Consider the following 57,087-nt stretch of genomic DNA (forward strand, 5'->3'; position numbering starts at 1 on the left):
ATGCACCCCGATGCCGTGCTTCACCAGCCGCTGCAACGTCCGGCCGAAGCCCTTGCTGAACCGGAAGTGGCCGATCAGCTCGTTGATCTTCTCCTTCTCCTCCTTCGAGGAGACGTTGATGCTCATCAGCGCCTGCGCGCGTTCCAGCGCGGCCGCCTGGGTGAAGTGGACGACGTACACCGGGGCCTGATGAGTGGTGAGCAGCTCTTCGAGCGTCTCGTGCAGAGCAGTGGTGACGTACTTGTAGATCAGCGGGACCGGGCGTTCGCCGGACGCGACGATCGCAGTCGGGCGGCCGGTCCGTCGCGACAGGTCGATCTTGAACCGATCGACGTCGCCGAGGGTCGCGGACATCAGCACGAACTGCGCCTTCGGCAGCTCGAGCAGCGGGACCTGCCACGCCCAGCCGCGATCCGGCTCGGAGTAGAAGTGGAACTCGTCCATCACCACCTGGCCGACGTCCGCGTCCTCCCCTTCCCGCAGGGCGATGTTGGCGAGGACCTCCGCCGTACAGCAGATGATCGGCGCGCCGGCGTTCACGGATGCGTCGCCGGTCAGCATGCCGACCTTGTCCGCGCCGAAGACATCACAGAGCGCGAAGAACTTCTCCGACACCAGGGCCTTGATCGGCGCCGTGTAGAACGTCCGCTGGCCGTGCGCGAGCGCCGCGAAGTGCGCACCGGTCGCCACCAGGCTCTTCCCGGAGCCGGTCGGCGTGGACAGGATCACGTTCGACCCCGTCATCACCTCGATCAACGCTTCTTCCTGAGCCGGGTACAACGAGATGCCCTGCTCCCCCACCCAACGCGCGAACACGTCGTACAGGTCGTCAGGCTCGGTCGTCCCCGGCAGTTGCTCAGTCAGCGTCATCGTCACCCATTGTCCCCGAACGGCCAATCGGCGGGCTGCGCCGGGTGCCGCGTGCGCCCCCGGGACAGGCGGCGCACGCGGCCGGGTTACTTGTCGCCCTTGATGGCCAGGGCTTGTTCCAGTTCGTCGCGGATGGCGTCGGCGCCGGCTTTCCGGTAGTCGGCGACCGCGTCGTCCCAGGCGTCCAGGTCGGCCCGGCCCAGCTGGATGTCCTTGGTGAGCGAATCCATCCGGGTGTCGAGGATCTTGCCCTTGGTCGACTGGGTGGGTGAGTACAGCCCGTACGTCGGCGGCATGATCGCCGTCGGCAGGATCGCCTTGAAGTGGTTGTACGCCGTGTCGACCGCCTCGGGATGGCCGGGGAAGTACGCCGGGTACGGCCCGTCGGCGAGGTACTGGATCGGGAACTCGCCGAGGCACACCTCACTGCCGCCGTCCTTGGTCAGCACCGGGTCGGTGCCGTTCAGCGTGTAGTGCCGACCAGGTAGACCGAACTTCCGGAACAGGTACTCCTCGGTCCCGAACGGCGCCGCGAACCAGTTCAGGATCCGCAGCAGCGTCTTCGTCCGCTCGGGCGAACTCGGCCGGATCGCCGCGATCGAGTTGTTCGGCGCTCCGAGCAGTACCCGCCCGACCTTGCCGTCCGCGGCCCGCGGCACCGGGATCGAGATACTGAAGTCGTCGTTCGTGGCCCGTCGGTAGAAGCTCTGGATCGACGAGTAGGTGTCCTGCGTCATCACCGCCGACCCCTGGGTGAACCAGACCTTCTGGTTGTTCTTCGCCACCCCGTCCGGATGGATCACGCCGTCCTTCACCATCTGCCGGGTGATCGCCAGCATCTCCTTGTGCTCCGGCAGTTCCCGGCTCTGCACCAGTTTGCCGTCGCGTACCTCCCAACCGTTGGGCAGACCAAGCATCGCGCTGACCGCCGCGGTCGGCGGCACCGCGAAGGCCCACCGGTTCTTCTTCCCGTCGGTGACCGCCTTCGCCGCCTTCTGCAGGTCGTCGACGGTCGCCGACCCGAGGTCGACGCCGAACTTGTCCATCAGGTCCTGGCGGACCAGCAAGGTGTTCGACGACATGATCCCGCGCTGGATCGGTACGGCGCGGATGCCGCCGGAGAACACGCAGCCCCGCCAGGACGCCTGCGGCGCGTTCGCCAGGAACGGGTACTCGAGGATCGCGTCGCCGGACAGGTACTCGGTCAGGTCCTGCGCCCGCGCCTCAAGGAACTGCGGGAGGTACGCGAACCCGCTGTCCACGTTGAACAGGTCGCCCAACGTGTCGCCCGCGACTGAGGTGGCGAACTTGTTCGGGTAGTCGGTGGCCGCCGTGATGTTGAGCTCGAGCGGCGCTCCGAGTCGCTTGTTCAGCTCCTGCCAGTACGGATTGCGGTCGGCCGTCGGCGGGATCGGGTTCGACGTCAGCGTCGTACCCGTGACCGTCTGACCGTTGCCCGGCGCTCCGTTCGTCACCTTCGTCGGATGCTGCGGGAACCGGTAGAAGCAGTCCGGCATCAACGGATGGCTCCGCGGCAGGTCCGGCTTCGGCCCGTCGAACCGCTTGTACGTCGGCAACGCGACCGGCTTGTTCAACGCGGCGATATCCGTCGACCGGGTGACGGTCGAGCAACCGCTCAACCCGCCTGCCGTCGCGACCGCGGCCAGCGATCCGCCCAGGAATCTCCTGCGGTTGATCGTCATCCCTTCACCGCCCCGGTCAGCATGCCCTTGGCGAAGTGCCGTTGCAGGAACGGATAGACGATCAGGATCGGGACGAGCGATACCACCAGGATCGCCATCTGGATCGATTCCTGCGGCGGTAGCTGATCGGCCGCCGCGCCACCGAGATCACCGCTGCTGAGCTCGGTGTTGTTGATGACGTACGTCCGCAGTACCAGCTGCAGCGGCCATTTCGCGGTGTCGCTGATGTAGAGCATCGCGTTGAAGAACGCGTTCCAGTACCCGACCGCATAGAACAGCCCGACGACCGCGAGCACCGCCCGGGACAGCGGCAGCACGATCGACCAGAAGATCCGGAAGTCGCCGGCGCCGTCGATCCGGGCCGAGTCCAGCACCGAGTCGGGGATGCCCATGAAGAACGAGCGCAACACGATCACGTTGAACCCGCTGATCGCCGTCGGCAGGATCAGCGCGAACAGCGAGTCGAGCAGCCCGAACTGCTTCACCACCAGGTAGTTCGGGATCAGGCCCGGGCTGAACAGGATGCTGAACAGCACGATCATCAGGATCGGCCGCTGCCCGAACGACCCCGGCCGGCTCAACGAGTACGCCAGCATCGTCGACCCGGCCAGACTGATCAGCGTGCCGCCGCCGGCGACCACGATGCTGACCAGCAGCGCCCGCTGTACGACGCCGCCGTTGAAGATCGACTTGTACGCATCGAGGTTGAACGCGTCCGGCCAGAGCACGAAGCCGCCGGAGTTCGTGACGTGCTCCTGGCTGGCGATGCTGGTCGAGATCACGCCGAGGAACGGGACGATGACGACCGCGCAGCAGACGACGAGTACGACGGTCTTGAGCACCCGCGACGACATCGCCGGTCCGTCGTCGATACCGTTCTGGAATTTCTGAACCGTGCTCATTTCTGGTACACCCCCGCCTCGCCGAAGATGTGCGCGATCTTGTTGGCGCCGAGCACCAGGACGACGGCAACAAGTCCCTTCACCAATCCGACCGCGGCCGAGACACCCCATTGACCCGCCAGCACGCCGTTGTTGTAGACGTACGTATCGAGTACTTCGGAAGCCGGTCTGCCGACCAGGTTCTGCTGCAGGATGATCTGCTCGAAGCCGACGGTCAGCGAGTCGCCGAGCCGCAGGATCAGCAGCAGGATGATCAACCCGCGGATGCCGGGCACCGTGACATGCCACAGTTGCCGCCATCGCGACGCTCCGTCGACGCGGGCGGCCTCGTACAGCCCGGGATCGATCTGGGTGAGCGCGGCCAGGAACAGGATCGTTCCCCAGCCGGTGTCCTTCCAGATCACCTGGCTGGTCAGCAGCGCGATGAAGCCGTCCGGGTTGCCGAGGAAGTCGATCGTGCCCATCCCGTGCGAACGCAGGAAGTTGTTGATCAGGCCGCTGCCGCCGAGGAGTTGCTGGAAGATCGCGATCACGATCACCCAGGACAGGAAGTGCGGCAGGTACAGCACCGACTGCACGACCCGCTTGATCCGCTCCGAGAGCAGGCTGTTCAGCAGCAGCGCCAGCGCGATCGGCGCCGGGAACACGAAGATGACCTGCACCAGGGTGATCAGCAGAGTGTTCTTGAGGGCGTTGAGGAACTCCGGGTCGCCGTTGAAGATCACGGCGAAGTTGTCCAGGCCGACCCATGCGCTGCGTCCGAACGGGACGAACGGCAGGTACTCCTGGAACGCGATCAGGTTCCCGAGCAGCGGCAGGTAGTGGAACACCAGCAGCAGGACCAGCCCGGGAAGGGCCATCAGCAACAAAACCTTGTCCCGGCGGGCACGACCCCACCAGGACAGCGGTTTACTGGCCGAGCGCAGCCCCGCGCCACTCTCAGCGGCTGCGCCCGGTGGTCCGGAACCGGTCGCCCCGGCGCTATCGCTCGGGGTGGTCCGGTCGGTCTGGAGGCTGTTGATTGCATCAGTTCGAGCCACGCGAGACTCCCTGGGTGGTTGTCGTCGCTCCCGCAACGGAGAGCGTTTTCCGTTCCCCTTTGTTCGATGCTGTCGTGTCTTGGGGAATCGCGCAGCTCCGTTCGGAGCGTCACCCGGGGATTACTGCCCGGTGACCACCGGACGTGATCAACCTCAACAGACGGTTACTGCCAGGTTCCGGCCGGTGGTTGCTGGCCGATACCTGGCTTCGACCAGTCGCAGACGCCGCCGGGAAAGATCGTCCGCAGCCGGGTCCACTGGGCGTCGGTGAAGCCCGGGTAGTCCGACCGGACCGGGGCGCGCAGCGCGCACTTGATGATGTCGGCGGCGACCCCGGCGCCGGCGACCTCGCGGGGGAACGACGCCGACGGGAAGAGCTGCTCGCAGCGTGACGCGGGGTCGCGGTTCAGCGGCTGGGCGATGAAGCCCGACGGCCCGCGGCAGCCCTCGCGCAGGCTGTCCGGCTTCGCGGAAACGATCTTGGCGATGCGCGGCCGGGAGGTGGCGTCGGCGTCCAGGACGGTCAGCCAGCGGTCCATCTCGTCGACGGCGTGCTGCAGCAACGGACTGCCGGTGCTGAACAGTCCGTAGCCCGCGTCCTCGAGCAGACTCACCTGGTTCGCCGACGTACCGTTCGCCTTCTCGAGCCGGGCTCGCATCGAGAACGTGTGGTACCGGACGTGGATGTCGCCGTACGACTGGGTGTCGAAGTAGGCGCGGTAGTCGATGATCGGGACGTCCTTCAGCCCTCCCCCGCCGTTGGTCAGCCGCCCGGTGCGGTACGCCGTACGCACGGCCTGCGGGTCTGCGACGGTGCGCGCCGGCACGAGGTTCGCGTCCGCGTCGAAGCCGCCGACGTGCTCGTTGAGGTCGAGGAACTGCGACGGCGTGATCACGCCGGACTTCAGTACGCCGAGCCCGTACTGCACGCCGACGTTGTCCAGGGGCCGCCGTACGAATCCGGTCGCCGGATCCACGCCGTACGTGTTGATCGCATGGTCGAACACGTCGCACCGGACGCCGCGCGGGTTCGACGCCGGGTCGTAGCGCTGCGCGGCCGGGACGATGTCGCAGTTGCGCCGCGGGTCGATCCGGTTCGCGCTGGCGGCCATGCTCGGCAGGGTCGCGTACGTCGCGAACCCGGCCACCTTGCGTTTCTGTTCCTGGGTCCAGGCGAGGCTCGACTTGTTGAAGTACGAGTCGAGCAGCCACGAGTCGCTGATGAACGAGATCGTGCCGAACCCGACCTCCGGGAACGAACAGCCGACGATGATCCCGTCGAAGATGCCCGGGTAGTTGTCGGTGATCTGATGCGCCTGGTATGAGCCACCGGAGCATCCGAAACCGACCGTGAACGACGGGTTCCCGTAGTGCTCGACGAAGAACTCCTTCGTCATCATCGCCGACTCGGCCGCGGTCAGGTCGTTGCAGTTCTGCCCGAAGACGTTCAGCGACGACGACATCAGCGCATACCCACGACCGAGCAGGAAGGCGTCGGTCACACCACCGGTCGTGGACCCCGACCGGTGCCACCCGCCGGCGCAGCCGCCGCCGAGCGTGAAGATCGCCCGCCCGTTCCAGCTCGACGACCGCCGGGTCGGCGTCGGCGTTGCCTCACGCAACGGATCGTGCAACATCGTCGTCTGGACGACGGCCCGGTTCGCGCTGCCCGTCTCCATCCGCACGATGAACGGATCACCCGCATCCGTCTTCGCGAGATCGGCCGGGTACGACGTCGTACCGGCCGGCCACTTCACGAAGGCGCCCGCGGTCGTCCGGTAGAAGTAGTCGATCCGCGGCTTGACCGTGCAGTCGGCGTCGAGCGGCGCACCGAGTGTCCCGCCGATCACCGGGATCGTGAACTGCTCGGTCTCACAGACGAACGGCTGCTCGTGCGGCCCGGAGAACACCGGCCCCTGACGCGGATAGTTGCGCACGTCAAGCGTCGTACGACGTCCGTCGGCCTCGGCGCGGAGGACGTTCGATCCCAGGCGCAGGCCCCCGACCAATCCGGTCACACCGTGCTCGTCCTCGGTGAACACCGACGACACGTCCTTGCCGTTGAGCGTCACGCGGACTTGAGCGTCCGGTGCGTCGACATGGACGAGCGCGTCACCGCCGGTGATCTTGTCCGGGCGGCTGGACAGGATCTCCAGCTTCACCTCCCGCGACGCCACGGCCGGAACCGCGGGAAGGACAAGCGCGCTGGCGAGCAGGACGACGGCCAGCCGAACTGGTCGGGAACCGGTCACGAGTCCTCCTAGTGGGCGGCCACCTCGTAGACGCGGGCGATATCAGGAGTCGTGCTGGACGGGTCGGTGATCGTCAGCCGGATCTGGTCGATCGCCGCCGACGTCACCGGGGTCGAGACCAGCGCGCGGGTGTTCGCGGTATAGCTCCCGAGCTGGACCCAGCCCGCGGACGTATGCCCCTCGACCTTGAAGGCGGTCAGGACGGTGCCGGTGGCAACATTCGGGTAGCCGTACCCGCTGTAGACGTCCACCTGACTCACATCCTTGTAGGTCCCCAGATCCACTGTGAGCACCGGCGCGGTGTCACCCTCCGCCGACATCCAGCGTCCGCTGTCCAGACAGGAGCCGTCAACCGCTTTCGGCGCGCCCGAGTTCGCGTCGTACGTCGACGACGTGGTCACGGTCGCCCCGCGCGCGAGGTGATCGGAGCACGGCGACTCCGCCGGCGCACCGGCCAGCCAGTCGCGGATGAACGCACCCTCGTACTCGCCCGACAGCAGGTTCCAGTTCTTGTCGAACATCACCGGAGCCCAGAAGTTGTCGAACACCCAGCCGAGCCACCCGATCTGCGGACGCGCGTCCAGGTACTGCCGCAGCGGCAGTCCCCAGCCGGACGTCGTACCGGCCGTGACCTGGTTCGCCGACGGCGACGGATCCCAGCCGAACTCAGTCAACACAACCGGCAGCGTCGCCGAGGCGTTGCCGAACTTCGGATCGAGGCTGGCCGCGGTGGCCGGCCCTTGGTTCGGATAGAGGTGGTAGACGTACGCGATGTTGCCACCAGTGATCGGGTCCGTGAGCGCGCCGTTGAGTCGGGTGCTCCAGGACGGGCTGCCCCTCAGGATCACGTTCGACGCGACCGACCGGATCGAGTCCACGACCGGCTGGATGTACGACTTCCAGGTGGCCCAGTTGTCCGGCGCGATCGGCTCGTTGAACACCTCGAACAGCACGTTCGGGTTGTTCGCGTACCGCGGCGCGATGAAGTCCCAGAAGCCCTTCACGTCGGACTGCGGTACGGCGCCGGCCGCGTCACCGTAGTTGCGGACCAGATGCAGGTCGATGATCACGTAGAGGCCCTTGGCAACGGCATGGTCGACGTACGGCTTGATGTACGTCGCGTCGTAGGCGTTCAGGTCCTTGCCGATGGCCTCGGTGACGAGCAGGTGGAGGACCTTCGAGTTCCAGCCGTTCGAGACCGTCATGTCGATCAGGTCGTTGATCGGCTTGGAGTTGCAGTCGGTGCAGACGTCGTTCTGTTCGGGAGCGATGACGGACAGACCTTTGAGGGTCACGGCGGTCCCGGCGCTGTTCTTGATGCGATTGCCTTCGGTGTGCAGGGCGGGGAGGGCGGTGGTGCTCGCCGTGGCATTCACCAGGGAGGCAGCGGAGAACACCAATGCGGTACACAGGGCGGCCAAAGACTTTCGGAGCGCATGATGGGGCACAGCATCATCCTTTTCAGTCGCGATGGGTGCGGATCTCCTCCGGCCAGGCGATCCGGGTGCCGAGGCCGTCGGTGAGGAGGCGTTGGTAGTCGGCCAGGTGGGTGGGATCGTTGCGGACCTTGCGTGGTGACAGGCCTTCGGTCAGGCAGAAGCTGACCAGTGCGCCAACCGCCTCGCCGATGCTCCACTCGACCGGGTGCAGGCGGTAGCAACCATTGGTGATGTGCGTCGTGCCGATGTTCTTGTTCGCCGGCAGCAGGTTGTCGACACGGACCGGGATCAGCGCGCCGAGCGGGATCTGGAACGGGTAGGCCTCGATGTCGACGTACGTCCGGCCCGCCGTACTCGGGTGCAGATCGATCCGGTACCGGCCGAGCCCGACAGCATCCGCGAACACCTCGCTGCCCGCACCGTACGGCCGGGCTTCCACGCCGACGTGCTGCTCGAGCACGGTGAACTCGGCCTGGATCCGGCGCGACTCGCGGATGTACGGCGTCTTGGCCAGGCCGTCCGCAGTACCGGTGATGTCCGGGCGCAACCGCAGGCCGGGATAGCCACCCTCGGTCTGCATCCAGTAGAGGAAGGACAACGACAGGTCCCGGCTCGCAGCCAACGCCTTCGCGGGGTCAGGCCTGCCGAGCAGCGGCTGCTCCCAGTAGTCGAGCTGCGGCCAGTTCACCACCGTGACATCCGGGATCACCTTGTCGACAAAGTTGCTGCTGGCAAGGATTTGTCGATAACGCCAGAGCGAGAACGGCGCTCGCTGATCCGGATTCGCCTCGAGCAGCTTCCACTCACGCTGTTCCAGCGTCACCGGTACGACGTCCGTCCAGGACAACTGCGGCCCCGGCCAGAACGGCGCGACCGTGTCCCGCCAGTGCTCGTAGCCGGCCGGGCGGTCGATCGTGTGGTCCTCCCCCGGCCGGTGCTCGAGCGCGAAGCACCACGAGAACGCCTGCTGATCAAGGGGATTCGCGACCTCTGGTGCATGCAGCTCGCCGGTCTGATCGCGTCCTTCCGCGCCGATGACGTGCTCGACGTCCGCCAGCTCCAGCAGGTCGCCGAGCTCGGTCGCGTCGACGACGTACGTCGCGGCCACCGTCACCTCGTCACCGCTGCGCAGGTCCTTGAACGTCACCGCCTCGACCTCGTCACCGTTGGCCTCGGCAACGATCGCGTCGTGCTCGAGCAACAGGCGGAGCCGGCCGGACGCGCGCCAAGGAGCGAGCATCTCTTCCAGGACCGCGGCAGCAACGCGCGGCTCGTGGCAGAACCGGCTGACGACACCGAGACCCGGGTCGAGCAACGGGTTCGCTGCGGCCTCGGGTGTCAGCGGGTAGTTGCGGCGGTAGTAGTCGCGGATCCGGCGGCGGAGTTCGGCGTACCCGCTGGCGGCGTACTCCTCGATCCACGGGTGCTCGTCGGGTGGCACCAGTTGGCTGGTCAGCTGCCCGCCCAGCCAGTCCGTCGGCTCGGTCAGTACGACGCGGTGACCCAGCCGTACTGCGGTCAACGCGGCCGCGACCCCTCCGAGTCCACCGCCGACGACCAGGACATCCGTCTCGAGTTCCACCCGTTCACTCCTCTACTCGGGGCGCGGCGACGGTTTCGCCGGCCACCAGATCACAGGCCACCAGTTGGCTGACCGGTTCCGCGTCCGGGTTCTCGACCCGCGCCACCAGGGCGTCGATCGCGATCCGGCCGATCTCCTTGCGCGGGATGACCAAGCAGTCCCAGCGGTGACCGGGCTCGTCTCCGGATCCCTCCAGGACCGCGACGGACACGTCCGCCGGGATGCTCAACCCGCGCGCTGCCAGGCCGGTCCGCAACTGCTCGGCGAGCCCGATGTTCTCGGCGACCACGGCCGTCTCCGGTCCGGCAGCCAGTTCGTCCAGCCACTCCTCGGTCAGCTCCGGCTCGCCGCGATACCCGGGCGAGCGGTCGTTCAGCCCGAGCCGCTCGATCGCGTTGCGGTAGCCGGCCCGGCGATCGGCGTACGCCTCCTGCTCGATCCCGGAGCGCAGGTACGCGAAGTGCCGGTGACCGCGCTCGGCCAGCGACGCGACGAGACTGTCGGCGGCCGAGACGTAGTCCGGGATGATGCACGGGATCTCCGCGCCGGCGACCTCGCGGCGGCCGATGTGGACGAACAGGTACCCGTCGTGCCACAGCCGGGCCAGCTCCTCGCGATCGGTCGCGGCACCGAGCAGCACGGTGCCGTCGGCGAGATTGAGCCGGTTCGTGCCGTCGCGGTAGATGCGGCGGCGGCCGTCGCTCGTCCCGGTCGAGGTGAACAGGACCAGGTCGTACCCGATCTCCTCGGCGCGCTCCTCGATCCCGAGCAGGAACTCGAAGTAGAAGTCCTCACGCGCATGCGGGAACACCGACTCGAAGGTATGGACGCCGAGCAGCCGGTTGCGCTTGTTGCGGAGGTTGCGGGCGGCTGCGTTCGGGACGTATCCGAGCTCCTTGACCGCGGCCCGGATCCGCTCCTGGGTCTCCTCCGGGATCCGGTCGATGTCCCCGCTGACGACGCGGGACACGGCGGACTGGGAGACACCCGCGAGACGGGCGACATCGGCTTGTCGTGGCGCTTTCATGCGTTCTCCTGCAACCAGCAGTGGGTCCAGCGGCCGTCCGGCAGTTCGGTCCGGGGCGGCGTTTCGGTCCGGCACACGTCCATCGCGAACGGGCACCGCGGGTGGAACCGGCACCCCGTCGGCGGGTCGATCAGGCTCGGCGGCTCGCCGAGATCCTCCGCAGCGAAGAGGTCCGGTCGGTCCCTGCGCTCGGGATCGGGTGACGAGTCGATCAGCAGCTGCGTGTACGGGTGCAGCGGGTTCGCGATCACGTCCTCTTTCGGACCGCCTTCGACCATGCGTCCGGCGTACATCACGACGATGTCGTCGCACAGGTAGCGCGCGCTGGCGATGTCGTGGGTGATGTACAGCAGGGCCAGGCCGTCCTCGGTACGGAGCCGGTCGAGCAGGTTGAGCATCTCCAGCCGGATCGATACGTCCAGCATCGAGATCGGCTCGTCGCCGAGCAGGACCTTCGGCTCGACCGCCAGCGCCCGCGCGATCACCACCCGCTGCCGCTGCCCGCCGGACAACTCGTGCGGGAACTTGTCGAGGTACTGCTCGGTCGGCGTCAGACTGACCCGTTCCAGCAGCTCGGTGATCTTCTGGTCCAGCTCAGCGCGAGAACGTACGGCGTGATGCAGCTTCACCGCTCGCTCCAGGTTGTACCGGACGCGATGCAGCAGGTTCAGCGAGCCGAACGGGTCCTGGAAGATCAGCTGTACGTCGCTGTAGTACGACCGCGCCCTGCCCTTCACGGTCTCGCCGTGCAGCCGGATCTCGCCCGACGTCGGCGGATAGAACCGCGCCAGCAACCGCGCGAGCGTCGTCTTCCCGCTACCGCTCTCACCGACCAGCGCGACGATCCGGCCAGGCTGCAACGCGAGCGTCGCGTCCTCCACCGCCCGGACCGTCGACCGGCCCGCCGGGAAATGCTTCGAGACCGCCCGGGCCTCGAGAACAGGTTGGCTCATAGCTGATCATCTCCCGACGGGTAGAGCCGGCAGGCGACGGCGTGGTCCTCGATCGTCAGTAGTTCGGGTCGTTGCTCGTCGCAACCGTCGAACCGGTCCGCACAGCGCGGGTGGAACGGGCAGCCGGGCGGTGGATTGCGCAGGTCCGGCGGGCTGCCGGGGATGCCGGTCAGCTTGCGGAGCGGCGAGCGGAGTGGTGGGAACGAGTCGCGCAGACCGCGGGTGTACGGGTGCCGGGGCTTGGTGTAGAGCGATTCGGCCGTGCCGATCTCGACGATGCGGCCGCCGTACATGATCGCGATGCGGTCGGCGAGCTCCAGGAGGAGCGAGAGGTCGTGCGTGACGAAGACGACCGCGAAGCCGAGCTCGCGGCGCAGTCGCAGTACCTGGGCGAGGATCTGGCGTTGCATCACCACGTCGACGGCTGTCGTCGGCTCGTCCATGACCACGAGCTCGGGACCGCAGGCGAGGGCGAGGGCGATGCTGGCTCGTTGACGCATGCCGCCGGACAGCTCGTGCGGATAGCTACGCACGCGGTCCGCGGAGATCCCAACCATCGCGAGCAGTTCGGCGGCGCGATCCCACGCGGCCTTCTTGCCGAGGGTCTTGTCATGGGAGCGCAGGACGTCGACGAACTGGGCGCCGACCCGCATCACCGGGTTGAGCGCATCCATCGCACTCTGCAGCACGATCGCGAGCGAGGTCCAGCGCAGCGACCGCAGCTCGGCCGGCGCCAGGCCGACGAGGTCCGTGGGCTCGCCGTCGCGCGGATGGAACTCGATCCGGCCGGCGGTGGTGACGGCCGGTGGACGCTGGAGCCGGGTCAGTGCGGTGATCAGCGTGGACTTGCCCGACCCCGACTCCCCCGCCACCCCGAGGATCTCGCCGCGCCGCAACTCGAACGACACGTCGTCACACGCCCGCACGGGCCGATCTGCGGTCACGTAGTCGACGGTGAGTCCTTCGACCGCGAGGACCGTGGTCCGCGTCCGTGGCTCCGTGATCGTCATGCTTCCACGACCTTCCTGGCCCGGACGAGCACCGACCGGCGGGCCTGCCGCAGCTTGGGGTTGGACACTTCGTCGACGCCGAAGTTCACCAGCGTTGCCGCCGTACCGATCAGGGCGATGCACAACCCGGGCGGTACGAACCACCACCACAGACCCCGCAGTACTGCGCTCTGCTGCTGGGCGGCCTGGATCATCGTGCCCCAGCTGATCGAGCCGGAGTCGGTGATGCCGAGGAAGGCGAGCCCGGCCTCGGCCATCACGCCGCCGATCATCCCGTGCAGGAACATCGCCGAGATCCAGCCGGTCAGATGCGGGAGCACCTCGAAGAAGATCAGCCTCCGATGCGGCTCGCCGACCATCCGCATCGCGAGCACGAAGTCACGGCTGCTCAGGCTGAGCGACTGCGCCCGCAGGGTCCGGGCGCCGCCCGACCAGCCGAACAGGCCGATGATCAACGCGATCACGAACGGCCCGGTGCCCTGCACGTACCCCGCGACGATCAGGATCAGCGGGAGGACCGGCATCACCAGGAACAGGTTGGTGAGGAAGTTCAGGCCGTTGTCGACCGCGCCGCCGAAGTACCCGGCCGGTACGCCGACCAGGATCGCGATCAGCGTGCCGATCGCCGCGGCCAGGATCCCGACCAGCATCGAACCGCGCGCGCCGGCGATCGTCTGCGCGAGCACGTCCTGGCCGAACTGCGTCGTACCGAAGAGGTGGTGCGCGCTCGGCGGCTGTGAGATCGCGCTGATGTCGTTCGCCCGCGGATCCAGCGGGAGGAGCGGGCCGAAGATCGCGAGCAGTACGAAGGAGGCGAGGACGCCGAGGCCGAAGCGGACCTTCCAGCTCTTGAGCATGGTCATCCCCTCGCCCGGATGCGTGGATCGAGCAGGACGTAGGCCAGGTCGGCGACCAGGTTGGCCAGCAGAACGGCGAGCGTGATCAGCAGGAAGACGCCCTGCATCATCGGGTAGTCCCGCTTCTGCAGCGACTCGTAGAGCAGGTAGCCGATGCCCGGATAGCTGAACACGATCTCGGTCAGCAGCGCGCCGCCGACAACCCCGCCCAGCGCCATCGCGAATCCGGTGAAACTCGGCAGCATCGCGTTGCGAGCGGCGTACCTGAACATCACCCGCTTCGGTGACAGGCCCTTCGCCTGGGCGAGCAGGACGTAATCCTCGCGGACCGTGGTGACGGTCATGTTCCGCATGCCGAGCAGCCAGCCCCCGAAGGCCGAGAACACGATGGTTGCTGCTGGCAACACTCCGTGATGCAGCACGCTGACGGCGTACGCGAGGCTGAAGCCCTGCGGCAGGTCGGCGTCGTACCCTCCGGACAGCGGCGTCCAGCCGAGGACGAAGCCGAAGATCCAGAGCGCGAGCAGGGCCACCCAGAAGTACGGGACGCTGCTCAGGAACGTGGTGAACGGCGTGAGGATCGCGTCGAGGCGACTGCCTGCCTTCCAGCCGGCGACGACGCCGAGCAGGGTGCCGATCGCGAACGCGGTGATGGTCGTCGTACCGACCAGCAGCAGCGTCCACGGCAACGCCTGCCAGACCAGGTCGGCGACCGGGACCGGGAAGTTGACCACGGAGACGCCGAGGTCACCGTGGGACAACTGGCGGAGGTAGTCGGCGAACTGCTGGGCCAGGTTGGCGTGCGGGTTGCCGAAGATCGCGCGGATCGACATCAGCGTCTCGGCCGGGACCTGCTGACCGCTGACGCGCTCCAGTTCCTCGACGATCGCCGACGACGGGTCGCCGGGCATCAGTCTGGGAAGCAGGAAGTTCAGCCCGATCGCGGCGGCCGCGGCGGCCAGGTAGAAACCCAGCCGCCGGGCCAGGAAAGCCCACCGCATCGGTCAGCTCCCCCGGCGCTGGAGCTTGAGCATGGTCAGGATCGTGTCCGGACCCATCCCGACGAACGGGATGTGGTCGAAGCTGTCCGGCGTCGGCCAGCCGGTCCAGCGGGTCGCGTTGATGTCGACGAAGTAGAAGTTGTTGTAGATCGGGCTGAACGGCACCTTGTCGACGACGATCTTCTGCAGTTCGCGGCCGAGCGTCTTCAGCTGATCGACGTTGTCGGTGCGCTCCATCGCGGCGAGGATCGAGTCGGTCTTGGGATCGCTCCATCGGCCCTGGTTCAGCGTCGCCGACTTGCCGATCGGGACCTTGAACGAGCTGCTGAGGAAGCGGTACACGCCGTACACCCCGGAGCCGCCGGTGGATGCGGCGGCCAGGTCGAACTGGCCGAGGTTCTGCTTGTCGTAGTACCCGGCGCTCGGCTGGCCGGCGCCTTTCACCTGCAGGCCGAGGGTCTGCTTCCAGGTGTTGATCAGGATGTCGGCGTAGTTGCCCCAGCCCCAGTCGGAGTTGAACAGGATGCTCGGCTGGTACCGCTTGCCGTCCTTGACCAGCGCGCCGTTGTCGATCGTCCAGCCGCCCGCGGCCAGCTCGGCCTTCGCGGCCGTGGCGTCGACGTTCTGGACCTTGCCCTTGTACGCCGGGTCGAGCCAGTCGGCGAACAACTGATCAGACAGGCCGGTCGGGCCGGCCTCGGTGCCGGGGCGTTGGAGGGTGGTGACGACGGCGGTGCGGTCGATCGTGACCGCGAGCGCCCGCCGTACGTGCACGTCGTCGAAGGGCGCCTTGGCGGTGTTGAAGAGGACCGACATCGCGCCGCCGTTGGAGTAGAGCTGGTAGAGGTGCTTGTCCGGGTCCTTGGCGACGTACTCCTTCTCGCCGTTCGGCCAGCTCGCGGAGGCCCAGTCGATATCGCCCTTCAGCAGTTGGGCTTTGAGAGCGTCGGCGCTGGTCGGGATGATCTTGTACGTCGTCATCGGCAGCTTCCCGCCCCAGTAGTCGGTGCGCGCCTGGAGCGTGATCTGCTGCGGCTTGAACTCCTTGAGCGTGAACGGACCGGTGCCGATCGGCTCCGGGTTCGTCCAGGTGTTGAGGTTCTGCGTCGACCAGATGTGCTTGGGGACCATCGGGAGCAGGATGTTCGCGAACTGGTTCAGCGTCGCGTACGACGGCTCGGCGAAGACGACCTTGACGGTGCTGTCGTCCACCTTCTGCACCGACTTGTAGGTGACACCCGCGATGCTGAAATCGGGCTTCTCGATCGGCAGACCGAGCGAGTAGACGACGTCGTCCGCGGTGAACTTCTGCCCGTCCGACCAGGTGACGTCCTTGCGCAGCTTGATCGTCAGCTGCTTGCCCTGCTCGGAGAACGTCCAGCTCTCCGCCAGCCACGGCTTCACGACGCCGCCGTCGCCGTAGTCGACCCGCATCAGCGGCTCGTACACGAGCTCCATGTTCGGCGCCTTGTCGGTCGCCGGGCCCATCACGTTGTAGTTGCGGACGAACGTCGTACCGCCGTCGGTCTTCGCATAGACGATCGACGCGTCCGCCGCGCCGCCACCACTCGCCGGCTTGGCGACGGGACCTGAGCATCCCGCCGCCAGCACTGCACCGACCACCAGCAAGACCCGCCACCGACTGCGCATATCTCTCACCCCAGAACTAGAGCGGCTGCACGTTCATACGTATGAGCGCTCTGGTATGTGCTATTTCCGAGTTGCTCTTACGTATGCGCAGAAAGTTACGAACGTTACGCGCGCATGTCAAGACCGAGACGGCACCGCAACCACAATCCGCGGATGCTGCCCCGCGACGGACAGGTCGTAGGTGGCCAGCACATGCCAACCGCGGGTGACTTGAGCGGCCTGCGTCTGATTGAGGATGGCGACCAACCGCCCTCCCGGCCGCAGCACCCGACGCCACTGACGGACGTACGGCCCGAGGTCACCGATGCTCAGCCGGACATCCCACGGCGGGTTGGTGATGACGCGATCGGCGGTCACATCCAACCGCCGCGCATCCCCCACCCGCCACAACACCCCGCCAACGCCCACCCCCGCGCCACGTTCTCCCGCGCCGCCCGCCTCCGCGTCCCTCGACCCCGCGCCCCTCGACCCCGCGGCGCCCGCTCCGGGCGCGTTCGCCCTGGCCGCGTCGACCGCGGCGGGGTCGCGGTCGATGCCGACGTACGTAGCTCGTGGCTCGACCGCGTGTGCTTCGAGCAGCACCGTCCCGGCGCCGCAGAACGGATCGAGGACCGTGTGGTCGGGAGTGATGCCGGCGAGGCGCGCCATCGCGGCAGCAACTGGCGGGTGCAGACTCCCCCGCACGGTCCGCGTCCGCCACGCCCGCCGATGCAGCGGTACGGCGTACGGCCGCAGCCCGACCCACAACGTCTTCCCGTCCAGCACGACCCGCCACTCGTCCCGCTCGACCGGCGGCACGGCACCACCTCGCCGCGAGTAGTACCGCCCACCGAGCCGCGCCCCAACCAGGTCCTCGATATCGAACCGGTTGAAGTTCCGCGCCCCGACAAACGACGCGCTGACCGCGAACGCACCAGACCCCGCCGGCAACTCCAGCGACCGAATCGCCGCCACCAACGCGTCCCTGGTCCGCCCAGGATCAACCACAGCGCCATGTACGACGAACACATCGTCCGCCAACCGCGGCGGACTGCAGTCGACAGCGCCGTACTCAACCACCAACTGCCGCTTGGACACCTCGACCACCCGATGCCCAGCAACGACGACTTCCTCAGCCGCCAGTCCTTCCAACCCCGTGACAGTCCGCACCAGCACCAAGTGCATGGAGAATCTCCCGGATAGCACCCGGGAACAACCAACCGGTCACTCCCGCATCGCTGACCGCGGGAAACACCTCGAACAGGCCAGCGGAAGCTAGGTCCTGTCCGGTGATCCAGCGCCGTAGCGAGGAGGTGCTCGGTGCGGTGCATCGGCGCGCGGGGGCGAAGGTCTCGATGCGGAGCATCGTGGCCTTTGCACCCGTGCGGCGAGGTGCCGTGCCGAGTGCCCCGCAGTAGGCGCTGGGTCAGCGGACAGGACCTACGCCCACGCGGAAGAAGTATGTCTCCATGGCGGAGATCATGGCATGCAGCGGACCCGCGGCCCACTGAATTACCCCCGACCGTTCGCCGCAGATCACGGACCGCCGATCGACGGGACCGGCCGCAGTCTTGAGGAACCAACCTGAATGGTTTCAACTTCAGGTGGTCGCCCGGCGACCTGCTGTGACCAGGAATCCGTCCCCGCCCCGGAGGTTTCTCGTGCACGCAAAGCTGTCCTGGCTCGGCCGACGAGCGCTCCTCGTCGCCGCCGTGTTCCTCGGAGTCTCTCCCCTCGCACCCGCGCAGGCGGTGCCCGCACCGACCACAGCGACTGTCCAGAGTGCGCTCCATAGTGCGCCGCGCGGCGCCGAGGTCGTCGCAGTCCGGCAGGTCGCCGACCGGCTGACCGATCTGACTGTGCGGTCCCAAGCTCTCGGTGGCCGCACCGTCAACGTCCGGCTGCTCACGCCGGACGGCTGGAATCCGGCCGACCGCCGTCAGCACTGGCCGACGTTCTGGCTTTTGCACGGCTGCTGCGGGGACTACACGTCCTGGTCCGGCACCGACATCGCGACCATCCCGAGCCTGCGCAAGGTCCTCGTCGTGATGCCCGAGGCCGGCTGGAACGGCTGGTACAGCGACTGGTGGAACTACGGCGCCGGCGGCGACCCGGCGTGGGAGACGTTCCACACCGTCGAACTGGCGCACCTGCTGCAACACGACTGGGGCGCAAGCTCGAACCGTGTCGTGGCAGGCCTGTCGATGGGCGGCCAAGGAGCCCTGCTGTACGCCGCCCGCCACCCCGGCATGTTCCGCGCAGCCGCGGCGTACTCCGGCTCGGCGCATCCGCTGCTGAACGACGAGTCGATCAACCGGATCATGGGCTTCTTCGCCGGACAGGGCAACGACCCGCTCCGCGTCTGGGGAGACCCGATAGCGCAGCGACGGATCTGGGAGGCGCACGACCCGTACTACCTGGCGCACCGGCTCAAGTCGCTGCCGGTCTACCTCTCCTGCGGCGACGGTACCGCCGGACCGTTCGACCCGCCCGGGAAGACCGACGCGCTCGAGGCCGACTTCAACCGCCAGAACCACGCCCTCGCTGCCCAACTGGAGCAGGTCGGCGCGAAGCACCTGACGACCAACTTCTACGGACCGGGCACGCACGGCTGGGCCTACTGGCAGCGCGAACTGCACGCCTCCCTGCCCATGCTGCTCAAGGCGCTCGGCGTCCGTTGAGCTACAGGTAGGTCTGGGTGCTGGGAGGTGCGGATTCCATCCAGGCCAGGACGCCGGTGAGGGCTTCTTCGGTCATGGCGAAGTGGACGGTGCGCTCGTGCAGGTCGGCGTCGACGATGACGTGGCCGGCGTACGTCACGAGCGGCTCGTTGCCCATCGGGCGGCGGGTGGCGATGCCGTCGAGCTGGCGGCGGTTGACGACGAGCTTGGGCCACCAGGCCAGGCTGAAGACGCGGAACCACTGCAGCTCGTCGCCGACGTAGCGGGCCAGGCCGAGGGCCCAGCCGCGGCCGTGCTCCTTCTCGGCGAGCTGGAGGCTGCAATCAAAAGTTCCGCCGTCCCTGGACAACCAGCGACGGCGGAACGCGACAAGCACGATGAACAGTACGGCGGCAAGCAGACAAACCCCGACGACGTCGAGGACTGTCCTCATACCTTGCCGACCCTTTCCGGTGCCCGATGTCCGGTACACCCCGGGCACCGGAGGAGAACCGTACTGTCAGTGACGATATTCGATTATGGCAGGAGGATCAGGACGTCTGCTCGGCGGCCCGGACCCTGGCCTCGGCGAGTCGCACCTCGTCGGCGTCGGCGTCGGCCAGGCCGGCCGCCATCGCCTCCTCGAGCTCGCGCCGGGCCTCTTCCAGGTCGATGTCGTGACCCATCTCGGCGTTCTCGGCCAGGATCGAGACCCGGTTGTTGGCGACCGAGATGAAGCCGTCCGGCGCGGCCGCGACGAAGTACTCGTCGTCGACGGTCCGCACCTGGACGGTGCCGCCCTGCAGCAGACCCAGCAACGGCGCGTGGCCGGGCAGGATGCCGACGTCACCGTCCGTGGTCCGGGCGATGACGATCTTCGCCTGCCCCTGCCAGACCGTCCGCTCGGCGGCGACGAGCGCCACCTCCAAGTGGTCAGCCATCTCAGTTTTCCTTCTGCAGCTCGGCCCACTTGCGGTCGACGTCCTCGAGTGAACCGACGTTGAAGAAGGCCTGCTCGGCGACGTGGTCGTACTCGCCCTCGGTGATCTTCTTGAACGACTCGATCGTGTCCTTCAGCGGCACGGTCGAACCCGGGATGTTGGTGAACTTCTCCGCCATGTAGGTGTTCTGCGAGAGGAACTGCTCGATCCGGCGCGCCCGCGCGACGGTGATCTTGTCCTCTTCGGAGAGCTCGTCGACACCGAGGATCGCGATGATGTCCTGCAGTTCCTTGTTCTTCTGCAGGATCTGCTTCACCCGGACGGCCACGTCGTAGTGCTCCTGGCCGATGTACTGCGGGTCGAGGATCCGCGACGTCGAGGTCAGCGGGTCGACGGCCGGGTACAGACCCCGGGCGGCGATGTCACGCGAGAGCTCGGTGGTCGCGTCCAGGTGCGCGAACGTGGTGGCCGGCGCCGGGTCGGTGTAGTCGTCGGCGGGCACGTAGATCGCCTGCATCGAGGTGATCGAGTGACCGCGGGTCGACGTGATCCGCTCCTGCAGCACGCCCATCTCGTCGGCGAGGTTCGGCTGGTAACCGACCGCGCTCGGCATCCGGCCGAGCAGCGTGGAGACCTCGGAACCGGCCTGGGTGAACCGGAAGATGTTGTCGATGAACAGCAGCACGTCCTGCTGCTTGACGTCGCGGAAGTACTCCGCCATCGTCAGCGCCGACAGCGCGACGCGCAGCCGCGTGCCCGGCGGCTCGTCCATCTGGCCGAACACCAGTGCGGTGTCCTTGAAGACGCCGGCCTCTTCCATCTCGTTGATGAGGTCGTTGCCCTCACGGGTCCGCTCGCCCACGCCGGCGAACACCGACGTACCACCGAAGTTGTGGGCGATCCGGTAGATCATCTCCTGGATCAGAACGGTCTTGCCGACACCCGCACCGCCGAACAGACCGATCTTGCCGCCCTGCACGTACGGCGTGAGCAGGTCGAGCACCTTGATGCCGGTCTCCAGCATCTCGGTCTTGGACTCGAGCTGGTCGAAGGCCGGCGCCTTGCGGTGGATCGGCCAGCGCTCGGTGATCTCGAACTCGGACTCGTCCTGGTTCAGGCACTTGCCGGTCACGGACCAGACCCGGCCCTTGGTGACGTCGCCGACCGGCACGGAGATCGCCGCGCCGGTGTCGCGCACCTCGGCGCCGCGGACCAGGCCGTCGGTGGGCTTCATCGAGATCGCCCGGACGATGTTGTCGCCGACGTGCAGCGCCACCTCGAGGGTGATCGTCTGGGTCAGGTCGCCCAGGGTGATGTCCACCTCGAGCGCGTTGTACATGTCCGGCATCGCGTCCACAGGGAACTCGACGTCGACGACCGGGCCGATCACCCGGGCGACGCGACCGGTGCCGGTGGCACCCGCCTCGTTGTTCTTCTCGGTAACCGTGGCAGTCATCTCTCTCACTCGCTCCCGGCGCTCGCGTCGGCCAGCGCGCTGGCGCCACCGACGATCTCGCTGATTTCCTGGGTAATTTGCGCCTGCCGGGCCTGGTTCAGGTCCCGGGTCAGGCTCTCGATCAGGTCCTGCGCGTTGTCGGTCGCGGACTTCATCGCCCGCTGCCGGTTGGCCAGCTCGGAGGCCGCTGCCTGCAGCATGCAGTAGTGGATCCGGCTGGCGACGTACTTCGGCAGCAGTCCGTCGAGCACCTCTTCGGCGGACGGCTCGAACTCGTACAGCGGCAGCACGTCGTCCGCCGCCGGCGCCTCCTCGCCCTCGACGACCTCCAACGGCAGCAGCCGGATCACGTCCGGGCGCTGGGTCAGCATCGACACGAACCGGGTGAAGACGATGTGGATCTCGTCCACGCCGCCCTCCTCGGTCGGGGTCAGGAAGGACTCGATCAGGGCGTCGGCGATCTCCCGGGCGCGGGCGAACGACGGCGCATCGGAGTCACCGCTCCACGAATCGGCGACGTCACGCTGCCGGAAGTGGTAGTACGCGATGCCCTTACGGCCGCTGAGGAACGAGACGATCTCCTTCTCGTCCTCGCGCAGCATCTGGTGCAGCCGCTCCCCTTCGCGGATCACGTTCGCCGAGTACGCACCGGCCTGACCGCGGTCGGAGGTGATCAGCAGTACCGCGGCCCGCTTCGGGTTCGGCTTCTCGGTGGTCAGCGGGTGGTCGACGTTCGAGAACGTCGCCACCGCCGACACGGCGCGGGTGAGCTCACGCGCGTACGGACCGGCCGCCTGGGCGCGCTGCTGCGCCTTGACGATCCGGGACGCCGCGATGAGCTCCATCGCACGGGTGAGCTTCTTGATCGTGGAGACCGAGGCCTTCCGATCACGAAGCTCCCGCAAGTTGGCCGGCATCGGTCAGCCCCGCTTCTGCTTGACGATCTGCTCCTGCTCGACGTCCTCTTCGTCCATCGCCTCGGCCTCGGCCTCGGTACCCAGCAGGGTGCCCTCGGAGGTCTGGAACGTCGGCTTGAACGCCTCCAGCGCGTCGGTGACGGCCTGCGCCTCGTCGTCGCCGAACAGGCCGGACTCGCGGATACCCTCGAGCACCTTGCTCTCGCGCCGCAGGTAGTCCAGGAAGTCCCGCTCGAAGCGGAGTACGTCGTTGACCGGTACGTCGTCGAAGTGGCCGCGGGTACCGGACCAGATGGAGACGATCTGGTCCTCCACCGGGTACGGCGAGTACTGCGGCTGACGCAGCAGCTGGACCAGCCGCTGACCGCGGTCGAGCTGCCGGCGGGAGGTGGCGTCGAGGTCGGACGCGAACATCGCGAACGCCTCCATCGCACGGAACTGGGCCAGGTCGATCTTCAGCGAGCCGGACACGTTCTTCATGCCCTTGACCTGCGCGGCGCCGCCGACCCGGGAGACCGAGATACCGACGTCGATGGCCGGCCGGATGTTGGCGTTGAACAGGTCCGACTGCAGGAAGATCTGGCCGTCGGTGATCGAGATGACGTTGGTCGGGATGAACGCCGAGACGTCGTTGGCCTTGGTCTCGATGATCGGCAGACCGGTCATCGAGCCCGCGCCGAGCTCGTCGGACAGCTTCGCGCAGCGCTCCAGCAGCCGGCTGTGCAGGTAGAAGACGTCACCCGGGTACGCCTCGCGGCCCGGCGGGCGGCGCAGCAGCAGCGACATCGCGCGGTACGCCTCGGCCTGCTTGGTCAGGTCGTCGAAGACGATCAGCACGTGCTTGCCCTGGTACATCCAGTGCTGGCCGATGGCCGAGCCGGTGTACGGCGCGACGTACTTGAAGCCGGCCGGGTCGGACGCCGGGGAAGCGACGATCGTCGTGTACTCCATCGCGCCGGCCTCTTCGAGCGAACCGCGCACAGCGGCGATCGTCGAGCCCTTCTGGCCGATGGCGACGTAGATGCAGCGGACCTGCTTGTCCGGGTCGCCGGACTCCCAGTTCGCCTTCTGGTTGATGATCGTGTCGATCGCGATCGCGGTCTTGCCGGTCTTGCGGTCGCCGATGATCAGCTCGCGCTGACCGCGGCCGATCGGGATCATCCCGTCGATCGCCTTGATACCGGTCTGCAGCGGCTGGCGGACCTCCTGACGGTCCATCACGCCGGCCGCCTGCAGCTCCAGCGCGCGGTCGCCCTCGATGCCCTGGATCTCGCCCAGACCGTCGATCGGCTTGCCCAGCGGGTCGACGACCCGGCCGAGGTAGCCCTCGCCGACCGGCACCGACAGCACCTGGCCGGTACGGCGGACCTGCTGGCCCTCCTCGATCCCGTCGAACTCACCGAGTACGACGACACCGATGTCGCGGACGTCCAGGTTCAGCGCGATCCCCCGGGTGCCGTCCTCGAACTCGAGCAGCTCGTTGGTCATCGCCGAGGGCAGACCCTCGACGTGCGCGATACCGTCACCCGCGTCGACGACGGTGCCGACCTCTTCGGCGGCCGTCTCGGCCGGTTGGTACTCGGTGACGAACCGATCCAGGGCGTCCCGGATCTCCTCCGGCCTGATCGTGAGCTCAGCCATTGTGTTTCCTGCTTCCTTGACCCTTGCTGGCCTGTTGTGGCTCTAAAGGCTTTCCCGACCCTTAGCGCCGCTGTATGTCGTTAAGGGGGTTCAGCCCGCGATGCGCCGTTGCGCTTCGTCGAGCCTGGCCGCGATGGTTCCGTCGATCACTTCGTCGCCGATGTCCACCCGGACGCCGCCGACCACGTTCGGGTCGACGATCACGTTCAGCTGGATGTCCCGGCCGTACTGCCGTCCGAGCGCCGTCGCGAGCCGGGTACGTTCGGCCTCGCTCAGGTCGGCTGCCACCCGCACGGTCGCGATGCTGGCGTTGCGCCGGGCCGCCGCGGCGACCTGGTACGACCGCATCGCAGCGGCGAAGCTGCGGCCCCGGCCGTCCACCGCACGCTCGGCCAGCCGCACCGTGACGGCGTCGGCCTTGCCCTGCAGCAGTCCGCCGAGCAGTTCCTGCCGGGCGTCGACGGGGATCCTGCGGTCGCTGAGCGTCTCGCTCAGTCCCCGCTCGGCCGCGACGATCCGGTCCAGCCGGAACAGCTCGTCCTCCACGTCGTCCAGCTTGCGCCGGCCGTCCGCGAACGCGACCTCGGCCTCGATGCTCAGCTGGTCCAGCGCGTCCGCGAGATCGCGGCTGCTGACCCAGCGCCCGGCTGCGGCCACGGACAGGATCTCCTGCGTCTGGGCGGAGATCTTGCCGCCGAACAACTGCTGCACCAGGGCGACCCGGGCGTCCCGCGGCCGGGCCGGATCGGTCAGCGCACGCCGGAGCGCGCCGGTACCGTCCAGCAGCTTGGCGACCGAGAACAGCTCGCCGCCCAGCCCTTCGGACACCGTGACGCCCGCCAGGGCCTCTTCGGCCCGGGCGAGTGACTCGTGCGACGCGCCGCGCATCAGCCGTCCGTTCCGACGGCCTGACGAGCCGACTCCGACTCCTCCAGCTCGGCCAGGAAGCGCTCGACGGTGCGACGCTGACGCGCCTCGTCCTCGAGCGACTCACCGACGATCCGGCCGGCCAGGGTGGTCGCCATCGTGCCGACCTCACTGCGCAGCGAGGCGACCGCCTGGGCCCGCTCGGCGTCGATCTGGGTGCGCGCGTGCGTGACGATCCGCTCGGCCTCCACGTTCGCCTGCTCGCGCATCTCCGCGATGATCGCCGCACCCTGCTCGCGGGCGTCCTCGCGGATCTTCGCAGCCTCCTGGCGGGCCTCCGCCAGCTGCGCGTTGTACTTCTCCAAAGCAGCCTTCGCCTCGGCCTGGGCCTGCTTGGCCTCTTCCATCCCGCCTTCGATGGCCGCGGTCCGATCGGCGTACGCCTTCTCGAACTTCGGGACGACGACCTTGGCGAAGAGAATGGCCAGCAGGACCAGGAAGACGAAGCCAAAGATGATCTCTGGGGTGTGCGGCAGCAGCGGGTTCACGTCCTCACCGGCTGCCTCGCTGAGCGGTAGCACCAACGTCGTCATGTCTGCGTCCTGTCAGTCAGTCCGGAAAGGGGTCAGCTGGCCTTGAAGACGAAGGCGAGCGCGATACCGATGATCGCCAGAACCTCGGTGACGCCGAAGCCGATCCACGCGATCGACTGCAGCTTGCTCTGGGCCTCCGGCTGACGCGCGGTGCCGTTGATGACGGCAGCGAAGATCAGACCGACGCCGACGCCCGGGCCGATCGCGGCGAGGCCGTAGCCGAGGACTGCGATGTTGCCGGCAATCTCGAGAGCCATTTCAGGTGTTTCCTTTCGGTACGGATAGGGACTATCCGGGTTTCCGTTACTACGGGTCTGGTGGGGGTACTGCGGATCAGTGGTCGTCGGCGATGGCGCTGCCGATGTACTGCGCGGTCAGCACCACGAAGATGTACGCCTGGATGCACTGGACGAACAGCTCCAGCCCGGCGATCGCGAGGCCCATGATGAACGTGATGATGCCGACGCCGCCGAGGAAGATCTTCCCCGACTCGAACACCATGTAGTGGCCGCCGAGCACGAACACCAGCAGCAGGATGTGACCGGCGAACATGTTGGCGAACAACCGCAGGCTCAGCGAGATCGGCCGGACCAGGATGTTCGAGATGAACTCGATCGGGATCATCAGCGGCATCAGCCAGATCGGCACGCCGGCCGGCATGGTCTGGTGCTTGAAGTAGCCCCAGACGCCGTGCTTGCGGACACCGACCGCGTTGTAGATGACCCAGCTCATGATCGCGGCCACGTACGCCCAGCCGATGTGGCTGAAGGTCGGGAACTGGACCAGCGGGATCGTCCCGGCGACGTTGTTCAGCAGGATGAAGTAGAACAGGCCGCACAGGTACGGCACGTACTTCATGTACTCCTGGCTGCCGATCGCGTCGCGGGCGATCGAGTTACGGACGAAGTTGTAGCCGAGCTCGCCCGCGAACTGCAGTTTGCTCGGGACGATCGCGGACTTACGGGACGCACCCCAGTAGAACCAGGCGATCACGACGACGGACAGCGCGGCCACCAGCACAGGCTTGGTGAACCAGGCCACGCCATCGATGATGGGCGGGGTGTCGAAGCTCTGGGGACCGGGCGGGATGAACTCGGTCGGAACGCCGGCAATCACCGGGTCTCCTCTCGCGTCGTGCTCAAGTCGGACGCCTTGTACGTAAGGGCAGGGCGGCTCAGGGCATGGCGGTCAACAACGTCAGACCCGGTGCGGATCGCGCCGTACCCCGAAGGGATCAGGACTTTCCGTACCGGAAGTGCAGCATCAGGATGGTGAGCCCGGCACCGAGGACGATGCCCACCGGAAGCAAGAATTCGGTACCGAAGAGGCGATCCAGCCCGAAGCCGATGCCCCCGTAGATCAGGACACCGCCGATCAAGTAGGACAGGACCCGCCAGCCGTCGCCCGAGTTCGGGGGTGATGGCTTCGGATCCTGATGCTCGCTCATTGGCACCCGAAACGTACCAGTTGGCGACAGATGCGGTCACATCGGGCCCCGTAATCTCCACCACAGCAGGGAAATCGTTACCTAGGGTGCTCATGCGGTCACCTCTTTGTCGAGGTCGTAGATCGGCACGCGGAGCCGGGACCAGGCCCAGATCTCGCCGGCCATCCAGCCCATCACGACGACCAGGGCGACCAGGCCGAGCACGGTCAGATTCACGTGCCTGGCCAGGCTGTCCGAGCTCAGCGCGACCGCGAGCAGACCGCCGAAGATCGCGATCCGGCCGGTGTACGACGCCATCGCGACCGCGAGCTGCATGGTCGGAGAAGTCTTGCGGGACAGGTGCAGCGCGATCAGGCCGGCGCCGGAGAAGACGATCACCATCAGCAGGCCGAGCAGCGCGCCCCAGAGACCGGCGACACCGGCCGCGACCGTGGACACCGCGGTCGCGTTGACTCCGACGACCAGCGCGGCGATCAGCGCGCCACGCAGCATTGCCAGCGCCGGGTGCTTTGTCGCTTGTCCGGCGGTTTTCGGGCTGTGGGCCGTAGGAGCCATCTGGTGGTTCCGTCCTGCTGGCGAAACTGGCTCGCGGCCAGTTCGTCGGGTGGGCGGGGTCAGGGGTGTCGCTGTTCTTTGCTGGTGCTTGTGAAAACTAGCACAAAGTCTGCACAGTCAGCAAAACGAGGTTCCCTCCCGCTGTACAGCCACACCTTATCGGTATGCCAGGAAGGTGAGTGGTCTGGTCCCGGCCCGCGGGGATCAAACCTTGGCGAGCGGTTTCCGGGATCGCCTCGGAAGACCGGTCGTGAGCAGGACCGCGGTGACCGCGACGGCCAGCACGATCAGGGCCGTCCACCAGTACAGGACCAGGCCGAGCACCACCACGCCGTACGCGATGAGGGCGGTCCAGAGGTACATCAGCAGGACGGCGCGGCGGTGTGAGTGGCCGCGTTGCATCAGGCGGTGGTGGAGGTGCTGCTTGTCGGCCGCGAACGGCGAGCGGCCGGCCTTGGTACGGCGGATGTAGGCCAGCGTCAGGTCCAGCGCGGGGATCGCGAGGATGGCGATTGGTAGCACCAACGGAAGCAGTGCGGGCAGCAGGCTCGAGCCGCCGACCTCGTACGGGACGGCGTTCGGGTCCATCTGGCCGGTCAGGCTGATCGTCGACGCGGCCAGCATCAGGCCGATCAGCAGGGCGCCGGAGTCGCCCATGAAAACCCTTGCGGGGAAGAAGTTGTGCGGCAGGAAGCCGAGGCAGGCGCCGGCCAGCGCGACCGTGATCAGCGTCGAGGTGGTTGCCCGGTCGAGGTTCTCGTGGAAGTTCAGCAGGTACGAGTACGCGAAGAACGCGGTCGCGCCGATCGCGGTGACACCGGCCGCGAGCCCGTCCAGGCCGTCGACGAAGTTCACCGCGTTGCAGGAGACCAGCAGGATGCCGGCCGTCAGGACCGCCAGCTGTGCCGGTGAGGGCGAGATCACCCCGCCGGGCAGCGGCAGCCAGTACAACTGGATGCCTTGGACAACGAGTACGCCGACTGCGAGCACCTCACCGGCCAGCTTGGTGATCGCGTCCAGCTCGTACAGGTCGTCGACCACGCCGACCGCGCAGATCACCACGCCGCCGATCAGGATCGCCCGGGCGTCGTGCGCGACCTGCAGGCTATTACCCAGGAACGGCAGGCTGGAAGCGACCGCGAACCCGGCGATCAGGCCGCCGAGGATCGACAGGCCGCCGAAGTACGGGATCGGTACCTTGTGCACGTCCCGGGCCCGGACCTTGGCGACCGCGCCGTACCGCAGCGCGATCTGCCGGGCCACGCCGGTCAGCAAGAAGGTCGTGGCCATCGCCACGAACAGGACCAGCAGGTACTCGCGCACTAGTCCGCAGGCCTCGCATCGGGATCGGTCGTGTCCTCGTCGTCCTTCTCGGACTTGGACGCCTCGACCGGCTCATCAGTTGGCTCGGCTTCGTCCGGCTTGGTCTCGTCGGGCTTCGGTTCGTCGTCCTCGGTGCTTACCTCGGGTACGACGACGCGCAGCTGCTCGAGCGAGAGGGCGCCGACGCGGACCACCCGGGGTGTGTCGCCGGTGACGTCGACGATCGTCGACGGCTCCCCGCCGGTGACCTGGCCGCCGTCGAGGTAGACCGCGACCGACTCGGCCAGCTGCTCCTCGGCGTCGTACACGTCCATCGCCGCGGGCTGACCGGACTTGTTCGCCGAGCTGACCGCGAGCGGTCCGGTCCGGGACAGCAGCTCGCGGGTGTTCTCGTGATCCGGGACCCGCAGCGCGACGGTGCCCTGGGTCTCCCCCAGGTCCCACATCAGCGAGGTCTGCGCGTGGCAGATCAGCGTCAGCGGGCCGGGCCAGAACTCCTGCGCGAGCTTGCGGCCGTTGTCCGGTACGTCGGTGGCGAGCGCGTCCAGCGACTCGACCACCGAGATCAGCACAGTGGGAGGCAGTTGACGGGTGTGGCCCTTCGCCTCAAGCAGCCGACTGACCGCATCGGACTTGAACGCATCGGCCGCCACCCCATACACCGTATCGGTCGGCATGACAACTAGGTCTCCCGCCTCGATGGCATCTACAGCTGCGCGAAACGCAGGAGCCAGTTCCTCGCCCGTGAACTCGTAGCGATCACTCACGGAGGCATGGTGTCACCCGAGCCGGTCCGGCCACCACTCGGCCCCACTGAGACTCTCGACTGCGCGCTGGCAAGATTCTTACGCGACGTCACAATGCGTCAGGACATCTCGAGGCAAGTTGCGGTAGCCTCGTGTCGCCTGAAGCTGGTCAGGCAAGGGATGGAACGGCAGGGCAATCATGCCGAAGAAAGTCGAAGTCTTCAGGCTGCATACGTCCGGCCTGCTTCGCCATGGCGACGTGTTCCACACGATCGAGACGCTCAAGACTGGGGGGTTGTGCGTCGTCCCGTCCGACACGTCCTACGCACTTGCGGGAGCTCCGATGGTCCGCGGCGTGTGTCGGGATGTCAATCTCATATTGTCCAAAGGCGATCAGAAGATTCCCTTGGCCTTCGGGACACAGGTCATGGCCGAACGTTATGTTTCGTTCAACCGGCGTGCCTTACACCTGATTGACCAGGAAACGCCGGGTCCAATAACCATCGTGGCACCGATGTCGACACGACTGTCGGTCGAGCGACGGCAGGCTCTATCTCGCGCGCTAAACACAAACAATGAGATCGGCGTCCGCTTCTCGGAATCGATCATTGAGAGCCGATTGTCAAGTGAGATCGACATGCCGCTCACGACCTCGGCGATCCTCTATAGCAATGGCACGGCGGTCAAGAACTTCGACGACGCCGTCGAGATCGTCCAAGAGGGAATGGACAATAGAGAGATCCACCGCGAATTGGTAGCGATCCGGCGTGGATCGCTGATTCGAGCAGGCGAACTGAGCACGGTTGTCGAGCCGAGACCAATGCTCCGAACAGGTGATGGGCCGTCTCTCGTTATCCATCGAGAAGGATCGATTTCCGAGCAAAAACTGCTGCGCTCTGTTCGAGCCCTCGAACGGTACAGCCTCCGGGACGTCAGTGAATGGACATGAACCCGGTCCGCGCCGCGGCAAGTGATGCGGCACTGGTCGCTTCGAGCATCTTCGCGAGTGATGACGAACAGGAGACTGCCCAGCGACTCCTTGCCGTCGTCGAGGCAGGTGCGTCTGACGCGCCCACCGCCTTGGACGAGTTGAAACTGCTGGCCCAGGACGTCGAATCGCGCCAGCACGGCTTTCGCGGCGATTGGTCGGAGAACCGCCAGCAACTGGACGAGAGCATCTCGCAACTCGAGGAGCGACTCGTTCGTGAAATCAAGGACCGCAAAGAGCAACAAGCAAGGGACGCGCAGCGACTACTCGCTGCGGTCATCTGCAGCGGCCTGGCTACGATGGCCGCCGCCGCATACATCCTCGTGTTCGCGGCCGATTCCGATGCCTACTTCGCGGCAGCCGCCGTTTTGGTCCTCGCGTCGACTCTGAGTCTATGCCTGATCTTCGCACGCCTATTCCAGAACACCCGCGAAGCCCTTGAGCGCCTTGACGAAAAGATAGTTGCTGTCAGGTTTCTCCGGATGGCGCTGCATCCTAATTGGACAGGCTCAGAGAGCGATCGTCTGCTTGGTCCCGCTGTCGCGATGTTCGCACAACATTTCGCGCCGACGTCTCAAACGCTCGGAACCGAGGACATGTCTCAGCTCGGCCTGACCTCAAAGGTGGGTAAGCCTTCAGCCTGACCTGCGCCGTCGGCGAGCGGGCGGATCGATTTCGATCTCTGGGGCGATCTCCTGGAGCGCGTTAAGATCAATCCCGCCAGCTCGGACCAGGCGCGGTTTGTTTCCGGTGAGCGCGACGATCGTCGACGGTTGACCGCTTGTGGCCGGACCACCGTCCAAGTACACCGCGACGGCCTCCTGCAACTGCGATCTCGCGTCATCGATATCGACAGCGGCCGGCAGTCCAGACAGGTTCGCCGAACTGACAGCGAGCGGCCCCGTCCGCGACAGTAGCTCACGGGTGTTCTCGTGGTCCGGAACCCGAAGTGCGACGGTGCCATCCGTCTCGCCAAGATCCCAGGACAAGGCATCGTGAGCGCGGCAGATGATGGTGAGCGGCCCGGGCCAGAACTCTTTGCACAGAACCCGGCCGACGTCAGGCACATCGACGGTCAAAGAGTCAAGCGCGTCAACAGTCGGGATAAGGACAGGCGGTGGCATGTCTCGACCTCGGCCCTTCGCGTCCAGCAAGCGCTGAACCGCGTTGGCTTTAAATGCGTCCGCTGCGATTCCGTAGACCGTGTCAGTGGGGAGAACCACTAGATCGCCGGCCGCGATGGCATGCGCTGCCGCACGAAAGGCAGGCGTGAGTTCATCTCCGATGAAGTCGAAACACACACTCACCCCCGCATACTCGCATCATTGGGCGCCAGGGCTCCACCCGGGCCCGTAGAGCGGACCCGATCCCACGATGCGGGACCTCCTGAGAACTGACAAGGGATTGTTAGCTTCCGGGCAGCTCGGTCGCGAATTCTCTTAGGATCCCGGGCATGACTGTGTCGCGTGAGTTCCTGGCCGGGTTGCCGAAGGCCGAGTTGCATGTCCACCACGTCGGGTCCGCGTCGCCGCGGATCGTCGCCGAGCTCGCCGCGCGGCACCCGGGATCGCCGGTGCCGGCCGATCCGGGCGCGCTGACGGAGTACTTCAAGTTCAGCGACTTCGCGCATTTCATCGACATCTACCTGTCCGTCGTCGAGCTGATCAAGACGCCGGAGGACGTGCGGCTGCTGACGTACGAGATCGCCCGCGAGATGGCCGAGCAGCAGAACCTCCGGTACGCCGAGCTCACGGTCACGCCGTACACCTCGGTGGTGCGCGGGATCCAGGCCGAGGCGTTCTGCGAGGCGATCGAGGACGCGCGGGTCGCGGCCGAGAAGGAGTTCGGCCTGGTGCTGCGGTGGATCTTCGACATCTCCGGTGAGGCAGGGATCCCGGCCGCCGACGAGACGCTGCGGATCGCGACCAAGATCCGTCCGGAGGGGCTGGTCGGCTTCGGGCTCGGCGGCCCGGAGATCGGCGTACCGCGGCCGCAGTTCCAGCCGCATTTCGAGGCGGCGATCGCGGCCGGGCTGCACAGCGTGCCGCACGCGGGCGAGACGACCGGGCCGCAGACGATCTGGGACGCGGTCCGGATGCTGAAGGCCGAGCGGATCGGGCACGGTACGTCGACGATGCAGGATCCGGAGCTGGTCGAGTACCTGCGCGAGCACCGGATCCCGCTGGAGGTCAGCCCGACGTCGAACATCGCCACCCGCGCGGTCGCGTCGTACGACGTCCACCCGCTGCGCGCGATGGTCGACGCCGGCCTGGTCGTCACGATCAACTCCGACGACCCGCCGATGTTCGGCACCGACCTCAGCAACGAGTACGTCGTCGCGTCGCAGCTGCTGGACCTGGACGCGACCGGCGCCGCCGAGCTGGCGAAGACCGCCGTGCGGGTGTCGTTCGCCGATGAATCGGTGAAGGACTCGCTGCTGACCGAGATCGACGCCTACCTCGAGCAGAACAAGCAGTAGCTGACAGACTATGCACCGTGACGGATGACCTGCGGCTGGACCTCCTGGGCCCGCTGCGCGGTTGGGCCGGTGAGCGCCGGCTCGATCTCGGGCCGATCCGTCAGCAGACTCTGCTCGCGGTCCTGGCGCTGCGGCCGAACCAGGTCATCTCCGCCGACGAGTTGGTCGAGCTCGTCTGGAGTGATGCGCCGCCGTCGACGGGCGCCAAGATCGTTCCGCCGTACATCTATCGGCTGCGCAAGTTGCTGCCGGAAGGCGTGCTGGTGCATACACGGGACGGGTACAGCTTGCGGCTGGCTCCTGGTGCTTCGGACCTGGAGCGGTTCGAGAGCCTCGTCAGCGCTGGTCATGCGGATCGGGACAAGGACCGGGCCGCGGCGAGGCTGTCGGAGGCGCTGGAGCTGTTCACCGGCGAGCCTTTCAGCGGTCTCGCCGGGCATTACCTCAGCGTGCAGCGCCACCGGCTGACCGAGCGGCGCTTGAAGGTCCTGGCCGAGCGGATCGAGCTGGATCTCGAGCGCGGCCGGTACGGCGATCTCGTGCCGGAGCTGGTCGCGCTGGTGGAGGAGGACCGGCTGCGGGAGCAGTTCGCCGGGCAGCTGATGCTCGCGTACTGGCGCAGCGGCCGGATCTCCGAAGCGCTCGACACGTATGCGCGCACACGGCAGGAGTTGATCGAGCAGCTCGGCGTCGAGCCCGGTCCGGAGCTGCGTGCGATCCACGAGCGGATCCTGCAGAACGACGAGCCAATTGCGCGTCCAGCGGTGCGTGACGAGCTGCCCTACGACGGTGCCGCGTTCGTCGGGCGGGACGACGTACTGAAGCAGGTGGTCGACGCACTGCACACTGCAGGGCCTGCGGTCGTTGCGATCGACGGTATGGCGGGTGTTGGGAAGACTGCGCTCGCTGTGCGCGCTGCACGGCAGCTGGGCGACGTGTATCCGGACGGGCGGCTGTTCATCGATCTGCACGGGTACACGCCGGGGCATGAGCCGGTGTCGGCGTTGCAGGCAGTGGATCGGTTGCTGCGCACGCTGTCCGTCCCGGCTGAGCGGATCCCGGCGGACCTCGAGGAGCGGGCTGCGCTGTGGCGGTCTGAGTTGGCGGGGCGGCGCATCCTCGTCGTACTCGACAATGCGCCGGACAGTGCGGCCGTGCGGCCGTTGCTGGCGGGCGGTCCGCGCTGTGGCGTGCTGGTGACGAGTCGACGGCAGCTGACTGGTCTGGACGCGACCGCACGGCTGGCGCTCGACGTACTGCTGCCTGAGGATGCGCGGGAGTTGCTGGCGGAGATCGTCGGACCGGACCGCGCAGGCTCAGCAGGCGCGGCGGCCGAGGTGGTGAGCCAGTGTGGTCATCTCCCGTTGGCAATCCGGGTCGCTGGAGCGCGTCTGCGGCACCGGCCGAGCTGGACGATCGAGCACCTGTCCAAACGACTCGACGCCGAGGACAGGCGGCTGGCCGAGCTCAGCACGGACAGTGGCGGGGTCTCCCCCGCATTCGCCTTGTCCTACGACAGTCTGCCGCCGGACCAGCAGCGCCTGTTCCGTCTGCTCGGTGCGATGACCGGACAGGACATCGAGATGTACGCCGCTGCCGCACTGGCCGATCTGGACGTGGTGGAAGCAGAGGACCTGCTGGAGCAGCTCGTCGACGCCAATCTGCTGCTGCAGCTGCGTCCTGGGCGTTTCCAGTTCCACGACCTGCTGCGGCAGTACGCACGGACGCTGGCGCCGGAGCCGGACGCAGTACGGCGTTTGGTGGACTACTACCTCTACGCGACCGCTGAGGCGAGTGCTGCGATCTTCGGCAGTCGGCTGCACCCGCTGCCGGAGCCGGCCACGGTCCGGTTGCCTGAGTTCGCCTCGGTGGCAGAGGGACTGGCGTGGATCGACGCTGAGGGCGCCAACGTGCTGGCGACGATTCGGTACGCCGAGTCGAGCGGTGCGCTGGAGCACGTGTGGCGGACCGGTCTGTCGGTGGCGTCGTGCTTCTTCCAGCGTGGCCGGGTCTACGAGCTGGACGAGGCGCACCAGCTGAGCCTGCGTGCGGCTGAGGGTGATGCGGAGGCGGAGTCTCGCGTGCTGCTGTCGATCGGCAGTCTCGGGCGTTACCGGTTGGGCGCGGAGGAGAGTCTGCGGACGCTGCTGGCGGCGCGAGACAAGCTCCCGGAGAACGCGGACCTGACGCTGCGGGCGCGGTTGCTGGCGTCGATCGGGTACAGCCAGGCGAAACTGCGGCCGGACGAGGAGGCTCTCGCCGTACTCGATGATGCGCTGCAGGCGTCCCGGCAGGCGGACGACCGGAGCATCGCGGCGCGGGTGCTGGCGTATCTCGGGGTGACGTACAGCGATCGGCTGGAGTTCGCGCAGGCCTTGACGGCGTACCAGGAGTCGCTGGCACAGGGCGATCTCGGCGTACAGCCCGAAGTACTGAACGGGATCGGCGAGTGTCTGCTCGAGTTGGACCGCGTGGACGAGGCCGTCACTGCATTGACGAACGCGCGCGACCTCGGCGTTGAACGTGGGTCCGACTACAGCCTGATCTACACCTACGCCTTCCTCGGTACGGCGTACGCGCGGCGGCGGCAGTGGAACGAGGCGCTCGACTTCGGGCGCCAGGCGGTCGAACTGGCGCAGGACAGCGACTCGACGGAGTCGCAGCAGAACGCTTACGTGCGGCTCGCCGAAACGCTGCTCGCCAAGGGAGATCTCGCCCGCGCGCGGCCGCATTTCGCCCGGGCGATGGAGCTCGCGGTCGTCGACGGACAGGAGTCGATGATCCTGCGCGCGGCCAGTGGGCTCGCTCGGACCAGCCCGGCTGCGTGAGTGGTGTGGTTGGCTGGTGCGGTGCGGAAGGTGTGTGGGGTGCTGGCCGTCGGACTGCTGTGCCTGGCGGCCTGCAGCGACACACCCTCCCCCGCACCGGCCGGCTCGCCGTCGCCGACACCTGTGCGCAGTACGGCGACTCCGCCTCCTCCGCCGGCGGATGGTGAGCTGCCGCGGGGCGGGCGGGTGATCTTTCCGAAGTACCAACTGGTCGGGTACGTCGGCCTGCCGGGATCGCCTGCGCTCGGGCCGCTGGACAAGGACCTCGACGCGAAGGCGGCCAAGCTGGAGAAGCTGGCGCAGGCGTACGCGGCCGGTCGGACGCCGCAGCCGGTGATGGAGCTGATCGCGGTCGTCGCTCGTGGGTCTCGCGGCAAGGACGGGATGTATCGCGGGCGGCTGGAGGACTCGGCGATCGAGCAATACCTGGCGGTCGCGCGGAAGCACAAGATGCTGCTGCTGCTCGACATCCAGCCGGGGCGGGCGAAGATCCTGCCGGAGGTGAAGCGGCTCGAGCGGTGGTTGAAGGAGCCGGACGTGGGGCTGGCGTTCGATCCCGAGTGGGCGGTCGGTCCGGGGCAGGTGCCGGGTCGGGTCTTCGGGCATACGACGGGCGCGGAGCTCGACAGCATCGCGGCGTACCTCTCGGGGCTGGTGACGGCGAACGACCTGCCCGAGAAGGTGTTCGTGTTCCATCAGCTGTCAGCGCGGATCGTCAGCAACGAGAAGGCGCTGAAGCCGCATCCGGGCGTGGTCACGATCAAGTCGGTCGACGGGATCGGCGCTCGGACGGACAAGCTCAAGACGTGGGTCAAGCTGACGACGAGCCTGCCGCCGGCTGTGCACGCCGGGTTCAAACTCTTCTACACCGAGGACACGCGACACGGTCCGTTGATGACACCACCGCAGGTGCTCGCGCTGAAACCGCGCCCGGAGTTGGTGATCTACGAGTGATCACCTTCACGAACATGGCCGACAGTCGTTAGATTCGGCGGCCGGTGGTGAAGCGGTGGCGGTTGGCGAGGTCTAGTTGGTCTCGGATTTCGGTGAAGGAGGCGGTGGTGGTGAAGACGGCTGGGGCCGACTCGCCCTGGACGTCGGCGTGTTCGCAGGCGAACCAGCCGCCGGGTTTGAGCAGGCGGGCCGCGGTGGCGGCGACGACCTTGATCTCGTCGAGGCCGTCGTCACCGGACCAGAGTGCGAGCGCCGGGTCGTGGTCGCGCACCTCGGCGGTGACGGACTCCCAGGCGGTCAACGGGATGTACGGCGGGTTGGAGATCACCGCGTCCACCTGCCCGTCGAACTCCGGCAGACAACCATCGATGTCACCCTCGTGCAGGACCGCGCCGGTGCCCGCCAGATTCCGTCGGGCCCAGACACATGCCTCGGGCGACAACTCGACGGCATGCACGATGCTGTCCGGTCGCTCGGTCGCCACGGCACCCGCAATCGCGCCCGATCCGGAGCAGAGGTCGACCACCAACGGGTTCTTCACGCCGGCGATCCGCTCGAGCATCCACCCGACCATCACCTCGGTCTCCGGCCGCGGCACAAACACCCCCGGCCCCACCGCCAGCTCCCGATACCGGAACCCCGCCGTACCAGTCAGATGCTGCAACGGCTCCCGAGCCGCCCGGCGCGCAATCAACTCCTCATACGCCCGCAGTTGCTCCACCGTCGGCTCAACCAGATGCATCCGACTCGACCCAGTGACAAACGCAAGCAACTCAGCAGCGTCGTACTCAGGCGAAGCCACCCCAGCCGCAGTCAGCTTCGCTGCAGCCTCCGCGAGCAGAGTTCTCACTGGGATTCGACGGCCTCGAGGCGGGCGGTCAGGTCGGCCTCGGTGAGGGCTGTGATGACGGGCTCCAGCTCGCCGCCAAGGACCTGGTCGAGGTTGTGGGCCTTGTAGCCGACGCGGTGGTCCGAGAAGCGGTTCTCGGGGAAGTTGTACGTGCGGACCCGCTCCGACCGGTCGACCGTCCTGATCTGCAAGCGACGCGCGTCCGACGCCTCCTGATCAGCCGCCTCCTGCGCAGCAGCCAGCAGCCGCGAACGCAGTACCCGCATCGCCTGCTCGCGGTTCTGCAGCTGGGACTTCTCGTTCTGCATCGACACCACGATGCCGGTCGGCAGGTGCGTGATGCGTACGGCGGAGTCCGTCGTGTTCACGCTCTGCCCGCCCGGACCCGACGACCGGAACACGTCGATCCGCAGGTCGTTCGGGTCGATCTCGACATCGACGTCCTCGGCCTCCGGCAGCACCAGCACGCCGGCCGCGGACGTGTGGATCCGCCCCTGCGACTCGGTCACCGGCACCCGCTGCACGCGATGCACGCCGCCCTCGAACTTCAGCTTCGCGTACGGCGCATCGCCCGGCTCCGGCGTACCTTTCGCCTTCACCGCGACCGTGATCGACTTGTACCCTCCCAGGTCGGACTCGGCCGAGTCGAGCACCTCGGTCTTCCAGTTCTGCGACTCGGCGTACTTCAGGTACATCTTCAGCAGGTCGCCGGCGAACAGTGCGGACTCGTCGCCGCCCTCACCCGCCTTGATCTCGAGGATCGCGTCCTTGTCGTCGTTGGGGTCCCGCGGCACGAGCAGCGTCTGCAGCCGCTCCGCCAGCTCGTCGCGGCGGGCGGTCAGCCGCGTCGCCTCCTCGGCGAACGCCGGGTCCTCGTGCGCCAACTCCCGCGCGGCCTCGATGTCGTCCCCGGTCTGCTGCCACTCGTCGTACGTACGAACCACCGGCGCCAGCGCGGCGTACCGCTTGCCGACCCGGCGGGCGTTGGCCTGGTCGGAGTGCAGCTCCGGCTGAGCCATCTGCCGCTCGAGCTCGGCGTACTCCGCCTTGAGCGTCTCGACTGCCTCGAACATCTCGCACTCCTCCTCTCGGAACCACCGCTGACAACACAAACCGCGCGCCGGTCCCGCCCATGACAGGCGGAACCGGCGCGCGGCAGGAAAGCTACTTCTTGGCGTACCGCTTCTCGAAGCGGGCGACCCGGCCGCCGGTGTCGAGGATCTTCTGCTTGCCGGTGTAGAACGGGTGGCACTGCGAGCAGACGTCGGCGTGGATCACGCCGTTCTCCGCGGTGGAGCGGGTCTGGAACGTGGCGCCACAGGTGCACGTCACCGTGGTCTCGACGTACGTCGGGTGAATGTCAGCCTTCACAACAAGTCTCCTAGGAAGTATCAAGCGCCCCGGGTCGTCCACACGGGCGTGAACGTGAACCGGAACCGACGTACCAGTTTGCCATCCGCGGACGGCAAACTGGTAATCGAGGGTCGATCAGCTCTGGTCAGTCGCCGTTGGTCGTGCTGTGCGACGTACCAGTTGACGGGGTGGTCTTGTTGACCTGGAGCAGGAACTCGATGTTCGACTTGCTCTCCTTGAGCTTGCCGATCAGCAGTTCCAGCGCCGCCTGGCCGTCGAGTGCGGACAGCACCCGACGCAGCTTCCAGACCACCTGGGTCTCGTCCTTCGACATCAGCAGCTCCTCGCGGCGGGTGCCGGAGGCGACGACGTCGATGGCCGGGAAGATCCGCCGGTCGGCGAACTCGCGGCGCAGCCGGAGCTCCATGTTGCCGGTGCCCTTGAACTCCTCGAAGATCACCTCGTCCATCTTCGAGCCGGTCTCGATCAGCGCGGTCGCGAGGATGGTCAGCGAGCCGCCGTCCTCGATGTTGCGGGCCGCACCGAAGAACCGCTTCGGCGGGTACAGCGCGGACGAGTCCACACCACCGGACAGGATCCGGCCGCTGGCGGGTGCCGCGATGTTGTACGCACGGCCCAGCCGGGTGATCGAGTCGAGCAGTACGACGACGTCGTGGCCGAGCTCGACCAGCCGCTTGGCCCGCTCGATCGCCAGCTCCGCGACCGTGGTGTGGTCGTCGGCCGGCCGGTCGAACGTCGAGGCGATGACCTCGCCCTTGACCGTGCGCTGCATGTCGGTGACCTCTTCGGGCCGCTCGTCCACCAGCACGACCATCAGGTGCACTTCGGGGTTGTTCGTGGTGATCGCGTTCGCGAGCGCCTGCAGCACCATCGTCTTACCGGCCTTCGGCGGCGAGACGATCAGGCCGCGCTGACCCTTGCCGATCGGGCTGACGATGTCGACGATCCGGGTGGTGAGGATTCCCGGCTCGGTCTCCAGCCGGAGCCGCTCGGTCGCGTACAGCGGGGTGAGCTTGTTGAAGTCTTGCCGCTGCTTGGCGATCTCCGGGTCGGCGCCGTTGACGGTGTCGATCCGGACCAGCGGGTTGAACTTCTCCTTGCGCTCACCCTCCTGCGGCTGCTTCACCGCACCGGTGATCGCGTCGCCCTTGCGCAGGCCGTAGCGCTTCACCATCGAGAGCGCGACGTACACGTCGTTCGGGCCGGGCAGGTAGCCGCTGGTCCGGACGAACGCGTAGTTGTCGAGTACGTCGAGGATGCCCGCGGCCGGGACCAGGACGTCGTCCTCGCTGATCGTCGGCTCGGCGTCGAACCGCTCGCCGCGACCACGGTTGCGGTTGCTGTCGCGGCCGGTGTCACGACCGCCGTCCCGACCGCTGTCGCGGTTGGTGGGCTGGCCGTCGCGGTTGCGCTCACGGTCGCGACCCCGGCGGCGACGACGGCGTCCGTCGCCTTCCTCGCCGCGGTCGTTCTGGTCCTGGCGGTTCCGCTGGTCACCCTGACCGTCGCGGTTCGTGTCCCGGTTCTGGTTGTCGCGGTTGCGGTCCCGGTTGCCGTCGCGGCCGCCATCACGGTTGCCGTCGCGGTTGCCCTGACCGTCACGCTGACCGTCACGCTGACCGTCACGCTGACCGTCGCGCTGGCCATCACGCTGACCGTCGCGGCTCTGGTTGTCGCGGTTGCGGTCCCGGTTCTGCTCGCGACCCTGGTTGCCGTCGCGGTTGTCCCGGTTGTTGTCGCGGCCACGGTCCCGGTTGCGGGCCTGGCCGTCACCGCGCTCGTCGGCACGGTCGTCCGTGCGATCGTCGGCGCGGTCGTCGCCACGGGTCTCGACCCGCTCGGCGGCGCCGTTCTGGGCGGCGGTGCCGGCGTGCGGCGCAGCGGCCGACGCCTCGGCCGGAGCCGTGGCAGTGGCGGCGGCAGTCACCTCAGGGGCGGCGCCGTTCTGCGCCGGCTCGTCCTTCGGGGTGTCCTTCTGGGCCGCGGCGCGGGTCCGGCGACTGCCGCCCTCGCGCTTGGCCGGCGCCTCGGCGGTCTTCGCCGCGGGCGCAGATGACTCGGCGGCCTCGTCCAGGGTCGGCTGGGTCGCCTTCGCCCGGGAGCCACCGGTCGAGCCGCCCCCGGCGGTGGAACCGCCGGCCTGAGCGGCCTTGATCGCCTCGATCAGCTGGCCCTTGCGCAGTGCGCCGGTGCCCTTGATTCCGAGCGTCCCGGCGAGCTGCTTGAGCTCGGGGAGCAGCATGCCCTCGAGGCCGCCGCCAGCTTTCCGGCGACGCGGCGCGGTGGTCGCCGCGGCGTCTCCTGCGCTGGAGGCTTCTACAGTTTCTGTCACGTGAGGTCCTTCCCACACGGATCGTCGATGCCGATACGGCTCATCGACCAATTTCATTCCACCCACGGCCGCACAACGGGCACGCGGGGTACAAGAGGCTCTCGCTCGATCTGAGTCCCCCCGGACTTCTCCGACGCAGGCGGCGCAAGGTCACATCCACAGGAGGGTCGCCACACAACACAGGGTGCCGGGAGCACAGCCCGGATCGTGACGAGAGTTCACCGATCACCTGGAGGGGATCGGGTGAGTCGAGACTAGCACCACTACGGGTCGTCCGGTTGACTCGGTACGTACAACGCGTGTCAGCGGCTCAGGATTCCCCGCCTCAGCCGGCTTCCATGGACCAGACCTGTACGCCGACTGGTTCAATGCCCAGCTCGTACTTCGTCCAGCCGTCCGGCGGCTCCGGCGTACTCCGGAAGAAGACGCTCTGACCTGCGCTTTTGCTGGCGTGACCGCCGAGTACGGCGACCGTCGGGCCGGCTCCGCTGACGATCGCGGCCAGACCGCTGCCACGCAGTTTGTGCACCAGCGCGAGGCTCTCGGGCATGGCCGGCTCGCGGTACTCCTGGTGCAACCGGTCCTCGGTCGCGGTCAGCAGCAGTTCCAGCCGGCCGGTCATCGCGGCGACGAGCAGTGCGGCCTTGCCTGCGTTCGCGGCGGCGTCGGTGTGGGAAACAACGCCTGGCAGCAGACCGCGCGCCTCTTTGGTCAGCACGCGGTTGTCCGGTACATAGGCAACGGCAGCCAACCCGTCCGCCGGTTCCAACCGAACTGCGCGGCCGGTTTCGCCTTCCGTCCAAGCGATCGTGAACCCACCAAGGGCTGCTGCGGCGACGTTGTCCGGATGCCCTTCGAGCTCGTTCGCCAGTACGACGAGACGCTCGCGATCGACCGGCTCACCGGCCAGCGCGTACGCCGCCGCGAGCCCCCCGACGATCGCTGCCGACGACGAACCGAGCCCGCGACCGTGCGGGATCCGGTTCTCGCACCGCAACGTGAACCCGGGCACCGATGCACCCAACGCCTCGAGCCCGGCCCGGATCGACCGCACCACAAGATGCGTCTCGTCCAGCGGTACTTCGCCTTCGCCGCAGCCGCTCACCTGAACGGTCACCCCGGACGCGCACGGGGTGACGATCAGGTCGTCGTACAGCGTCAGCGCGAGCCCGAACGCGTCGAAGCCCGGCCCGAGGTTGGCACTCGTCGCGGGCACCCGCACCCGGACCTGGTCACACGGTCGCCGGCCGGCCTTCGCCTCCGACCGCTCCGCGGATCCCGTCGCGTCGTCCACCTTGCTCTCCACCGCCCTGACCTCAGGCGAGTCCGGCGACGCGGGCGACGGCGTCGGTGTCGGCCGGGGTGACCGGTGACTCGTCGACGGTCGCGTGATCGAGCGCCGTGTCGATGTCCTTGAGGCCGTGGCCGGTCACCGTGATCACCACGGTCGAGCCGCCCGGCAGCCAGCCCTGGGCCTTCGCGTGCAGCAGACCGGCGACTCCGGCCGCGGAAGCAGGCTCCACGAACACGCCTTCACGTGCGGCGAGCTCACGCTGCGCGCTCAGGATCTGCTCGTCGGTGACGATCTCGATCCGGCCGCCGGACTCGTCCCGCGCAGCCTCGGCCAGCGTCCAGGACGCCGGGTTCCCGACCCGGATCGCGGTGGCCGCGGTCTCCGGCTTCTCCACGATCGCGCCGCGCACGATCGGCGCCGCGCCCTCGGCCTGGAAACCCCACATCTGCGGGGTCTTCGAAGCCAGCTTGTCCTTCGCGTACTCCTGGTAGCCCTTCCAGTAGGCCGCGATGTTGCCCGCGTTGCCGACCGGAAGCAGGTGCAGATCGGGAGCGTCGCCGAGCGCGTCGCACACCTCGAACGCCGCGGTCTTCTGCCCTTCCAGGCGGACCGGGTTGACCGAGTTCACCAGGGCGACCGGGTAGTGCTTGCCCAGTTCACGGACGATCCGCAGGCAGTCGTCGAACCCGCCGTCGATCTGCACGAGCTTGGCGCCGTGCACGACCGCCTGGGCGAGCTTGCCCTTGGCGATCCGGCCGGCCGGGATCAGCACCAGCGGGACCATCCCGGCCCGAACGGCGTACGCCGCGGCCGAGGCCGACGTGTTACCGGTCGAGGCGCAGACGACCGCCTTGTCGCCGGCCTGTGCGGCGAGCGAGATCGCCACGGTCATGCCGCGGTCCTTGAACGAGCCGGTCGGATTGTTGCCCTCGACCTTCAGCCAGACCTCGCAGCCGGTCTGCTCGCTCAGCCACTGCGCGGCCACCAGCGGCGTACCGCCCTCGCCGAGCGTGACGACCGGCGTGTCCGCGGACACGGGAAGCCGGTCTCGGTATTCCTCGATCACGCCCTGCCACTGGTGAGCCATAGTTCTACTCGCCTTCCACCCGCATCACACTGCTGACTTCCCGAACGATGTCCATGTCGCGCAAGGCCTCCACGGTCGCGGACAACGCGGCGTCGGTCGCGGTGTGCGTGACCACCACCAGCTCCGCGTCACTGCCCCGGCCTTCCTGGCGGACGGTCTGGATCGACACGTCGTGCTCCGCGAAGGCCTGGGCCACCGCCGCCAGCACACCGGCCTTGTCGGCCACGTCCAGCGACACGTGGTAGCGGGTCATCGCGTCGCCCATCGGCCGCACGGCCCGCTGGGTGTACGACGACTCGCCGACACCCGGCACGCCCTTGAGCCGGTTGCGCGCGGCGGACACCAGATCCCCGAGGACTGCACTGGCCGTCGGGGCGCCGCCGGCACCACGACCATAGAACATCAGCCGCCCGGCTGCCTTGCTTTCCACGAAAACCGCGTTGTACGCGTCCCGAACACTGGCCAACGGATGGGTGACCGGGATCATCGCCGGATACACCCGTGCGCTGACCGAGTCGGTCGTCTCGTCGAGCTCGCAGATCGCCAGCGACTTCACCACGCAGCCCATCTCGCGGGCCGACGCGATATCGGTCGCGCTCACCTCGGTGATGCCCTCGCGGTGTACGTCGGCGATCGACACGCGGGTGTGGAACGCCAGGCTGGCAAGGAGTGCTGCCTTCGCGGCCGCGTCGAATCCCTCGATGTCCGCGGTCGGGTCGGCCTCGGCGTACCCGAGCGCCTGGGCCTCCTCGAGCGCCTCGTCGAAACCGGCGCCGGTGGTGTCCATCTTGTCGAGGATGTAGTTCGTGGTGCCGTTGACGATGCCCATCACCCGGATCACGTCGTCACCGGCGAGCGACTCGCGCAGTGGCCGCAGGATCGGGATCGCGCCGGCGACCGCGGCCTCGAAGTACAGGTCGCGCTGGTACTTCTCGGCGGCGGCGAACAGCGTCGGGCCGTCCTCGGCGAGCAGCGCCTTGTTGGCCGTGACGACCGAGGCGCCGTGCTCGAGCGCGGTCAGGATCAGGCTGCGAGCGGGCTCGAGGCCGCCGATCACCTCGATCACCAGATCCAGGTCGCCGCGCGACACCAGCGCCTGCGCGTCGGTGGTGATCAGTTCGGGGTCGACCGCGATGTCACGCGCGCGGCCGGGACGACGTACGGCGATGCCTGCGATCTCCAGGCGCGCGCCGACCCGGGCCGCGAGATGGTCCGCCTGCTCGGTCAGGATCCGCACCACCTCGGTGCCGACCACTCCGCAACCGAGCAGGCCCACCTTGAGCGGTTTGTTGTCGTTCATTCGGCCCCCATATCAAGGCGCAGCAGGTCGTCTTCGGTCTCACGGCGTACGACGACCCGCGTTCGACCGTCCTTGACCGCGATCACCGGTGGCCGCGGCACGTGGTTGTAGTTGCTCGCCATCGACCGGCAGTACGCGCCCGTCCCCGGCACCGCGATCAGGTCGCCGGGCTGCACGTCGGCCGGCAGGAACTCGTCCTTCACGACGATGTCGCCGGCCTCGCAGTGCTTCCCGACCACGCGGGCGAGGGTCGGCTCGGTGTCGGAGTACCGATTGGCGAGCGTGCAGGAGTAGTCGGCGTCGTACAGCGCGGCGCGGATGTTGTCGCTCATCCCGCCGTCGACCGACACGTATGTCCGCGCGGCGCCGGCGTCGAGCTCGACCTCCTTGACCGTGCCGACCGAGTACACCGTGCACATCGCCGGGCCGACGATCGCGCGCCCTGGCTCGATCGACACCTTGGGTACGTCGACCTCGAACGCGCGGCACTCGTGCTCGACGATCTTGCCCATCTCGGTTGCGAGCTGCGCCGGGTCGGACGGGTCGTCCTGGGTGGTGTAGGCGATCCCGAATCCGCCGCCGAGGTCGAGCTCCGGCATGTCGACGCCGAGCTCCTCGGAAACCCTTGCGTGCAAGGCGATCACGCGCTTCGCGGCGACCTCGAACCCGGACGAGTCGAAGATCTGCGAACCGATGTGCGAGTGCAGGCCGAGCAGCTCGAGCTCCGGCGCTTCGTTGACCCGGGCAACGGCTTCGAAGGCCGCACCGGAGGTGATCGAGAAGCCGAACTTCTGGTCTTCGTGCGCGGTCGCGATGTACTCGTGGGTGTGCGCCTCGACGCCCGCGGTCACCCGGATCATCACCGGCGCGACGACCTTGCGCTCCCCCGCCAGCTCGATCAGCCGGGAGATCTCGTACTGCGAGTCGACGATGATCCGCCCGACGCCGGCATCCAGCGCGCGGGCCAGCTCGGACTCGGACTTGTTGTTGCCGTGGAACCCCAACCGCTTCGGGTCGGCACCGGCCCGGAGCGCGACCGCGAGCTCGCCCCCGCTGCAGATGTCGAGGTTCAGGCCCTCTTCCATCACCCAGCGGACGATCGTCGTACTGAGAAAGGCCTTGCCCGCGTAGTAGACGTCGAAATCCTTGAAGGCGTGCTTGAACGCGCGCGCCCGGGCCCGGAAATCGTCCTCGTCCAGCACGTACGCCGGGCTGCCGTGCTCGGCGACCAGGTCGCGCAGGTCGACACCGCCGACCTCGAGCGCGCCGTCACCGTTCTTCTTCGCGGTGTTCGACCACAGCGAAGTAACCAGGTCGTTGGGGTCCCGCGGCGCGCGCAGCCACGGCGGAGCCTTGTGGCCGATGTCGGCGTGCAGCGCGCCCGCCTCGTGCGCCCTCACATCCGCTCCGGTGCGGAGACGCCGAGCAGGTCGAGCCCGTTGGCGATCACGGTCCGGGTTGCGGAGACCAGGGTCAGGCGGGCCTTGTGCACCGGCTCGACCTCCTCGTCGCCGCGCGGCAGCACGCGGCAGCTGTCGTAGAACTTGTGGAACGCCGACGCCGTGTCCTCCAGGTACCGCGCGATCCGGTGCGGCTCGCGCAGCTCGGCGGCGGTGGCGACGATGCGCGGGAACTCGGCCAGCGCGCGGAGCAGGTCGCCCTCGCGCTCGTGGCTGAGCAGGCCCGGGTCGAACTCGTCCAGCTTGATGCCGAGCTCGTCCGCGTTGCGCAGGATCGAGGCCAGCCGGGCATGCGCGTACTGCACGTAGTACACCGGGTTCTCGCTGGCCTGGCGGGTCATCTCCTCGATGTCCAGGGTCAGCGGGGAATCGGTCGGGTAGCGGCAGAGCGTGTAGCGCAGGGCGTCGACGCCGCCCTCCTCGACCAGCTCGGCGAGCGTGACGATCGTGCCGGCCCGCTTGGACAGCTTCATCTCCTCGCCGCCCTTGAGGATCTTCACCAGCTGGCCGATCAGGATCTCGATGTTGTGCTCGGGGTCGTCGCCGGCGCAGGCCGCGATCGCCTTCAGCCGGTTCACGTAGCCGTGGTGGTCGGCGCCGAGCATGTACACACAGGTCTCGAAACCGCGCTCGCGCTTGTTCACGTAGTACGCCGCGTCGGAGGCGAAGTACGTCGGCTCGCCGTTCGAGCGGATCAGCACGCGGTCCTTGTCGTCGCTGAAGTCGGTGGTCCGCATCCACAGCGCGTCGTCCGCGTCGTACAGATGGCCCTGCTCGCGGAGCTTCTGGATCGCGTGGCCGACCCCGTCCTGCTCGTGCAGGCTGCGCTCGGAGAACCAGACGTCGAACTTCGTCCGGAAATGCTCGAGCTGGGACTGCTGCTCCTTGAGCTGGCGCTCGTACCCCGCCTCGCGGAACGCGATCTGCTGCTCGTCGTCCGGCAGCTCGGTGATCCCCGGCACCTCGGCGACGATCTGCTTGGCCAGGTCGAGGATGTACTCCCCGTGGTACCCGTCCTCGGGGATCGGCTCGCCGTGCGCCGCGGCCTTCAGGCTGGCGCCGAACTTGTCCATCTGGGCGCCGCGGTCGTTGATGTAGAACTCGCGGGTGACGCTCGCGCCGGCCGCGGACAGCACCCGGGCGAGCGCGTCGCCGACGGCGGCCCAGCGGGTGTGGCCGAGGTGCAGCGGGCCGGTCGGGTTGGCCGAGATGAACTCGAGGTTGACCGTGCGGCCCTGGAGGCTGTCGCTCGTCCCGTACTGCGCACCCGCGTCGAGGATCGACTGCGCGATCTTGCCCTGGGCATCGGCGGCGACCCGGAGGTTGATGAACCCCGGCCCGGCGATCTCCACCGCGGTGATCGCGTCGTCGTCCCGGAGCCGGGCGGCAAGCAGCTCGGCGAACTGCCGCGGATTCATCCCGGCGCGCTTGCCGAGCTGCATCGCGACGTTGGTGGCGTAGTCCCCGTGCTCGGGGTTCTTGGGCCGCTCGACCTTCAGCTCGCGCGGCAGCCCACCCTCGACGGTGATGGCACCATCGTCGGCGAGCGCGGCCAGGGCCTGCAGGATCTTCTCAGCGAGCTGTTCCGGAGTCACCGCCTCAGCCTAATGGCCCACCCCCCAAACCCTTGACTCGCTATCCACAGCCCGGTACGCGGGGTCACTCCCAGGGGTTGACGAGCCGGATCCCCGTCCCGGCGAAGTCCTTGGTGTTCCGCGTCGCCAAGGTCGCATCCGCAATCCGGCAGATCGCGGCGATCTTCGCGTCGGCGTCGTCGATCGGCAACCCGGCTTTGAACCGGCCGACGACCACCTGCGGATAGAGCACAGCTGCCACCACGTCGAACGGCAGGACGGTGGCGGAGAACGCGGTGAAGGCCTCGCCCGCGGCCTCCGCCATCCGCGTTTTGCGTCGGCCGTCCGGCATCTGCTCGATCCCCAGCCGGATCTCGGCCACAGTGATTGCGGTCGTGTACATGCCGTATTCCTTGTGCGCCAAGGCCCAGCTCAGAACCGTTTCATCCGGCGTCGCCTTCATCAGCTCTGAAACGACGTTGGTGTCGAACACGATCATCAGTCGAATTCCACGATCCTCGGGGCGCTGTTCCGCGGCGGAATGTCGAGGTCGACGCCGCCGAGCTCGGCGAACCGCTCGTGCAGTGCCATCAGAAGGTTCTTGGGCTCGTCCTCGCCGACAGCATCGATGAGGATGGCTCGCACCTCGGCCTCCATCGACCGGCCGTGCCGTGCGGCTCGGACCCGCAGCCGCTGCTTGACGTGATCATCCAGATTTCGCACCGTGATCGCTGCCATCATCGACCACCTCCTCTGCATCCGATGCTAGCAGGAGATGCCGGAAATGATTGCACTTCAGTGACGCACTGTGATGGCAACCTTCGCTTTCGGAGTCAGCGGGGTGTCCCAGGCAGCGGGTTGGCCGTTGACGGTGATCTTCAGGTTCTTGCAGGCGTTGGTGAGGCAGGTGGCGTTGTACTTGAGGCCCCAGAGGGTGAAGAACTGGGCGAGGGTGGGGTGGTCGGAGGTGGTTTTGGATTCGACCCAGACCAGGCCGTCGGTAGTGTGGGTATGGACGGCGGCCTGTTCGGCGCGGAGTTTGTCGATGCCGATGCCGGCCGGGACCTCGACCGGTCTGCCGTCGACGGTGACTGCGATGGTCACGGTGTACGGCGAGGGGCCGGAGAAGTCGAGTGGGAGGCGTTCGAAGCCTGCCTTGTCGATGTACGAGACCGCGTCCCGCGGGGCGTCCCAGGGCGGCGCGCTGGTCCGCAGTACGGCGGGAGCGGGTTGGGCGGGTCCGACCTGGCAGCCGCCCACCACGCTGCTCGTAAGCAGGAGGGCGGCCGCCGTTACGGCCGTTCGCCAGCTGCCTGCTCTCATGCAGAGCAGGTTGCCATGCGGCGCGGCGTACGCCGTCGGAGGGTCAGCGCTCCGACGGCATCAGCACCCACAGCACGATGTAGATCAGGAACTGCGGGCCGGGCAGGAGGCAACTGACCACGAAGATCAGGCGCATCGTGTTGGACGAGATACCGAACCGGCGAGCGAGTCCGGAACAGACACCGCCGATCCAGCGATCATTTGACGGGCGGACCAGAGAGCTTGCCATGAGTACCGTTTTCCTTTCCACCGTTGAGCCTTTACAACCACTATGACGGTGCCAGTACCCGATCCGATCCCGCCGCACCGGTGTTCCAGGGTCCACTCAGGGGTCCCCCGTACGACGATCGACACGGTCCCCAATTCGGGAAACGGGTGAACTTCCTGCTACTGTTCTGCACGTTCCTGAGCCCCCGTAGCTCAGGGGATAGAGCACCGCCCTCCGGAGGCGGGTGCGCAGGTTCGAATCCTGCCGGGGGCGCGACCGATCTGGCCGATCCTTGTGTGCAGAAAGCGCGCACGCGGATCGGCCGCCGTGTTTTCCGGGGGTGCAACCCCCGGTCCCCGCCCGGCGGGGCTTCGCCCCCCGGACCCCCTCGGTGGTCGCCTTCGTCAGTCGCTGAGCCCGGCTGCTGTTCGGCAGTAGGACCACATCTTGAGGCGGTCTGCTTCGGTGTCCTGGGTTCGGGTGAGGTAGTGGGTGGGGCGGATGTCTCGGTCGTGCCAGAAGTGGCCGGTGGGTAGGGCGTGGGTTGTTGCTGTTAGCCAGATGGTGGTGTCGGCTCCTTCGGCGGGGGTGCGGAGGAGGGGGCTGGTGAGTTTGGTGAAGAGTGGGAGTGAGCTGGTCAGGCCCGGTGTGGTGGACCAGCCGGGGTGCATGGTGGCTACGAAGGTGGGGGCCAGGTGGGTGGCCAGGAGTGGGGTCAGGGCTACCTGGATGCGTTTGGAGCGGGCGTAGGCGGTCGCACCCCGGTAGGTGCCGTTGCGGTACTCCGGGTCGTCGGTCGGCAGCTGCTGCGTGTACATGCCTCCGGACGCGACGAGGATGACGCGACCGTTCAGCAGCAGGGGTTTCAGGAGCTCTGTCAGGAGTAGCGGGCCGAGGACGTGGGTGGCCAGCGTGAGTTCGTGGCCCTGGGGCGACTCGGTGCGTTTCGGTGGCATGACGCCGGCGTTGTGGATGAGCGCGTGGATCGGCTCGGTCAGTCGGCCGGCGTAGCGGCGTACGGCGTCCAGGTCGGAGATGTCGCACTCGTCGACGACGAACGTGGCGCCCGGGACCTCACCACGCAGATCCGCCACTGCGTCCGCTGCCTTGGCCGCGTCACGCACCACCAGCCGCACGGTGGCGCCCAGCCCGGCCAGCCCGGATGCGGTCGCTTTGCCGAGTCCGCTGCGCGCACCGGTGACCACAACGGTCTTACCTTGCAGGGCGCCGCGTTCAGGGTCGTTGTCCGGCCAACCACGGCTGCGGAACAGGTAGCCGAGTTTGCTGTAGCCCGGAATGACAGTCCGGTCCAGGAGCGTATCCAGCGTGCTCATGCCGCCAACTTCCCCAGCGCGTCGCGCAGACCTTGCTCGGCTTCCTCGCCGAGGCGGTCGAACGGCCTGCGGAAGAACGGTTCGGCCAAGCGGGCCAGACCTTTGAGCTGGAACTCCGCGCGATAGATGACCCGGGTGATGTGCGCGTCGATGCGGAACGACATGGTGTCGTGAGCAACGACCGTGCGGTTCTCACCCCGCAGGACGATGCGGTCCGGCCGGATGTACTCCACCACCTCGTAGATCAGCTCGGTCTCCCGACCGGAGAAGCGCGAGGTGTTGCGGTACGTCGTACCGATGCCGCCGTCCCCCTGCAACAACTCGGTCCGGACCGTACCCGGGTCCCACTCCTCCGTGGTGGTGAAATCGGCCAAGTAGTCGAAGACTCGTTCCGGGGTGGCGGCAACGGCTACTTCGCGTTCGATGACGATCATCGGGTCTCCTCGGCTCGTTCGGCGGCGTGCGCGATGTTGCGTTGCATGCCGCCGAAGACGACGTCGTGGAACGGCCGGATGGCCGCCCAGTACAGCTCCCCCGGCAGACCCCGTGGATGGAACAGCGCGCGCTGCCGGAACAGCGTGCGCCCGTGCTCGTCGGTTCCCGCCCGCAGCTCGAGCCAGGCCTCACCCGGCAGGCGCATCTCGGCCCGCAGCCGCAGCAGCCGGCCGCGCTCGAGCGTCTCGACCCGCCACCAGTCGAGCGGATCACCGACCGACAACGTGTCCGGATGCAACCGCCCGCGCCGCAGTCCGGGCCCGCCGACGATCCGGTCGAGCAGTCCGCGGGTCCACCAGCCGAGGCGCCACGAGTACCAGCCACGGTGACCGCCGATGCCCTCGATGACCTTCCAGAGCCGCTCCGGTGGCGCGTCGACCGCATAGTCGCGTTCGTCGACGTACAGCGAGCCGCCAGACCAGTCCGGATCGCTCGGCAGCGGATCGCTCGGCGCACCCGGTGTGGAGGCAGACGCCCACGACGTACTCACGTCGAGGTCCTGCACCTTCTTCAGTGCAAGCGCGACGGCGCGGTCGAACCCGATCCCGCCGCTCCGACGCGGCCCGACGTACCTGTCGATGTCGTGGTCCTTGCAGACCACCTCGTGCACCAGGCTGTCGACCAGCGGCCGTGCGATGCCGGTCGGCACCGGCGTGACCAGACCGACCCAGTGACTGGACAGTCTCGGCGTCAGCAGCGGCACCGTCCGGATCCGGCGCGGACGCAGGCCCGCCACGGCGGCGTACCGCTGCATCATCGCGCGGTACGTCAGCACGTCCGGCCCGCCGATGTCGAAGCCGCGGTTCACGTCGGTCGGCATCCGGGCTGACCCGACGAGGTAGTGCAGTACGTCGCGAACCGCGATCGGCTGGATCCGCGTATCCAGCCAGCGCGGCGTGATCATCACTGGCAACCGCTCGGTCAGATAGCGCAGCATCTCGAACGACGCGGACCCCGAGCCGATGATCACCGCCGCCTGCAGCACCGTCGTCGGTACGCCGCTCGCGAGCAGGATCTCCCCCACCTCACGACGAGAGCCGAGATGCGGCGACAGCTCTTCGTTGTCCGGGTGCAGACCGCCCAGGTAGACGATCCGCCCGACGCCGGACTCGCGGCAGGCCGCACCGAACGCCAACGCCGTACGCCGATCACGCTCCTCGAACCGTCGACCGGCCCCCATCGAGTGGATCAGGTAGTACGCGACGTCGACGCAATCCAGTGCTCTGGTCAGCACGACCGGGTCGGACGCGTCACCCTCGACCACGTCGATCCGGGACCGCCACGGACGCGTGTCGAGCCGCTGCGGGTTCCGGGCCAGGACGCGGACGTCGTACCCGGCTGCAAGCAGTTCCGGCACCAGCCGACCGCCGATGTAGCCAGTAGCTCCGGTCACGAGGACGCGGGTCATCGGTCTGCCCACTGCTCGGCGGCGGTCACCGGGTCGGAGTCGACGTACTGCGCGCCGACGGCGCCCGCGAGCTCACTGGACGCTCCAGGCCCAGCCAGAGCGACGGACCAGTCGCGCGACAGCTGAGTCAGGTCGGACTGCACTCGCTCGAACTTCTGGGGATCAGAGGACGACAGCATCACCACATCCGGCTGCAGCACCGTGGCGGCGTGTTCGATATCGACCATCGGCGAGTCGGAGCCCAGGTAGATCACCCGCCAGCCGGACCGGCGCAGTACCAGTCCGAACGACAGCAGCGCGATGTCGTGGAGCTCACCGGGCGGGCAGGCCAGCAATGCCCGCGGGCCCTGGCCCCCACCCCACCCAGGGGCCAGGCCCGCCAGCCGGGACCGGATGAGGTTGCTGGCGAAATGCTCCTGTCCGACAGTCACCTCACCGCGGTCCCACCGGTCACCCAGCTCGTGCAGGTAAGGAATCAGCACGTCCCGGATGACAGCCTCGATGGTCAGCGCTCCGAACAGCTCGTCCAGCACGTGGTGCGCCGCCCGCTCGTCCAAGTCGTCCAAAGCCGATCTGAGACCGGCTGCACCCCCGGCCTCCGCCTTGCGTACGGAGGCCGGGTCGGCAGCCACGGTCGAGCGTTCTGCGAGTACTGCGCGAGCCGCCTCGGCCGCGGACAGCCCCTGCGCGAGGAACGCGCGCATGCGTTGCACACGGCGTACGTCGCTCTCGGAGTACAGCCGGTAACCGCCGGACGACCGCGTCGGCGTCAGCAGCCCGTACCTGGTCTCCCAGGCACGGAGGACGTGCTCACTGACACCGGCGCGTTTGCTCAACGCGCCGATCCGTAGACCGCTCGGCACCGAAGTCTCCACAGGGACACTATACAAACTCTAGACACACCTTTGACGAAGTCAAGCTAATCTGCCTAGTCTCTAGACAGACCTTAGACAAACGTGAGGGACCACCGATGCGAGAGACCGTGGCGGTGGTCGGCGCCGGAGTGTCCGGGCTGACCGCCGCATATCTACTGACCCCCAGGGACGACGTGACGCTGTTCGAGGCCGAGCCGCGGCTGGGCGGGCACGCCCACACCCACGACATCACCGACCCCGCCGGCCGTCCGCTCGCGATCGACACCGGCTTCATCGTGCACAACGCCCGTACCTATCCCCTGCTGCGTCGCCTGTTCGCAGAGCTGGGTGTCCTGACTCGGCCGACCGAGATGAGCATGAGTATCAGCGACCCGGCCAGCGGCCTGGAGTTCGCCGGCGGCCGCGGGCTGACCGGGGTCTTCGCCCAGAGCCGCCGCCTGTCGGATCCGCGCTTCCTCCGCCTGCTGACCGAGGTACGCCGCTTCCACCGCCGCGCGACCGCCTACATCGAGCGGACCGGCGATGACGATCTCGCGACCTTCGGCGAGTTCCTTGAGGCCGAGCGCTTCAGCCCGGCCTTCGTCCGTTTGTACGCCGTCCCGGTCGTCTCCTGCGTCTGGTCCTGCGGCGGCGGCTCGGCGCTGAGCTACCCGGCGCGCTATCTGTTCCGCTTCCTGGACCACCACGGCATGCTCTCGGTCAGCGGCTCGCCGGAATGGCTGACCGTCACCGGCGGCTCCCGGCAGTACGTCGATGCGCTCGCCGGCCGGCTGGACGCAGTACGGACGGCTCTCCCGGTCCGGACCGTCAACCGCCATCCCGATGGCGTCGCCTTGACCGTTGCCGACGGCAACACGATGGACTTCGACCGGGTCGTGCTGGCGACGCATGCGGACCAAGCGCTCGACCTGCTCACGGATGCGATGCCGGCGGAGAAGACGGTGCTCGGCCAGTTCGAGTACAGCCGCAACGAGACCGTCCTGCACACCGACTCGTCGTTGCTTCCGACAACGAAGAACGCCCGTGCCAGCTGGAACTACGTCGTCCGCGGCGACGCACCGCTCACGACGTACTGGATGAACCGGCTGCAGGGCCTCGAGACCGACGAGACGTACCTGGTCACGCTGAACGACTCCGGGGCCGTCGATCCGGCGAAGGTGATCGCGCGGATGGAGTACGAGCACCCGATCTACACCCCGAAGGCGGTCGCCGCGCAGAGCAAGCTGGCGGCGCTGAACACCGGCCGGATCGCGTTCGCGGGGGCGTACCACGGCTGGGGCTTCCATGAGGACGGCTGCCGCGCCGGGGTCGCGGCGGCGGAGTCCTTCGGGGTGCGCTGGTGACGATCGTCGGTGAGATCCCCACCCTCCCGGCGGTCGTCACCGGCTTCGTCCGGCATGCGCGGTCGATCCCGATCCGGCACGCGTTCCGGCACCGGGTCTACCAGTGGCTCGTCGATCTCGACGACCTGCCCAGGCTGCCGTGGTACCTGCGGCCGCTCGGCGGGTTCGACGTACGCGATCATCTGGGCGGCGACGGTCCGACGATCAAGGCCGGAGTACGCCGCTACCTGGCCGAGCAGGGCATCGAGTACGACGGCCGGATCGTGATGCTGGCCAACGCCCGCGTCCTCGGCCATGTCTTCGACCCGATCACCGTGTTCTGGTGCGTCGACAGCCCGTACGTCGTCGCCGAGGTGCACAACACGTACGGCGAGCGGCACGCCTACCTGCTCACACCGGACGCGGAAGGCACTGCCGAGACGGCAAAGAAGTTCTACGTCTCGCCGTTCAACGACGTGTCGGGCGACTACCAGCTCCGGTTCGAGCTCGATCGCAGCCGGGTACGGGTCCAGGTCAGTCTGTCACGCGGCCACCACAGAGTGTTCGGCGCGAGCTTCGACGGCGTACCGCGACCCGCTACCCGCCGAGCGGTGCTCGCGGCCGCCGTACGAATGCCACTGATGCCACAGCGGGTGTCGGCGCTGATCCGGATGCACGGGGTGTGGTTGTGGGCCCGGCGCCTCCCCGTCGTCAAGCGGTCACCGACGCTGCGTGGGCGAGCTGCGCGGTCGATCGTCGACCGCATCCTCGATCGGGTGCCGGTCCGCGCGGTCTACCCGGACGGAACCGTCCACGGCTGCGGTGGACCCGACGCTCCGACCCTGCAGCTCGACCGGCCGGACTCGATGTTCGAACGGCTCGCGGAGAACCCGAAGATCGGCCTCGGCGAGGCCTACACCGCAGGTGACTGGTCTGCTGCAGCTGGGACAGACCTCGGCGAACTGCTGACTCCGTTCGCTGAACGCCTCACCAAGCTGGTCCCCCGTCCGCTGGTCCGCTTCCGCACTCTCGTCGACCAGCGCGTCCCCGACCGGTTGCGCAACACCCCAGACGGTGCCCGCAGCAACATCAGTGCGCACTACGACCTCAGCAACGGCTTGTTCGCTGCGTTCCTCGACTCCGGGATGTCCTACAGCTCAGCCATGTTCGAGAGCCCCGAGGACTCACTGGAGGACGCACAGACCCGCAAGGTCGAGCACATCCTCGACCTGGCCGGCGTACGGCGTGGCAGTCGCGTGCTCGAGATCGGTATCGGCTGGGGCACGCTCGCCATCGCCGCCGCACGCCGCGGCGCCCGCGTCACCGGCATCACGTTGTCCAGGGAGCAGCTGACGCTCGCCCGCGAACGCGTCGCCGACGCCGGGCTGAGTGATCGCGTCGACCTGCGGCTGCAGGACTACCGCGCGGTGACCGGCTCGTACGACGCGATCGTCAGCGTGGAGATGATCGAGGCCGTCGGCGAGGAGTTCTGGCCCGAGTACTTCGGCACCCTGGACCGGCTGCTGGCGCCCGGCGGATCCGTTGCACTGCAGGCGATTCTGATGGACCACAACCGGATGCTCGCGACCCGGAACTCGTACAGCTGGATCCAGAAGTACATCTTCCCGGGCGGTCTGATCCCGTCCCGGACCGCGATCGACGAGACGCTGGCGCACCACACCGCCCTGGCGGTGCAGGCCGATCTTCGCTTCGGTCCGGACTACGCCGAGACCCTGCGCCGCTGGCGACGGCAGTTCATCGCGAACTGGCCGGCCGTCCGCGCGCAGGGGTTCGATGAGACCTTCCGGCGTACCTGGGAGTTCTACCTCGCGTACAGCGAAGCCGGCTTCGCGTCCGGCTATCTCGACGTCGGCCAACTGCTGCTCAGGCGGTCCGATCCTCGCCCGGAGTCCGGCCGAACGCCTGCTGGTAGGTCCGCGTGAAGTGGGCCGCGCTGGTGTAACCGACCCGGAAGCCGACTTCGGCCGCGGTGAGGGACTGGGTGCGAAGCAGGATCCTGGCCTCCTGCAGACGGATCTGTTTCTGGAACTGGATCGGTGTCATCGAGGTCGCCGCCAGGAAGTGGCGGTGGAAGGTCGAGGCGCTCATGCCGGCCAGGTCGGCGAGGTCTGCGACCAGGAGTGGCTCGTTGTGGTGATTGCGGATCCAGCTGATCGCTCGCGAGATGTGC

The 57,087-nt window shown here is 67.7% G+C and carries 54 protein-coding genes and 1 tRNA gene (2 of these 55 only partly in view); 9 read left to right on the forward strand and 46 right to left on the reverse strand.

Going from position 1 to position 57,087, the window contains the following annotated elements:
* From ACFWUU_RS36385 to ACFWUU_RS36450, 14 genes are all read right to left on the reverse strand, one after another.
* Positions 1-870 carry the beginning of a DEAD/DEAH box helicase gene (locus ACFWUU_RS36385; RefSeq protein ID WP_380182673.1) on the reverse strand. 1,632 nt of this gene lie to the left of the window's left edge, so 870 of the gene's 2,502 nt are visible here — the first part of the coding sequence; the start codon lies at positions 868-870; its stop codon lies off the left edge, out of view.
* A gap of 86 nt (positions 871-956) precedes the next feature.
* Complete coding sequence (locus tag ACFWUU_RS36390) at positions 957-2,573, reverse strand: hypothetical protein (RefSeq protein ID WP_380182675.1); 1,617 nt, start codon at positions 2,571-2,573, stop codon at positions 957-959.
* On the reverse strand, positions 2,570-3,475 hold the full coding sequence (locus ACFWUU_RS36395) for a carbohydrate ABC transporter permease (protein ID WP_380182677.1): 906 nt from the start codon (positions 3,473-3,475) through the stop codon (positions 2,570-2,572). The genes ACFWUU_RS36390 and ACFWUU_RS36395 overlap by 4 nt, the downstream gene beginning before the upstream one ends.
* Entirely contained in the window at positions 3,472-4,335 is an 864-nt protein-coding gene (locus ACFWUU_RS36400) for a sugar ABC transporter permease (protein WP_137259651.1), read from the reverse strand. Before ACFWUU_RS36400 ends, ACFWUU_RS36395 begins: the two co-directional genes overlap by 4 nt.
* Before the next feature lie 344 nt (positions 4,336-4,679).
* Positions 4,680-6,767 (reverse strand): DUF6351 family protein, encoded by a 2,088-nt coding sequence (locus ACFWUU_RS36405; RefSeq protein WP_380182679.1) that lies wholly within the window; start codon positions 6,765-6,767, stop codon positions 4,680-4,682.
* 8 nt (positions 6,768-6,775) lie between these two features.
* On the reverse strand, positions 6,776-8,215 hold the full coding sequence (locus tag ACFWUU_RS36410; RefSeq protein WP_380182681.1) for a cellulase family glycosylhydrolase: 1,440 nt from the start codon (positions 8,213-8,215) through the stop codon (positions 6,776-6,778).
* A 13-nt stretch (positions 8,216-8,228) separates the two neighbouring features.
* Positions 8,229-9,788, reverse strand: coding sequence for an FAD-dependent oxidoreductase (locus ACFWUU_RS36415; RefSeq protein WP_380182683.1), 1,560 nt, complete (start codon positions 9,786-9,788; stop codon positions 8,229-8,231).
* Positions 9,789-9,792: 4 nt separating this feature from the next.
* Complete coding sequence (locus tag ACFWUU_RS36420; RefSeq protein WP_380182685.1) at positions 9,793-10,815, reverse strand: LacI family DNA-binding transcriptional regulator; 1,023 nt, start codon at positions 10,813-10,815, stop codon at positions 9,793-9,795.
* On the reverse strand, positions 10,812-11,768 hold the full coding sequence (locus tag ACFWUU_RS36425) for an ABC transporter ATP-binding protein (protein ID WP_380182687.1): 957 nt from the start codon (positions 11,766-11,768) through the stop codon (positions 10,812-10,814). Before ACFWUU_RS36425 ends, ACFWUU_RS36420 begins: the two co-directional genes overlap by 4 nt.
* Positions 11,765-12,778 carry an ABC transporter ATP-binding protein gene (locus ACFWUU_RS36430; protein WP_380182689.1) on the reverse strand — a complete coding sequence of 338 codons (1,014 nt, stop codon included), beginning with the start codon at positions 12,776-12,778 and terminating at the stop codon, positions 11,765-11,767. The genes ACFWUU_RS36425 and ACFWUU_RS36430 overlap by 4 nt, the downstream gene beginning before the upstream one ends.
* Entirely contained in the window at positions 12,775-13,635 is an 861-nt protein-coding gene (locus ACFWUU_RS36435; protein WP_380182691.1) for an ABC transporter permease, read from the reverse strand. Before ACFWUU_RS36435 ends, ACFWUU_RS36430 begins: the two co-directional genes overlap by 4 nt.
* A gap of 2 nt (positions 13,636-13,637) precedes the next feature.
* A complete protein-coding gene (locus ACFWUU_RS36440; protein ID WP_137259498.1) occupies positions 13,638-14,636 on the reverse strand; it encodes an ABC transporter permease in 999 nt (332 codons plus the stop codon).
* 3 nt (positions 14,637-14,639) lie between these two features.
* Positions 14,640-16,286 (reverse strand): ABC transporter substrate-binding protein, encoded by a 1,647-nt coding sequence (locus tag ACFWUU_RS36445; protein WP_380182693.1) that lies wholly within the window; start codon positions 16,284-16,286, stop codon positions 14,640-14,642.
* Between the two features lie 117 nt (positions 16,287-16,403).
* Positions 16,404-17,450 carry a methyltransferase domain-containing protein gene (locus ACFWUU_RS36450; RefSeq protein ID WP_380182695.1) on the reverse strand — a complete coding sequence of 349 codons (1,047 nt, stop codon included), beginning with the start codon at positions 17,448-17,450 and terminating at the stop codon, positions 16,404-16,406.
* Positions 17,451-17,926: 476 nt separating this feature from the next.
* On the opposite strand from ACFWUU_RS36450, the gene ACFWUU_RS36455 reads away from it, so the two are divergent.
* Positions 17,927-18,946 carry an alpha/beta hydrolase gene (locus tag ACFWUU_RS36455; RefSeq protein WP_380182698.1) on the forward strand — a complete coding sequence of 340 codons (1,020 nt, stop codon included), beginning with the start codon at positions 17,927-17,929 and terminating at the stop codon, positions 18,944-18,946.
* Position 18,947: 1 nt separating this feature from the next.
* Here the strand turns inward: ACFWUU_RS36455 and ACFWUU_RS36460 are convergent, their stop codons facing one another.
* The 13 genes from ACFWUU_RS36460 to ACFWUU_RS36520 form a co-directional block, all read right to left on the reverse strand.
* The gene (locus ACFWUU_RS36460; RefSeq protein ID WP_137259501.1) at positions 18,948-19,379 is read right to left on the reverse strand and encodes a DUF2550 domain-containing protein; all 432 of its coding nucleotides are present in this window, start codon (positions 19,377-19,379) and stop codon (positions 18,948-18,950) included.
* Positions 19,380-19,476: 97 nt separating this feature from the next.
* Complete coding sequence (locus ACFWUU_RS36465; RefSeq protein WP_137259502.1) at positions 19,477-19,866, reverse strand: F0F1 ATP synthase subunit epsilon; 390 nt, start codon at positions 19,864-19,866, stop codon at positions 19,477-19,479.
* 1 nt (position 19,867) lies between these two features.
* The gene (gene atpD, locus ACFWUU_RS36470; RefSeq protein ID WP_380182700.1) at positions 19,868-21,322 is read right to left on the reverse strand and encodes a F0F1 ATP synthase subunit beta; all 1,455 of its coding nucleotides are present in this window, start codon (positions 21,320-21,322) and stop codon (positions 19,868-19,870) included.
* A gap of 5 nt (positions 21,323-21,327) precedes the next feature.
* Positions 21,328-22,239, reverse strand: coding sequence for a F0F1 ATP synthase subunit gamma (locus ACFWUU_RS36475; RefSeq protein WP_380182703.1), 912 nt, complete (start codon positions 22,237-22,239; stop codon positions 21,328-21,330).
* A 3-nt stretch (positions 22,240-22,242) separates the two neighbouring features.
* Entirely contained in the window at positions 22,243-23,880 is a 1,638-nt protein-coding gene (atpA, locus tag ACFWUU_RS36480; protein ID WP_137259505.1) for a F0F1 ATP synthase subunit alpha, read from the reverse strand.
* A gap of 90 nt (positions 23,881-23,970) precedes the next feature.
* A complete protein-coding gene (locus ACFWUU_RS36485) occupies positions 23,971-24,768 on the reverse strand; it encodes a F0F1 ATP synthase subunit delta (protein ID WP_137259506.1) in 798 nt (265 codons plus the stop codon).
* Complete coding sequence (locus tag ACFWUU_RS36490; RefSeq protein ID WP_137259507.1) at positions 24,768-25,340, reverse strand: F0F1 ATP synthase subunit B; 573 nt, start codon at positions 25,338-25,340, stop codon at positions 24,768-24,770. Before ACFWUU_RS36490 ends, ACFWUU_RS36485 begins: the two co-directional genes overlap by 1 nt.
* A gap of 32 nt (positions 25,341-25,372) precedes the next feature.
* On the reverse strand, positions 25,373-25,597 hold the full coding sequence (atpE, locus tag ACFWUU_RS36495) for an ATP synthase F0 subunit C (protein WP_130448646.1): 225 nt from the start codon (positions 25,595-25,597) through the stop codon (positions 25,373-25,375).
* 76 nt (positions 25,598-25,673) lie between these two features.
* Positions 25,674-26,456 (reverse strand): F0F1 ATP synthase subunit A, encoded by a 783-nt coding sequence (gene atpB / locus ACFWUU_RS36500; protein ID WP_137259508.1) that lies wholly within the window; start codon positions 26,454-26,456, stop codon positions 25,674-25,676.
* A 118-nt stretch (positions 26,457-26,574) separates the two neighbouring features.
* Positions 26,575-26,787 carry a hypothetical protein gene (locus ACFWUU_RS36505; protein WP_137259509.1) on the reverse strand — a complete coding sequence of 71 codons (213 nt, stop codon included), beginning with the start codon at positions 26,785-26,787 and terminating at the stop codon, positions 26,575-26,577.
* A gap of 90 nt (positions 26,788-26,877) precedes the next feature.
* On the reverse strand, positions 26,878-27,342 hold the full coding sequence (locus ACFWUU_RS36510; RefSeq protein WP_137259510.1) for a hypothetical protein: 465 nt from the start codon (positions 27,340-27,342) through the stop codon (positions 26,878-26,880).
* Positions 27,343-27,546: 204 nt separating this feature from the next.
* Positions 27,547-28,665: a glycosyltransferase family 4 protein gene (locus tag ACFWUU_RS36515; RefSeq protein WP_130448638.1), complete on the reverse strand. Its 1,119-nt coding sequence runs from the start codon at positions 28,663-28,665 to the stop codon at positions 27,547-27,549.
* A complete protein-coding gene (locus ACFWUU_RS36520; RefSeq protein WP_380182705.1) occupies positions 28,665-29,432 on the reverse strand; it encodes an L-threonylcarbamoyladenylate synthase in 768 nt (255 codons plus the stop codon). The genes ACFWUU_RS36515 and ACFWUU_RS36520 overlap by 1 nt, the downstream gene beginning before the upstream one ends.
* A gap of 178 nt (positions 29,433-29,610) precedes the next feature.
* Between ACFWUU_RS36520 and ACFWUU_RS36525 the strand changes: the two genes are divergently transcribed.
* Together ACFWUU_RS36525 and ACFWUU_RS36530 are read left to right on the forward strand one after the other, a co-directional pair.
* Positions 29,611-30,360: an L-threonylcarbamoyladenylate synthase gene (locus tag ACFWUU_RS36525; protein ID WP_380182706.1), complete on the forward strand. Its 750-nt coding sequence runs from the start codon at positions 29,611-29,613 to the stop codon at positions 30,358-30,360.
* A complete protein-coding gene (locus ACFWUU_RS36530) occupies positions 30,351-31,043 on the forward strand; it encodes a hypothetical protein (protein ID WP_380182707.1) in 693 nt (230 codons plus the stop codon). The genes ACFWUU_RS36525 and ACFWUU_RS36530 overlap by 10 nt, the downstream gene beginning before the upstream one ends.
* Here the strand turns inward: ACFWUU_RS36530 and ACFWUU_RS36535 are convergent.
* Positions 31,035-31,706: an L-threonylcarbamoyladenylate synthase gene (locus ACFWUU_RS36535; protein ID WP_380182709.1), complete on the reverse strand. Its 672-nt coding sequence runs from the start codon at positions 31,704-31,706 to the stop codon at positions 31,035-31,037. The genes ACFWUU_RS36530 and ACFWUU_RS36535 overlap by 9 nt on opposite strands.
* A 146-nt stretch (positions 31,707-31,852) precedes the next feature.
* Here ACFWUU_RS36535 and ACFWUU_RS36540 point away from each other — a divergent pair, with 146 nt between their 5' ends.
* Genes ACFWUU_RS36540 through ACFWUU_RS36550 form a run of 3 tightly spaced genes read left to right on the forward strand, consistent with a single transcriptional unit; the run spans position 31,853 to position 36,660 of the window.
* Positions 31,853-32,878: an adenosine deaminase gene (locus ACFWUU_RS36540; RefSeq protein WP_380182711.1), complete on the forward strand. Its 1,026-nt coding sequence runs from the start codon at positions 31,853-31,855 to the stop codon at positions 32,876-32,878.
* Positions 32,879-32,895: 17 nt separating this feature from the next.
* On the forward strand, positions 32,896-35,706 hold the full coding sequence (locus tag ACFWUU_RS36545) for a BTAD domain-containing putative transcriptional regulator (RefSeq protein WP_380182713.1): 2,811 nt from the start codon (positions 32,896-32,898) through the stop codon (positions 35,704-35,706).
* 39 nt (positions 35,707-35,745) lie between these two features.
* Positions 35,746-36,660 carry a hypothetical protein gene (locus tag ACFWUU_RS36550; RefSeq protein WP_380182715.1) on the forward strand — a complete coding sequence of 305 codons (915 nt, stop codon included), beginning with the start codon at positions 35,746-35,748 and terminating at the stop codon, positions 36,658-36,660.
* Between the two features lie 28 nt (positions 36,661-36,688).
* Here ACFWUU_RS36550 and prmC read toward each other — a convergent pair whose 3' ends face one another.
* From prmC to ACFWUU_RS36615, 13 genes are all read right to left on the reverse strand, one after another.
* Positions 36,689-37,516 (reverse strand): peptide chain release factor N(5)-glutamine methyltransferase, encoded by an 828-nt coding sequence (gene prmC, locus ACFWUU_RS36555; protein WP_380182904.1) that lies wholly within the window; start codon positions 37,514-37,516, stop codon positions 36,689-36,691.
* A complete protein-coding gene (gene prfA, locus ACFWUU_RS36560) occupies positions 37,507-38,583 on the reverse strand; it encodes a peptide chain release factor 1 (RefSeq protein WP_380182717.1) in 1,077 nt (358 codons plus the stop codon). The genes prmC and prfA overlap by 10 nt, the downstream gene beginning before the upstream one ends.
* 91 nt (positions 38,584-38,674) lie before the next feature.
* Positions 38,675-38,881 (reverse strand): 50S ribosomal protein L31, encoded by a 207-nt coding sequence (gene rpmE / locus ACFWUU_RS36565; RefSeq protein WP_137259516.1) that lies wholly within the window; start codon positions 38,879-38,881, stop codon positions 38,675-38,677.
* 127 nt (positions 38,882-39,008) lie between these two features.
* Complete coding sequence (gene rho / locus ACFWUU_RS36570) at positions 39,009-41,216, reverse strand: transcription termination factor Rho (RefSeq protein WP_380182719.1); 2,208 nt, start codon at positions 41,214-41,216, stop codon at positions 39,009-39,011.
* 325 nt (positions 41,217-41,541) lie between these two features.
* A complete protein-coding gene (gene thrB, locus ACFWUU_RS36575; protein ID WP_380182721.1) occupies positions 41,542-42,522 on the reverse strand; it encodes a homoserine kinase in 981 nt (326 codons plus the stop codon).
* Positions 42,523-42,532: 10 nt separating this feature from the next.
* On the reverse strand, positions 42,533-43,597 hold the full coding sequence (gene thrC, locus ACFWUU_RS36580) for a threonine synthase (RefSeq protein ID WP_137259518.1): 1,065 nt from the start codon (positions 43,595-43,597) through the stop codon (positions 42,533-42,535).
* Between the two features lie 4 nt (positions 43,598-43,601).
* Entirely contained in the window at positions 43,602-44,897 is a 1,296-nt protein-coding gene (locus ACFWUU_RS36585; RefSeq protein ID WP_137259519.1) for a homoserine dehydrogenase, read from the reverse strand.
* The gene (gene lysA / locus ACFWUU_RS36590) at positions 44,894-46,297 is read right to left on the reverse strand and encodes a diaminopimelate decarboxylase (protein ID WP_380182723.1); all 1,404 of its coding nucleotides are present in this window, start codon (positions 46,295-46,297) and stop codon (positions 44,894-44,896) included. The genes ACFWUU_RS36585 and lysA overlap by 4 nt, the downstream gene beginning before the upstream one ends.
* On the reverse strand, positions 46,294-47,952 hold the full coding sequence (gene argS / locus ACFWUU_RS36595) for an arginine--tRNA ligase (RefSeq protein WP_380182725.1): 1,659 nt from the start codon (positions 47,950-47,952) through the stop codon (positions 46,294-46,296). Before argS ends, lysA begins: the two co-directional genes overlap by 4 nt.
* 64 nt (positions 47,953-48,016) lie before the next feature.
* Entirely contained in the window at positions 48,017-48,430 is a 414-nt protein-coding gene (locus ACFWUU_RS36600; protein ID WP_380182727.1) for a type II toxin-antitoxin system VapC family toxin, read from the reverse strand.
* Complete coding sequence (locus ACFWUU_RS36605; RefSeq protein WP_233715220.1) at positions 48,430-48,672, reverse strand: plasmid stabilization protein; 243 nt, start codon at positions 48,670-48,672, stop codon at positions 48,430-48,432. The genes ACFWUU_RS36600 and ACFWUU_RS36605 overlap by 1 nt, the downstream gene beginning before the upstream one ends.
* Before the next feature lie 54 nt (positions 48,673-48,726).
* Positions 48,727-49,254 carry a hypothetical protein gene (locus tag ACFWUU_RS36610; RefSeq protein WP_380182729.1) on the reverse strand — a complete coding sequence of 176 codons (528 nt, stop codon included), beginning with the start codon at positions 49,252-49,254 and terminating at the stop codon, positions 48,727-48,729.
* A 43-nt stretch (positions 49,255-49,297) separates the two neighbouring features.
* Positions 49,298-49,483, reverse strand: a complete 186-nt coding sequence (locus ACFWUU_RS36615; protein ID WP_130448604.1) for a PspC domain-containing protein — start codon at positions 49,481-49,483, stop codon at positions 49,298-49,300.
* Positions 49,484-49,663: 180 nt separating this feature from the next.
* On the opposite strand from ACFWUU_RS36615, the gene ACFWUU_RS36620 reads away from it, so the two are divergent.
* A tRNA-Arg gene (locus tag ACFWUU_RS36620) sits at positions 49,664-49,735 on the forward strand.
* 131 nt (positions 49,736-49,866) lie between these two features.
* On the opposite strand, the gene ACFWUU_RS36625 is transcribed toward ACFWUU_RS36620, so the two are convergent.
* Genes ACFWUU_RS36625 through ACFWUU_RS36640 form a run of 4 tightly spaced genes read right to left on the reverse strand, consistent with a single transcriptional unit; the run spans position 49,867 to position 53,574 of the window.
* A complete protein-coding gene (locus ACFWUU_RS36625) occupies positions 49,867-50,796 on the reverse strand; it encodes an SDR family NAD(P)-dependent oxidoreductase (protein WP_380182731.1) in 930 nt (309 codons plus the stop codon).
* A complete protein-coding gene (locus ACFWUU_RS36630) occupies positions 50,793-51,230 on the reverse strand; it encodes an SRPBCC family protein (RefSeq protein ID WP_380182733.1) in 438 nt (145 codons plus the stop codon). The genes ACFWUU_RS36625 and ACFWUU_RS36630 overlap by 4 nt, the downstream gene beginning before the upstream one ends.
* Entirely contained in the window at positions 51,227-52,699 is a 1,473-nt protein-coding gene (locus tag ACFWUU_RS36635; protein ID WP_380182735.1) for an SDR family oxidoreductase, read from the reverse strand. Before ACFWUU_RS36635 ends, ACFWUU_RS36630 begins: the two co-directional genes overlap by 4 nt.
* The gene (locus ACFWUU_RS36640) at positions 52,696-53,574 is read right to left on the reverse strand and encodes a MerR family transcriptional regulator (RefSeq protein ID WP_380182737.1); all 879 of its coding nucleotides are present in this window, start codon (positions 53,572-53,574) and stop codon (positions 52,696-52,698) included. The genes ACFWUU_RS36635 and ACFWUU_RS36640 overlap by 4 nt, the downstream gene beginning before the upstream one ends.
* A gap of 95 nt (positions 53,575-53,669) precedes the next feature.
* On the opposite strand from ACFWUU_RS36640, the gene ACFWUU_RS36645 reads away from it, so the two are divergent.
* On the forward strand, positions 53,670-54,917 hold the full coding sequence (locus ACFWUU_RS36645) for an NAD(P)/FAD-dependent oxidoreductase (protein WP_380182739.1): 1,248 nt from the start codon (positions 53,670-53,672) through the stop codon (positions 54,915-54,917).
* On the forward strand, positions 54,914-56,839 hold the full coding sequence (locus ACFWUU_RS36650) for a DUF1365 family protein (protein ID WP_380182742.1): 1,926 nt from the start codon (positions 54,914-54,916) through the stop codon (positions 56,837-56,839). Before ACFWUU_RS36645 ends, ACFWUU_RS36650 begins: the two co-directional genes overlap by 4 nt.
* On the opposite strand, the gene ACFWUU_RS36655 is transcribed toward ACFWUU_RS36650, so the two are convergent.
* Positions 56,781-57,087, reverse strand: the 3' end of a protein-coding gene (locus tag ACFWUU_RS36655; protein WP_380182745.1) for an AraC family transcriptional regulator N-terminal domain-containing protein. Its footprint extends 554 nt past the window's final position; 307 of the gene's 861 nt are visible here — the last part of the coding sequence; its start codon lies off the right edge, out of view — the gene reads right to left on this strand; it ends in the stop codon at positions 56,781-56,783. The two genes, ACFWUU_RS36650 and ACFWUU_RS36655, sit on opposite strands and share 59 nt — an antisense overlap.

The sequence above is a fragment of the Kribbella sp. NPDC058693 genome, assembly GCF_042715335.1.
Lineage (GTDB): Bacteria > Actinomycetota > Actinomycetes > Propionibacteriales > Kribbellaceae > Kribbella > Kribbella jiaozuonensis.

Coding starts and splice junctions, on each gene's coding strand:
- ACFWUU_RS36390 (WP_380182675.1), bottom strand. CDS start 2,573: ATGACGATCAACCGCAGGAGATTCCTGGGCGGATCGCTGGCCGCGGTC.
- ACFWUU_RS36395 (WP_380182677.1), bottom strand. CDS start 3,475: ATGAGCACGGTTCAGAAATTCCAGAACGGTATCGACGACGGACCGGCG.
- ACFWUU_RS36400 (WP_137259651.1), bottom strand. CDS start 4,335: ATGGCCCTTCCCGGGCTGGTCCTGCTGCTGGTGTTCCACTACCTGCCG.
- ACFWUU_RS36420 (WP_380182685.1), bottom strand. CDS start 10,815: ATGAAAGCGCCACGACAAGCCGATGTCGCCCGTCTCGCGGGTGTCTCC.
- ACFWUU_RS36425 (WP_380182687.1), bottom strand. CDS start 11,768: ATGAGCCAACCTGTTCTCGAGGCCCGGGCGGTCTCGAAGCATTTCCCG.
- ACFWUU_RS36430 (WP_380182689.1), bottom strand. CDS start 12,778: ATGACGATCACGGAGCCACGGACGCGGACCACGGTCCTCGCGGTCGAA.
- ACFWUU_RS36435 (WP_380182691.1), bottom strand. CDS start 13,635: ATGCTCAAGAGCTGGAAGGTCCGCTTCGGCCTCGGCGTCCTCGCCTCC.
- ACFWUU_RS36440 (WP_137259498.1), bottom strand. CDS start 14,636: ATGCGGTGGGCTTTCCTGGCCCGGCGGCTGGGTTTCTACCTGGCCGCC.
- ACFWUU_RS36445 (WP_380182693.1), bottom strand. CDS start 16,286: ATGCGCAGTCGGTGGCGGGTCTTGCTGGTGGTCGGTGCAGTGCTGGCG.
- ACFWUU_RS36450 (WP_380182695.1), bottom strand. CDS start 17,450: ATGCACTTGGTGCTGGTGCGGACTGTCACGGGGTTGGAAGGACTGGCG.
- ACFWUU_RS36460 (WP_137259501.1), bottom strand. CDS start 19,379: ATGAGGACAGTCCTCGACGTCGTCGGGGTTTGTCTGCTTGCCGCCGTA.
- ACFWUU_RS36465 (WP_137259502.1), bottom strand. CDS start 19,866: ATGGCTGACCACTTGGAGGTGGCGCTCGTCGCCGCCGAGCGGACGGTC.
- atpD (WP_380182700.1), bottom strand. CDS start 21,322: ATGACTGCCACGGTTACCGAGAAGAACAACGAGGCGGGTGCCACCGGC.
- ACFWUU_RS36475 (WP_380182703.1), bottom strand. CDS start 22,239: ATGCCGGCCAACTTGCGGGAGCTTCGTGATCGGAAGGCCTCGGTCTCC.
- atpA (WP_137259505.1), bottom strand. CDS start 23,880: ATGGCTGAGCTCACGATCAGGCCGGAGGAGATCCGGGACGCCCTGGAT.
- ACFWUU_RS36485 (WP_137259506.1), bottom strand. CDS start 24,768: ATGCGCGGCGCGTCGCACGAGTCACTCGCCCGGGCCGAAGAGGCCCTG.
- ACFWUU_RS36490 (WP_137259507.1), bottom strand. CDS start 25,340: ATGACGACGTTGGTGCTACCGCTCAGCGAGGCAGCCGGTGAGGACGTG.
- atpE (WP_130448646.1), bottom strand. CDS start 25,597: ATGGCTCTCGAGATTGCCGGCAACATCGCAGTCCTCGGCTACGGCCTC.
- ACFWUU_RS36505 (WP_137259509.1), bottom strand. CDS start 26,787: ATGAGCGAGCATCAGGATCCGAAGCCATCACCCCCGAACTCGGGCGAC.
- ACFWUU_RS36510 (WP_137259510.1), bottom strand. CDS start 27,342: ATGGCTCCTACGGCCCACAGCCCGAAAACCGCCGGACAAGCGACAAAG.
- ACFWUU_RS36525 (WP_380182706.1), top strand. CDS start 29,611: ATGCCGAAGAAAGTCGAAGTCTTCAGGCTGCATACGTCCGGCCTGCTT.
- ACFWUU_RS36530 (WP_380182707.1), top strand. CDS start 30,351: ATGGACATGAACCCGGTCCGCGCCGCGGCAAGTGATGCGGCACTGGTC.
- ACFWUU_RS36540 (WP_380182711.1), top strand. CDS start 31,853: ATGACTGTGTCGCGTGAGTTCCTGGCCGGGTTGCCGAAGGCCGAGTTG.
- prfA (WP_380182717.1), bottom strand. CDS start 38,583: ATGTTCGAGGCAGTCGAGACGCTCAAGGCGGAGTACGCCGAGCTCGAG.
- thrC (WP_137259518.1), bottom strand. CDS start 43,597: ATGGCTCACCAGTGGCAGGGCGTGATCGAGGAATACCGAGACCGGCTT.
- ACFWUU_RS36585 (WP_137259519.1), bottom strand. CDS start 44,897: ATGAACGACAACAAACCGCTCAAGGTGGGCCTGCTCGGTTGCGGAGTG.
- ACFWUU_RS36600 (WP_380182727.1), bottom strand. CDS start 48,430: ATGATCGTGTTCGACACCAACGTCGTTTCAGAGCTGATGAAGGCGACG.
- ACFWUU_RS36605 (WP_233715220.1), bottom strand. CDS start 48,672: ATGATGGCAGCGATCACGGTGCGAAATCTGGATGATCACGTCAAGCAG.
- ACFWUU_RS36610 (WP_380182729.1), bottom strand. CDS start 49,254: ATGAGAGCAGGCAGCTGGCGAACGGCCGTAACGGCGGCCGCCCTCCTG.
- ACFWUU_RS36615 (WP_130448604.1), bottom strand. CDS start 49,483: ATGGCAAGCTCTCTGGTCCGCCCGTCAAATGATCGCTGGATCGGCGGT.
- ACFWUU_RS36625 (WP_380182731.1), bottom strand. CDS start 50,796: ATGAGCACGCTGGATACGCTCCTGGACCGGACTGTCATTCCGGGCTAC.
- ACFWUU_RS36630 (WP_380182733.1), bottom strand. CDS start 51,230: ATGATCGTCATCGAACGCGAAGTAGCCGTTGCCGCCACCCCGGAACGA.
- ACFWUU_RS36635 (WP_380182735.1), bottom strand. CDS start 52,699: ATGACCCGCGTCCTCGTGACCGGAGCTACTGGCTACATCGGCGGTCGG.
- ACFWUU_RS36645 (WP_380182739.1), top strand. CDS start 53,670: ATGCGAGAGACCGTGGCGGTGGTCGGCGCCGGAGTGTCCGGGCTGACC.